The organism is Mycobacterium sp. NTMscope_MAC_12, from assembly GCF_976985675.1.
In genome coordinates this window covers 461,374-517,273 of the sequence record NZ_CDRJYY010000001.1, presented here as the reverse complement: position 1 = coordinate 517,273, position 55,900 = coordinate 461,374, and the positions used below count along the sequence as shown (strand labels likewise).

Sequence of the window (55,900 nt, the reverse complement as noted above, 5' to 3'; positions counted from 1 at the left end):
GGCAGCGGTGTACCGGTGCCCTCGACCTGGGCAATCGTTGGTTCTCCGCTACGGCCCCCGTGATGGCTATGCGGTTGATCCAAATTCCGATTTACGTCGAATAAAGGCCGTCGACCCTGGCCCGTTTTTTCTCATGGATATAGATAGTTTCTGGGTTCCCGACGGTCCTATCCCCGAGTTTGAAAAGGGTTATCTAGATTCGATTTATGACGACCTACACCGCCCTGTTCGCACCCTCTTCGAAGACTTGATCACCAACCGCTACAGAAATGAGGTGCTTCGCAATGGTTAGAACATCGGGCCGTTACCACGACTTGTTATGGGGCGATGATGACCTCGGCACCGCAGGAACAGGCATAACGCTGCCGCCGAGGCCGACCACAACCCGATCAACGGCCCTTCTGCTAACGGAGGACGCTCACGACCTCCGAAACCGTGTTCGGAACCTTGGTGTCGATGTTGGTGAAACGCATCAAAAGACGTACCAGCATGAGTGGCAGGTACTCACCCAACAACGGGCGCTATCCAGCGCTGGGACCATGCTGAGTGACCTTGCCGACCTTGGCTTCAGTTGGCGTGACATCGCGAGGATGGTGGGAGTCAGCGTCGCCGCTATTCAGAAATGGCGGAAAGGTGAAAATGTCACGGGACCGAATCGCCACAAGCTCGCCAGTTTGCTCGCCGCTTGCGATTTCATAATTGCGCATTTCCACGCCGAAGACGTCGCTCAATGGTTTGAAACACCCATAATGGACGGCGCCCCAATAACCCCGATAGACATTTGGTCCGCGGGAAACTACCTGGTGCTGTTCGAATATGCTACGCAGCATATGACGCCAGAGCAGGCGATGAACGAATTCCGGCCAGACTGGCGGGAAAGTTTCCGCAGTAACTGGGAGACCTTCGAGGCCGGCGACGGGAATCTATCGATTCGAGCCAAGGGTCAGTAGCGAGTGGCGGACAACCTCGAGGCGCCCGGGACCGATGACGCGCCCAATTGGGCGAGTATCTATCGGGCTCGCGGAGACGAGGTTGTCCCCCACCGGCCAATCTTCACCGGCGACGTCTTCACTGAGGTTCGGCTCGCCGCCGAATCTAAGCCGAAAACGCTGATCATCCTTCAGCATCCGTGCGCTATCAGGACCGACGGCGTCACCTTGGTGCCCCGCGTTCTGGTCGCCGAGGTCCAACGGACATCAATTTTGGCGCCTTCGAAATGGCCCACGGGGCATTTCAAACAGATGCCGCTCGCAGAGTTGGTTCCTGACGACGGAGACAAAGGTCCGCAACACTACGCGGCAATGCTCCACATGCCGCACCTCGCAACGCCGGCCGAACTGCAAGGTGCGACCCGCATCGCATGCATGTCGCAGATAGGTGTCAACCTCCTTCTACAGCGTTGGGTCCATCACAACAGCCGGGCTGTTGTGGCCACCCACCTCTACCAAGAGGTAAGCAGCGCCCAGTTCGAAGAGGCCGACATTACCGAAGACTGGTGTATCGACCGTGAAGACGACGGCGTTGACATCGCAACTGCGACAAGCCAAATCGACGCCTGGCTAGCGACCGCGAACGACGATGGGTCGACGAACCGCGACTTACTCAAAAATCCGCAAAAACGAAGCAACATCCGAAAAGCGATGCGGAGCCACCTCCAAAATTTACGCGACACGGGCGAGTGACCGGCCCGCGTTGCCGCTTAGAAAACTGGGGGCGTCGAGGGCCCCTTGTCCAAATTAGTTGGAATGGAAAGGCAATCGTGATCACCAACTCCAGGCCTGGACGCCCACGCGGATGCAACTCTTACGCGTTCATACGCATTGATTACGGTTGGTTGTCGCCTTCGCATGGGAACTTCGGACGGTGAGTAACGTCGGCGACACACCGAATCCCGTTCCGGCCTGGGTTCGGGCTCATGGCATCACTGACCGGGACACCGGCATCGCTGTAGCGCGCGCCTCACGTCAGCCACTCATCGAGGCCGCTGCAAACGCGTTCGATAGAGGGCAGGCCTTCAGCACTGCTGTGGCGCTGCTTGGTGGCCTGGTGACTCGCGGGATCGGTCTGCATAACGGAGCCGTCGCAGCGCTCGGGGCGGACAACCCTTTCGCAGCATTCACACTTATCCGCTCCTTCGCTGAGAACGCGGCCGCAATCCTCTACGCCACCGATCACCCGACCGTGGTCGACAGAGTGCTCGGTTTGGACGGCCATCCGATTCCTGTGGGAAGGCTCACGGCACACGCAAACCAGAGTCCACGCTTCGGCGCGTTCAAGGACGTTTACTCCGAGCTCAGTCAGTACGCCCATCCGGGGGCGAAGGGATTCTCGGCGTCGATGAGTATCAATGGCAACAATTTTCGATGGTCAGCGACGCCCGCATTCAGGCTGGGCAATGATTTCCTGATGGCTTGTGCATGGATAGTTGAACTCTCGGGCGCCAACTCCCACTTGATTGTCGAATTTGCCGACTCTCAGGGTTGGTAGTAATCACCAGCGGCAATGGGTTGATCGCAAGCCAACTCATACCATCAGGCTTTAAGCTCGACATACCCGCCAACACCGGCCAGGCATATCGGCGGGTTGCGCGCCTGTATCGAGCTGACATCGCACGCAGCTAACCTCTGGTCCGTACCAGGAAACTCCCGGCGTGAATGTATCGTCCCGCTGTGCGTAGGTGTGCTCGCCGTGCTCGTAGTCCTGATCGTGGCCTGGTATCTCGTGCAGAGATCCCGCGGGAAGGTACCTCCTAAACGTGAGCGCGTGTACATGGGTTTCCTTATTGCACTTCTCATTCGGGCGTCATCGAGGACGGCCTGAAGGCTCTGATGAAGCTGATCTTCCATAGCATGTCGATCTGGATTCTGATCCCTTTCTACATACTCTCGTACGCGATATTGCTCGCCGCGATGGTTGTCGTCATGAATCGAGTTACTACCAAACCCGCTGATACACAAGGCTAAAAGTCGATAAGCCTTGCGCCCGGAGGGGGTCGTGGCGCCTCGCCCCGGATGGTAGGGAGACTGTTCTGACTGCCCTCTCGCTATCCCCACGTCGCCCGTGGGGGTGTGACCGTGGACTTGTCGACGGAGGACAAGTGCACGGCGTGGACACCCGGCTTCTTCGACAGCTGATCCAAAAGGCTTTCCAGGTGCGCCTTGTCGGTGTGCCAGTGCTGGACGGACTCCGGCGCCTCCTGCAGATCCGCCAGGACGGACTTCAGTTTGTCCGGAGTTTTGTCGTCGTTGTCCGACGAGCGGCGGCCCAAACCCTGGCCGGCGCGTGGGGTGACCGCTCGGGGCACCGCACCACCCAGCGCTCCTCCGGCCAAGCCCGCCACGGCCATCGGCCCGAGCGCACTCGCGCCGGCCGCGACCGTCGGCGCGGCACCCGCGCTGGTGTACTCCAATACGGTGGCGGCCAGCTTGACCGCGGGGCTGGCCACGGCCCAGCTCGGCGCCACCGACAACGCTCCCGCCAGACCCGCGTTACCGAGGCCCGCGGTCACCGCGGACGCGCCGGCGGCTCCCACCGCCTGCGTGCTCGAACCCAGCGCCGCGAACAGCGGCCCTTCGAGTTCGACCGCGGTGTCGCTCCAGGTCCGTGCCGTTGCCACCAGGCCCAAGCTGAGGCTCAGCAACGTGTCGTTGACCGGGCGGATGCCTTTGGTGACGAACTCGATGTTCGCGGCGATCTTCGCCAACGGCGTGGAATTCAGGTTGTTCAACCACGTCGCCAATGACGACGGATCGGCCGCCGACAATGCGGAGGGCGACGCGAAGCTTTGCAGGGTTCGCGGCGTCGACGACATCAGCTGCGACAACGCCGACTGCGCGTTGGCGGGCGCCGCGCCGACGGCTTGGGCGACCGCGCCTGATTGGCCAGGGGCCCCGCCCGGGTTGGTGGTTTGCGGGGGCGCGGTGAAGAGCTCCATCTGAGCGGCGATCGCCGACGATCCGGCGTAGCCGTACATTGCGGCGGCGTCTTGTGCCCACATCTGCCCGTATTCCGCTTCGGTGGCCGCGATCGCGGCGGTGTTCTGCCCAAGAACGTTGGTCGCCACCAGTGAGGCCAGGCGGCCGCGGTTTTCCGCGATCGCCACCGGGGGCACCGTCGCCGTGAACGCGCCCTCGTACGCCGCGGCCGCCGCCCTGGCTCGCGAGGCGGCCTGTTCGGCTTGAGCGGCGGTCGCGCTCATCCACGCCGCATACGGCGCGGCCGCACCCGCCATGGTCAGCGAGGACGGCCCCTGCCAACCGCTGATCAAGTTCGAGATCACCGACTCATACGACGTCGCCGCGGACTGCAGCTGGGCGGCCAGCCCATCCCATGCCGACGCCGCGGCCAGCAGTGAGCCTGCACCGTCACCGGCGTACATCCGACCTGAGTTGATCTCCGGCGGCAATGCTCCGAAATCCATTGTTACTCCTTATTATTCGCGATGAGTGGTCTGTGCTATTCCTGCGGGTCGTCCGCGTTGATGACGATGATCGTGGCCGTGGTCGCGGCGCGCCCGAAAGCGCCGCCACCGACGCCCATTGCCCGAGCCGAGCCACCGCCGGTGGCGGCCATCGCGCGCCCGGCCAGACCCGACGCGGCCATGCTGGAGAACAGTGATCCCTCTCCATCGGCCGCGAGAGCCGCCGGAGCGCCGGCAAGAGCGGTTTGGGGAAACACCGTGGCGACCGGCCGGATCTCCGGGGCGGCGGTCGCCCACCCCGGCGGCACCGACAAACGCCCGACGACGCCGGCGCGGCCGATGCCCGTCGGCATTCCGGCCCCGCCGGGCGTCGGTGCGCTCAGCACTCGCGTCCCCGAATCAGCCCCGCCGCCCAGCAGCCGCAGCGTCGACCGGTCCCGGTCCAGACGTTGGCGGGCACTGTTCACATTCGCCACGTTCTGAGGCACCAGGTAGTTTTCGACGCCCAGCAGATACGGGCTGCCCCCGATGCCGAAGAGCGACACCGGACCCAACGGGCCCGTGAGCGCCGAGTCGAATGCCGATAGCAGCGACGGCGGATCGGCGGCGGCGATGGGCGCTGTCAGGGCCTGCAGCGATTGCGGCACGGCGGACATCAGTTGCGGCAGCGCCGATTCCGTGTTCGTCGCGACCGAGCCGCCGGTGACCTGCGCGACGGCGGCGGCCTGTCCCGCGGTCCCGCCCGGGTTGGTACTTCGCGGCGGCGGGGCAAACGGCGTCACCTGTGCGGCGGACGCCGAGGAACCGGCGTAGCCGTACATCGCCGCGGCATCCTGGGCCCACATCTCGGCGTACTGGGCCTCGGTGGCCATGATCGCCGGGGTGTTCTGGCCGAGAAAATTGGTGGCGATCAGCCCCATCAACTGCGCCCGATTGGCCGCTACCACCGGTGGCGGCACCGTCGCAAGGAAGGCCGCCTCATACGCGACCACCGCCGCCCTCGCCTGATTCGCGGTTTGCTCGGCTTGGGCAGCGGTCGCACTCATCCATGCCGCATACGGCGCCGCGGCGGCCGCCATCATGCTCGACGACGGACCCCGCCACCCGGCGGTCAGGTTCGAGATCACCGACTCGTAAGACGCTGCCGCGGAGTGTAACTGGGCTGCCAGCCCATCCCAAGCCGTCGCGGCAGCCAGCATCGGCCCCGACCCGGGGCCAGAGTACATTCGGCCGGAGTTGACCTCCGGCGGCAGCCCTGCGAAATCCATTGCTATACCTCATAACTCAGTGCGCGACGCTTGAGGGACGGCGTGAGTCGACCGCCGCATCGCCTGATTGATAAACGGAACTTTGAAATCGCGCCCTGGCGCTATGCCACCGGCCGGACAGTGAGAGTCGTCAACCGCTGCAGCCGCGGCGAAGCGCCGTTACCGTTGTAGCGCAGGGCCATTCAACGACGGGCACATCCATTCCACAGCAGTGCCGACATGGCGCTGCTAGGAGGCGAGGGGCGAACTTCCTCGTGAGCTAGGCAGTTCTTCGACCGTTGTGGTGTGCCCACATCATCGGCGCTGTGAAACAGCGCCGATCGTCGTCGACATGAAGGTCAACGTCGAGGGCTAGGAACCCCGGTTGCGCCACGGGCGGTGCCGTCGACGCTGCAGATAGGACTCGACGCGGCGGTTGTGCCCGTCGGCAATGATTTCAATTGCGCGCCAGCTATCTTGGCGTGTTTGCTCAACGGTGACCGATGCGAGACATAGCCGCGCTCGGGTGCGGGCCGGCATGGGGATCAGGCCACGCGAGACAATCGGTCGAGCGCTCACCGCAGTCGATGACGGCGAACCCCCATCGACAGATCTCATCGCGGTGCTCCTGCCTGCATACAAAAATGACAGACCACGATCGTACTTATCCCGGTCAGACCGTGTCCAGTTCGCGTCCACGGCATACCAGCAGGTCGGCACGGCCCGCGGCTGCGCAAACCCGCTCACGATCCCACACCAGCGCGGCACCCCGAAATGCCCAGAGCGGATGCAATCAAGTCCCACAATGCGCGGGAATGCGGACTACCATCGATACCGTGCGTGTAAGGGAAGAAACGTAGCGACCGTCGCTTCGTTGGGGCATAGCACTTGCCGGGCCTGCGATGCGGAAGCTAGTCGCGACACTGATGGCCGTTGGGGCCTTGATGCTCAGCGGCGAGGCTACCGCTCGCGCCACGGACCAGCCGCCACCGCCGCCTTCTCCGGCGCCCGATTTTTACGCACCGAAGTGTTTGTCTTTCGACCCCAATCCGCCGGCGCACTGGAACTACCTGCCGTGCGGATGGACAACGGATGGCAAACGGTGGATCCCGCCGCCTCCGTAGCCGATACCGCGTGAGCTCGCCCGGCGAAATCCCCTCAGCCGCTGATCAACTGGCTTTGAGGTGTCCGCCTCCCCGGCAGCTAACGCCGCAGACGCCCGCATCCCCCCGGGCGTCTGCGAGCGAAAGCGCCTGGTCAATGGGGAGCCCGCTGCAATCCAAACCGTTGACCACCAGGCCCAGACTGATGGCGCCGTCCGCGCGGGCACTCTCGATGCACACCTCGATGTCTCGGAGCCCCGGTCTGCCGACGGTCCAGTAGTCCGGGCGATGCCCGTCAAAGACCGTGTGGGCGTCCACGCCATCGACGTTCTCCCCCTGGGGGAGTTCGCCTGCCGAAGAGGCGGGCACATCATCGGGTAGCGCGGCCGCGGCGAGAGGAGTGAGCGGATCAGCAAGACCGCAACAGTTGTCGTGATACTCCAAGGCGATCATCGTCGCCCTCCTCTCACTAGAACCATCGTATCTTCGACGGCGACGTTTTTACGGCAACACGGTGTGCATCAACATCACGTCGTATGCCGACCACAGCGACAGGTTGAAGTACAGGTCCCGTCCCGACGACCAGGGATGGATCATCGGCGCATAAATGCCGCCCGGCATTTGGAACGACGACACCAGTGGTTGCGGGGGACTCCATGGCCCCTGCGGCGCCGGCGCGGTCCTTGCGATGACGTCGTTGCTGCCGCCGTCGGTGTAGAGCACCAGGTACTGCTTGAGGTAATTGTTGTACTGGGCTGACATTTCGCCCACCGGCGCCGGGAAGATCGGCGTCGCCGCACCCGGGTTGTTGGCGACCCAGTGACCGCCGTTGTCGCCGTTCCAGTACTGGTACTTGGTCAGGTCGGGCAATTGATTCGGTGGAACGCGCGACAGGAAGGCCGCACCGCCACGCCCCGATGGCGTCCCGAACTGGTAGAGGTAACCGTCGTTGCCTTTCAGGAACGCGCCCATCTGGAAGTTCTCATTTCCGGGCGTAAACCCGGCTCCCGGAATGGCATCCGCGGACGCCGTGCGGATCGTGGTGGGGAAAATCCCCCAGTTCTGGCCGTTGTCGTTGGACCGCGCGATCGCCGAATAGTTGGTTGTCCATTCGCCGTCACGGCCCCACTGGCGGATGGACATGTAGCTCATGTACTGGGTTCTGCCCATCGACATCGCCCCGGTCGGAATGATTCCCGTCTCGTGCGCGGCCTTGTGGATGGTGTTGACGACCTGTTTGGAAAGTCCGGGCGCCCACACCGGTGAGCCGGAGTACTTGTCGTTGGGCACGCCGTCGGCGATGTGGATACCCCTGGACAGGTCGCGATCGTTGCTGCGGAACAGGGTGTTGTAGCGCCACTGCTGGCCGTGCACCTTGCAGTAGCCGAAGGTGTCGCCGAAGGCCATCAGCACCTGGCGGTTGACGGGATCGCCGTTGTCCCAGGCAATCCCGAGGTCGGTACCGGAGATGCCGAAACGTTGCAGAGTCTTGTTGGGGCCGTCCGGTCCGGTCACCCAATCGACGAGGGATGTCGGGGCGCCCGCGATCGACGGAGGCGGCGGTCCCGGCTCGGGTTGCGGTTGGGGCACCGGTGCGGCGTTGGGCCGCAGCGGGTTGGCATTCGGCGGTTGCGGGACGGCGGGCGCGGGCGGGTTGGGTCCAGGCGGCAACACCTCGGCCTGCTGTTGCAACGGCGCGGACGGGCCGGGTCCGGGAGTCGGCCCCTCGGCACGCGGATGGACGGGTGCGGAGTAGCGCTGCCCCGGTGTCGCGGGCTTGAGCAACGAGGAGATCAGCGGACCCAGCCTCGGCAGCGGCGCCTGGTCATTCGTGTGAGTGGGCCTGCGCCCGGTCGGCGGCTGTACCACCGGCTGAGGCGCGGGCATGGCCGGCTGCGCGGCGGGAGGATCGACGTTCGCCTCGGGAGCGCCGCACGGTGTCGCGTGGGCGGTAGGCGCGGGCCCGACCACGAGGACGAATCCGACAGCGGCCGCCGACGCCATCGATAGCGACACACTTCGAAGAATCGCCGACATGTAACACCTTTCGAGGGGTAGGACACCGCGCTGACGTCCGTAGTTGGCTTCTGTGACGATAGTTATCTGCGGGGCATATGTGACCAACGATGAGCCGATAGGTATGCATCCGTGACCGTGTCGCAACGCGCGGATCCGCGGCCGAACTTCCCCCTTGAGCCATTAGCTGACGGCTGATGCAAGCAGCTGAACGGAGTTTTTAGCTTTGCCGACGCCGCGCTTGCCCGGGTCGGAATCCGACCGAGGGGATGTCACGATGGACCGCAGACAACGCCACCCCGGGGACGGGCGCCCGTCCCGCGGGGGTCCGCCCGGGTGCGGGAGATCCGGCCGCGCCCTCACACGCGCCTGCCGGCCTTGGTGAGGTTGTCGCCGCCCGCGGGTGAAGGTCTGGCTACTTTGCTGGACGGCCGCTAAACGAACCAACCACGAGTGCGTATATCGGCCTGTTCCGCAGGCTGGCGCGACGCCACGATGCGGCTCGACCCGTTCGTGGTGCGACCCGCTGAATCCCGGCACAACCCCGCCGCATCGCCGCAGCTCAGACTTCCACCCGACCGCGTCCCAGTACGCCCTGCGCGCACTCAAAAAAGATGAATCGTCGTTAACCGGGCCCGGTGCCGTGGGCGCCCGGGCGTCAAACAGATTGAGGCCGCATGTTTGTCGGCGCCCCTGGGGGGCAATGATCCAACAGTAGGCGAGTGCGTCGGCCGGCCTTCGCGCCCGCCTAGGTCCCGTCGGTTCAGCCCGAGAGCCGACGGGGCCGCCCTTTCTGGACCTCCCTCCGACGCGCACCTGCCCGCCGATTGGCCTCAATAACCCATCCGCGCGGGGGTACCGTCGGCGTATGGATGGCTCGCCCGGTGGGTGGATTCTCGGCGGTTGTCAAAGCGATTTTGCTCGCCACCTCATCGAGGAAAGCTGCGACGTCGCCGCGCTGAAGCTGGCCTCGGCCAAGGTGGACGCGGCCGGCATCGCGGTGGTGCACGTCGGCAACGCCTACGGCGAGATGTTCGCCCGGCAGGGCCACCTCGGAGCCGTGCCGGCCACGGTCTGCGACGGCCTTCGGAACACCCCGGCCTCGCGCCACGAAGCCGCCTGCCCGTCCGGCAGTGTGGCGGTGCCGGCGGCGATGGCCGATCCGCGCCCGGGCGCCTACGACAGCGCGCTGGTGGTGGGGATCGGGTTGGAGAAAACGGTCCCGGGCGACACCGCCGCCCAGCATCTGGGGGCCGCGGCCTGGACCGGTCACGAGGGGGCCGACGCGCGCTATCTGTGGCCGTCCATGTTCGCCCGGGTGGCCGACGCGTACGACCGCCGTCACGGATTGGGCGACGCGCACACCTTCGGCACCCTGAATTTCGGCGGCAACACCGCCGCCACCGTGAGTTTCGCTGTCGGCAAAGGCATCTGATGATGGACGTTGAGATCGTCGGCAAGTTCCTGTCCACCCTTCCCGAGGACGACGACCACCCCTACCGGACGGGCCCCTGGCGTCCCCAGACCACCGAGTGGGACGCCGACGATCTGGTCGCCGTCGAGGGTGAAATCCCGCGCGACCTGGACGGCGTCTACCTACGCAACACAGAGAACCCGCTGCACCCCGCCTTCAAGACCTATCACCCGTTCGACGGCGACGGCATGCTGCACGTGGTCGGCTTTCGCGACGGAAAGGCGTTCTACCGCAACCGCTTTATCCGCACCGACGGGTTCCTGGCCGAGAACGAAGCGGGCGGGCCGCTGTGGCCGGGTCTGGCCGAGCAGGTGCAGCTGGCCCGGCGCCGGAACGGGTGGGGCGCGCGAACGAGGATGAAGGACGCCTCGAGCACCGACGTCATCGTGCACCGCGGCATCGCGCTGACCAGTTTCTACCAGTGCGGCGACCTGTACCGCATCGACCCGTATTCGGCCGACACGCTCGGCAAGGAGTCCTGGAACGGGCGCTTCCCGACCGAGTGGGGCGTGTCCGCACATCCCAAGGTAGACAACACGACCGGCGAACTGCTGTTCTTCAACTACAGCAAACAAGACCCGTATATGCATTACGGTGTCGTCGACGAGCGCAACGAACTGACCCACTACGTCGACATCCCGCTGCCCGGGCCGCGTCTCCCCCACGACATGGCGTTCACCGAAAACTACGCCATTCTCAACGATTTCCCGTTGTTCTGGGATCCGCAGCTGCTCGAGCACGACGTGCACCTGCCGCGCTTCTACCCCGAGATCCCGTCGCGGTTCGCGGTGATCCCGCGCCGCGGTGCGACCGAGGACATTCGCTGGTTCGAGGCCGACCCCACGTTCGTGCTGCATTTCACCAACGCCTACGAGGATGGCGACGAGATCGTGCTCGACGGCTTCTTCGAAGGAGACCCGTCCCCGCTCGACACCGGTGGGACCAAGTGGGACAAGCTGTTTCGTTTCCTGGCCCTGGATCGGTTGCAGTCCCGCCTGCACCGGTGGCGCTTCAACTTCGTCACCGGTGCGGTGCGCGAAGAGCAGCTCTCCGAATGCATCACCGAGTTCGGCACCATCAACCCCGACCACGCCGCCGCCCACTACCGCTACACCTACGCCGCCACCGGGAGACCGGGCTGGTTCCTGTTCGACGGCCTGGTCAAACACGACCTGCTCACCGGCACCGAGGAGGGGTTCTCGTTCGGGGACGGCGTCTACGGCAGCGAGACCGCGATGGCGCCGCGATTGGGCGCCACCGGCGAAGACGACGGCTACCTGGTCACCCTCACCACCGACATGAACACCGACGCCTCATATTGCCTGGTGTTCGACGCCGCCCGCCTCGGCGACGGGCCGGTGTGCAAACTCCCACTGCCGGAACGGGTTTCCAGCGGCACACACTCGACATGGGCGCCCGGCTCCGAATTGCGGCGCTGGGGTAGCGCCGAGTCCGCCGCGGACGCGATCGGATTGCGATGAGCGCCGACCAGCACAAGCAGCACCGCGCAACGCACTGGCCACCGCAGTTGGCGCCGATCGGTGCCATCCGCTTCGCGCGCCGTTCGTCGCACTTCGCGGAAACGGTGCGGTTCTACCGCGACCTGGTGGGGCTGCCTCTCTACGAAACGTTCGAAGAAAGCTACGGCAGCAACGGCGCGATTTTCGGGCTACCCAGCTGGAACCTCACCATGGAGATCGTGGAGGCCGTCGACGCCGTCGCGGTCGACCACCATGAACAGCTCTGCCTGTATTTCCCCGACCCCCAGGCACAGCAAGCCGCCCTCGCGCGCCTGCACGACGCGGGCGTCGAGCCCGTCGAGCAGCACCCTTACTGGGCGGCCACCGGCGCGATCACCTATCGGGACCCGGACGGGCGCGAAATCGTCTTCGCGCCCTTCGTATTCGGCGTCAATGAACCGGACACCAGCGCCGCCTCGGGAAAGCACGAGTTCCCCTCGGCCTGAGGGCTCAGCGCCGCGACCGACCGGAAGCCAGCGCCGCGATCACAGCCACGATCGAGCACGCCACGGCGCACACCGCGCCGCCCGCACCGACGTAGAGGCCGTATTCGGCCGACACCGGCGGGTTGACGTTGAGCTTGTAATACCAGACCGTCAGCGCCACGATAAGCAGCGAAATCAACAGCGCGGCAACCGAAGCGAGCTTCACCGACAGGCCGCGGCCCATCATCGCGCCGGCCACCAGCAGTGTCGAGGCCAGCAGCACGATGAGCTGGCCGGCGCCGAACCCCGGGGGCAGTTCCAAGTTGCCGTGGGCGCCTCCGATGGCGTTGGCCCAGCCCCCGCCGTTGACCGCCGTCCTCAGCCACGGCAGCCACGCGCTGGCCGAAACCACCACGGCGAAAAACGCCACCAGCCAACCGGGGCGCAGTCGGCGGGTCATGGTAGCGAGGTTAACCGACTCCGACGCCGTGCCGCGGCACCGAGCGCCGCGCTAGCGTGGCGCCGGCGATCCGAGGCGTCAGCTCGGCAACGAGGACAGATTGAAGAGGGCGCCGGTCGGATCGCTCGCGGCGGCCAGCCGTCCATACGGGGTGTCCTCGGCGCCGCGCAGCACCGCGCCGCCGTGGTCGACGATCAGTCGCAGGGTGTTGTCGACGTCTTCGGCGCCGAAGAAGATCACCCAGTTCGACGGGGTCCCCTCCGGCAACAATGAGGCGCCGTCCATCACGCCGAGCAATTGCTCGTCGCCGAACCACGCTGTGGTGTAGCGGAATTCGTCGGTGTCGGACGCGGACTCGGTACGCCAGCCCAGGACGTCGCGGTAGAAGTCGAGGGCCGCGCCATAGTCGCGCGTGGTCAGCTGGTGCCAGACCGGGCCCCTGCCGCGCCGGTGATCTCGAAGCCGAGATGCTCCAGCGGCTGCCACAAGCCGAACATCGCGCCGGTTGGGTCGGTCACCAGGCCCATCCGGCCCTTGGCGGGCACCTCGATCGCCATGCACACCGAACCACCCGCCCCGCTCGCCGCGGTCAGTGTCGTGTCGATGTCGGCGGTGTGGAAGTAGGTGACCCAGCGGTCCGGGGTCTCGGCTTCGGGCCCGTTCGCCATGATCCCGGCGACCACGTGGCCGTCCGTGGCGGCGTTGACGTATCCGTGGTATTCGGGACCGGCGGACTCGAACGCCCAGCCGAAAACCGTGCCGTAGAACTCTTGGGCGCGGGCGACGTCGGACGTGGTCAGATCGATCCAGCATGGGGCGCCCAGCGGCGCGCTGTCACGAATGGGCACAGTGACCTCCTGGTGGTGTTTCCCCTGGACAACGGGGTTCACAACTATCGACCGCTGCGGTGCCCAAAACTCATCGGCAGGCCCCGGCGATCAGCGATGCCCGTTGGTGCTCGGGTCGGGTCGGGTGAACACCGCGACGAAGTTCTCCAGCGACTGGTTGATATCGCCGCGCAGTGCGGCGGCGACGATCATGCCGATGGGGCCGAACAGCGCCGGGCCGCCGAGGTGCACGTCGAAGCTGACGACGGAGCCGTCCCCTTTGGGCTGGATCTTGGCCATCAGTTTGACCTTGACGCCGCCGACACCGTCGCCGTTGAGCGTCATGCCCTCGGGCGGCTTGTAGCGCACCACCGTCCATTTGATCCGGTTGGGCATGCCCTTGACCTCGACGATCGACTCGACGACCGAGCCCTTTTCGATCTCGTCGGGCAAGGCGCTGCGCCACACCCGGTGGATGGTCAGCCAGTCCTTGTACCGGGACAGGTCAGAAGCGTGCTGCCAGGCCACCTCGGGTGGCAGCGGGACATCGATGGATCCGGAAAGCTTGGCCATGGCTCAGTTCTGCTGGTCGCCCGTGTCCGCAGGGCCGGTCGCCTTCTTGGCCTGTTCCTGCACCTGGTGGATGGTGTCGGTGTACTTGCCCTGCGTCTTCTCGTCGACGAACTCGCCGGCCTTGTCGATGGCCATCTCGACCTTGTCGGCGTTCTGCGACAACAGATCCTTGGCCTTGTCCAGGAATCCCATGCGCCCTCCCTTTTCCCGGCATCGTACTTGCCCGGCGAAACCGGCCGGAGTCGAGTTCGGTGTGCTCAGCGCCACAACCGCGGCTGCACGCCCAGCATTCTGGCGCGGATCCACCACATGGCCTCGACCGCGGCGGCACCCAACAGACCGATCCCCACAGCGGTCGCGGTCACCGTCACATTGGACGGATCCAGCAGGAACTGTTTGCGGGCCAGTGGCAGGCTGAAGATCACCACATAGGCCAGGCCCGAGGCGATTACGAGCGCCACCCGCCACCACTGGTAGGGACGTGCGACCACCGCCAGCACCCACAGCGCCGTCATGAGCAAGGTGATCAGGGCCGCGGTCGACGCCTGATCCTGTTGCTGAAAGCTGGCGTGACGACCGTGGTAGGCGATGAGGTACGACGCGAAGGTCGCGGTGCCGACGATCAGCCCCGACGGCAGGGCCGAGCTCAGGACCCGGCGCACGAAGCCCGGCTCGGCGCGCTCGTTGTTGGGCGCCAGCGACAGGATGAACGACGGTATTCCGATGGTGAACCACGCCGCGATGGTGACGTGGATCGGCTGGAACGGATACAGCAACGGGTCGGCTTTCAGCGCTTTGGATAGCAGGCATTCGATGCCCACCAACAACGCCAGCAGCACCGAATAGACGGTCTTGGTCAGGAACAGGTTGGCGACTCGCTCGATGTTGCCGATCACCCGCCGTCCCTCACCGACGACGTACGGCAACGTCGCAAACCTGTTGTCCAGCAAGACGATCTGCGCCACGGCGCGAGAGGCCGGGCTGCCGGCCCCCATCGCGACGCCGATATCGGCGTCTTTGAGGGCCAACACGTCGTTGACGCCGTCGCCGGTCATCGCGACGGTGTGCCCGTGCGATTGCAGGGCGTGCACCACGGCGCGTTTCTGATCCGGCCGCACCCGCCCGAAGGTGGTGTGGGTGTCCAGCGCGTCAGCCAATTGCGTGGGTTCCGAGGGGAGTTGGCGGGCGTCCATCGTCTGGCCGTGCAGCCCGAGCTTGTCGGCGACGGCGCCGACCGAGACGGCGTTGTCCCCGGACAACACTTTGACCGCAACGCCTTGACCGGCAAAATAATCCAGCGTTTCGCGGGCGTCGGGACGCACCTTCTGTTCGAGCACTACCAGCGCAACAGGGGTGACATGCTGCGGCGCGTCCGGGTGGTCGACGGCCACGTCAGCGGCGCCCACCAGCAGGACCCGCAAACCTTGCGCCCCGATTCGCTCGGCCTGTTCGGCCGCCGCCGACGCCGGCTCGAGCAACACGTCGGGCGCCCCCATCACCCAGTTGCCGTGTCCTTCGAAGGACACGCCGCTCCACTTGGTGGCCGACTTGAAAGGTGCTGTCGCCGTGGCGGTCCAGCCGGGCGGATCGGGATAGGACTCGGCGATGGCGCGCATGCTCGCGTTGGGCCGCGGGTCGGCGGCGGCCAAGGAGGCCAGCACGTCGCCGATCCGGCCACGCCGCCCGGCCTCGTCGAGCTCGTCGACCCGCGCGACCCGCATGCCGCTTTCGGTCAGGGTGCCCGTCTTGTCGGCGCAGACCACGTCGACCCGCGCGAGTCCCTCGATGGCGGGCAGCTCCTGCACCAGGCAGCGGCGCTGGCCGAGCCGGACCACCCCGACCGCGAACGCGACCGACGTCAGCAGCACCAGCCCTTCGGGGACCATCGGTACCAAGGCACCCACCGTCCGCAGCACGGACTCGCGCCAGCCCGCGTGGGTGGTGAACAGCTGGGTGTAGATCGTCAGCAGGCCGGCCGGCACCAACAGGTAGGTGATGAACTGCAGGATGCGGTTAATGCCGTTGCGCAGTTCGGATTTCACCAACGTGAACTTGCTGGCTTCCTCGGCGAGTTTGGCCGCGTAGGCGTCCGGACCGACCTTGGTGGCCCGGTAGGCGCCGGTGCCCGCGACGACGAAACTGCCCGACATCACCGGGTCGCCGACGGCTTTGGCGATCGGGTCGGCCTCGCCGGTCAGCAGCGACTCGTCGACTTCCAGGTTCGCCTCCTCGACGATCTCTCCGTCGACGACGACCTGATCGCCGGGTCCGAGCTCGATGATGTCGTCGAGCACCACCTCCTCGGGCGGCACCGCACGCGTTCCGGATTGCCTGCGCACCAAGGGTTTCGCCTGTCCCACGATCGCGAGCTTGTCCAGCGTCTGCTTGGCCCGGATTTCCTGGACCATGCCGACGACGCTGTTGGCGACGATCAACAGGCCGAACATCCCGTTGATCAGCGAACCCGTCGCGAGCACGATCAGCAGCAAGACCCCAAGGATCGCGTTGATCCGGGTGAACACATTGGCCCGCACGATATCGGTGATGCTGCGCGTCGCGCGTTTCCGTATCGCGTTGCTCTGGCCGTCGGCAACCCGCTGCGTCACCTCGGCATCGGTCAGGCCGGCGCTCATCGGGTGAAGGTCCCCAACTTCTCGGTGTCGTAGTACTCCAGGTTCACCGTGTTGTTGGCGAACACCGCTGTGGAAACTGTTCCGGGTGGGGCGTTTTCGTCGGTCAGCGGGAAGGTGAAGGTGTCTCCGTCCCAATGGGTGAGGGTGACCGTCCGGTTTTTCGGGCCCATCGCCAACTGCAGGGCGCCGTCGCGTTCGGTCACGACGGCCGGACCCCAGTAGTCGCTGGCGTAGACGCCGGCGTACTCGCCGAGCGGTTTGGCCGGGGCGGGATTGGGCGGGGGCTGCTTCCCGACCAGCGAGCCCACCGGATTGTTCAGCCAGCCGATCGCCTTTTTGTATAAGGCGCCCCAGTCCTCGCGGATCTGGCCGTACTGGACGAGGTCCATGAATTCGGCGGTCAGCGTCTCCGGGATGCCGTAGGGCGCGCCGTTGGTCAGCGCGATGATGCCCAAGTCCTCCGAGGGCATCACCACGAAGTTCGTCGCCGCCCCCAAATCGAAAGCGCCGGAGTGGCTGTATTCGGTGCGGCCCGAGGAGTCGACCGACGCGTTGAAGCCGTATCCGTAGAAACCGGTGCGGGCCTTGGGCGTCGTCGCGGGCGCCGACACCATCTGCGGACTGGTCGCGGGCAGCAAGGCTTCCGGCGAGGCGATCCGCTGGCCGTTGTGAGTTCCGTTGCCCAGCAACATCATCAGCCAGTGGGCCATGTCGTTGGCCGATGAACTGACGCCGCCCGCGGGTGACTGGGGATCGGGGTCCCGCTGGAAACGGGCCTCCCACTTGTCGGCGACCTTGATGTGGTTGACCGCATGGTTGGGCCGGGCGATGAAGTCGGCAAAGCGTGAACTGGTCGACGTCATCCCCAGGGGGCGGTAGAGCACCTCGTCGGACAGATCCTCCCATGATTTGCCCGCCGCGGCCGCCACCGCCTCCGCACCGGCGGTGATCCCATAGTTGGTGTAGGCGTAGCTGATCCGGAAGGGCGCCAGCGGCAGGTACTTGAGCCGCTCGAGTGTCTGACGGCGGTCGTAGCCCAGGTCTTCCAGTTTGTCGCCGGCGTGGTCGGGCAGCCCGGAGCGATGCGAATACATGTCAGCGACGGTCACATGGCCGGCGACATAGGGGTCGCTGAGCGTGAACCACGGCAGCTTGGCGGCCACCGGGGTGTCCCAGCCGACGATGTTGTCGCTGACCTCGTGCGCGATCACCGTCGCACCGACCGATTTGGACACCGAGGCCAACTGGAAGACGGTGTCGGCGTCCACCTTGTTGTCCTGCCCCTGCCCCTTGCTCGCGTCCTTGATGCCGAAGCCTTTGGCGTACAACACCTTCCCGCCGTGGACAACGGCGACCGCCATTCCGGGGACACCGGTGCTTTTCATCAGGTCGCCGACCAGGCCGTCGATTTTTGCGACGGCATCGTCGATGCGGCCGGCCGGAATCGCCACGCCGGACACCTGGTTGGGCGGGACGTCAGACAGTGTGGGCGGGGGCCCGGCGGTCGGCTGCGCGGAGCCGCATCCCGTCAACCCGAGCAGTATCGCGATGGCAGCGGCCGCGCGTTTGGTCATGGCGCGACCTTAGCCCGGTGACGATGCGCGCCGCATGAATCAGAGCTGCCACCACGGGTTCGATTTCACCGGGGCCGCGAGATCAAGGCGCTGACCGGGCACCGGCACCGCCACGTTCACCCGCTCGGGCTCCGCGGCGGCGAGCAGGCGCTCGACCGGTTCGGCCCACGGGTGCGGCGCCAACCGGAAGGTGCCCCAGTGGATCGGCACCAGCAGTCCCCCGTCGGTGACGTCGAGGTGCGCCCGCAGCGCCTCCTCGGGGCTCATGTGCACGTCGGGCCAGGCCGTGTTGTAGGCCCCGATGGGCAGCAGGGTCAGGTCGAACGGTCCGTGGTCGGCGCCGATCTGGGCGAAGCTCTTGGTGTAACCGGTGTCGCCGCCGAAGTACGCGCGATGGGTCGGCCCACGGAACACCCACGACGCCCACAACGTCGTATTGCGGTCCAGGAAGCGGCCCGAAAAATGCCGCGCCGGCACGCAAACCACGGTGAGCTCGTCGACCTTCGCGCTCTGGTGCCAATCGAGCTCGACGATGCGGTGCTCGGGTATCCCCCACCTGCGCAGGTGGGCGCCGACACCGAGCGGAACGAAGAACGGCGACCGCTGCGTGCGGGCCAACGCCCTGATCGTGTCGATGTCGAGGTGGTCGTAGTGGTCGTGGCTGATCACCACCGCGTCGACGGCGGGCAGCCCCTCGAGTTGAATCGGCGGTGGATGCAGCCGCTGCGGCCCGACGATGTCCGACGGCGAACACCGGTCGCTCCACACCGGATCGGTGAGCACCCGGTAGCCGTCGATTTCCAGCAGCGCCGTGGAGTGGCCGAACCAGCTGACCGCCAGCCCGCTCGGATCCGCGCCGAAGACCCCCGGGGCCGTCAGCGGGATCGGCCCCCGCGGCCGGCTTCCACCCCGGTTTCCCACCAGCTCCCACGCGATGAGCCGCAGTTGCTCGCGGTCCATCTTGGTGTCCGAGGCCGGCTCGAGGTTGACGAAAACGCCGTCGCGACAGTGCGGGGACCCGGCCGTCACCGCGGCGATCGATGCGGGATGGGCGCCGAGCGCGTCCGGCGCACCGTGCAGCGCGCGCACCAGCCAACCCCCGCCCGCCAGCGACGCCGTGCCGGCGACCAGCCGTAGCGCCCCGCGCATGGTTCGTCAGGCTCCTTGGAACTTCGGTGGCCGCTTCTCGATGCGGGCGACCTGGGCTTCGACGACGTCTTGACTGCTCCAGGCCTTGTCGAAGAGCTCCTTGTGCACCGGCCCGGCCTCTTCGATGGCGCCGTCGTCGTTGAGCACCCGCTTGGCGTGCTGGATCGCCAGCGGGGCCAGGCCGGCGATCTCGGCGGCCCAGGCCTGGGCGTCGGCCAGCGTCCCGATGCGGTTGGCCATCCCGGTCTGCAGCGCCGCGTCGGCCGTCAGCTTTTCCGCGGCCAGCAGCATCGCGCGGGCCCGGCCGTGACCGACCAGCGTCGACAGGCGCCGGATGCTCCAGTTGTCAAGGGCCAGGCCGTATTTCGATGTCGGAAACTGGAAGAAGGCGTCCGGCGCGACCACCCGGAGATCGCATTGCATGGCCAGCTGCAGGCCCGCGCCGATGGCCGGGCCGTTGATGGCGCCGATCACCGGGATGAGGGTCGCGTCCAACACCTTGTGTAGCTCGATGAGCCGGTCGGGATAGTCGGCGGCGAACGCGTCGCCGCTCAGGTCCGCACCGGCGCAGAACACCGTGCCCTGGCCGGTCAGCACGATCGCCCGGGTGGAGCCGTCGCCCGCCTTCAGCACGGCCTCCCGCAGCTCCTCGACAAGCTGCGAGTTCAAGGCGTTGCGGCGCTCGGGGCGCTGCAACTCGATGGTCAAAACGGCTTCGGCCTGGCTGACACCGATCATGGGAGCCACCCTATATAGCCTCGTCACGTGAGTCGTATCTCGGCTGGTCAACTACGCGACACGGTCCTGGACGAGAATTCCTTCATCCGCTGGGACGCTGAGCCGCTCGCCGTGCCGCTCAGCACCGCCTATGCGCGAGAGCTGGCCGACGCCCGCGCCGCTACCGGCCTGGACGAATCGGTGCTCACCGGCGAAGGGCGCATCTTCGGGCGCCGGGTCGCGGTGGTGGTCTGCGAATTCGGCTTTCTCGGCGGCTCGATCGGGGTGGCCGCCGCCGAACGGATCACCGCCGCGGTGCAGCGGGCGACCGCCGAGGGCTTGCCGCTGCTGGCCTCGCCGAGCTCCGGGGGCACCCGCATGCAAGAGGGCACGGTCGCGTTCTTGCAGATGGTGAAGATCGCCGCCGCCGTCCGGCTGCACACCCAGGCGCACCTGCCCTACCTGGTCTATCTGCGCAATCCGACCACCGGCGGCGTGTTCGCGTCGTGGGGCTCGCTGGGCCATGTCACACTCGCCGAACCGGGCGCGTTGATCGGCTTCCTCGGGCCTCGCGTATACCAGCTGCTCTATGGCGAACCGTTCCCCGAGGGCGTCCAGACCGCGGAGAACCTGCAGCGGCACGGCGTGATCGACGGCGTCGTCCCGCTCGACGAGCTGCGCCCCACGCTGGACCGCGCGATGACCGTCATCGCCGACCCTCCCGAGCCGCTGCCCGCGCCGCCACCACCCGAACCGACACCCGACGTCGCGGCGTGGGACTCGGTGGTCGCATCGCGGCGGCCCGACCGGCCGGGCGTCGGACTTCTGTTGCGGCACGGCGCAACTGATCAGGTGCTGTTGTCGGGGACCGGTCGAGGAGAGGCGGCGACCACGCTGTTGGCGCTGGCCCGGTTGGCCGGCCAGCCCGTGGTGGTGCTCGGCCAGCAGCGGATAGCGGGCGGCCGGGCAAGCACCGTGGGCCCGGCGTCGTTGCGCGAGGCCCGGCGCGGCATGGCGCTGGCCGCCGAATTGCGTCTGCCGCTGGTGCTGGTGATCGACACGGCGGGGCCGGCGCTGTCCGCCGAGGCCGAGCAGGGTGGGCTCGCCGGGCAGATCGCCCAGTGCCTGGCCGAGCTGGTGACCCTGGATACCCCGACGGTCTCCGTGCTGCTGGGCCAGGGCAGCGGTGGGCCGGCGCTGGCGATGGTGCCCGCCGACCGGGTGTTGGCCGCGCTGCACGGCTGGCTGGCGCCGCTACCGCCGGAAGGCGCCAGCGCGATCGTCTTCCGCGACACCGATCATGCCGCCGAACTCGCTGCGGCCCAAGGCATTCGGTCGGCTGATCTGTTGGAGTCCGGAATTGTCGACGTCGTCGTCGCGGAACATCCCGACGCCGCCGACGAGCCCGTCGAGTTCTCGCGGCGATTGTCGCGGGCCATCGCCGCCGAGGTGCAGGCGCTGCGCGGGATGCCCGCCGCCGAGCGGCTGGCCGCCCGGTTGCGGCGCTACCGCAACATCGGTGTGCGCTGAAACACTTCCGGCGAGCAGACGCGGAATCGCACAGAATCAGCGAGTTTGATGCGATTCCGCGTCTGCTCGCCCCAGGTCGCGCCTCCCACCGCCGAAAGCAGCAATCAGGCAAAATGGGCGGCATGGACACAGGAGCTAGCTCACCGCGGGTCTTGGTCGTCGACGACGACTCCGATGTGCTCGCGTCGCTGGAACGTGGCCTGCGGCTGTCCGGATTCGAGGTGTCGACCGCGGTCGATGGCGCCGAGGCATTGCGCAGCGCCACCGAGACGCGGCCGGACGCGATCGTGCTCGACATCAACATGCCGGTGCTGGACGGCGTCAGCGTCGTCACCGCGCTGCGCGCCATGGACAACGACGTCCCGGTCTGCGTGCTGTCGGCCCGCAGCTCGGTCGACGACCGGGTGGCGGGCCTGGAGGCCGGGGCCGACGACTACCTGGTCAAACCGTTCGTGCTGGCCGAGCTGGTCGCGCGGGTCAAGGCGCTGCTGCGGCGCCGCGGCGCCACCGCCACCTCCTCCTCGGAAACCATCACGGTGGGGCCGCTGGAAGTCGACATCCCGGGCCGTCGTGCCCGCGTCAACGGCGTCGACGTCGACCTGACCAAGCGGGAATTCGACCTGCTGGCGGTGCTGGCCGAACACAAGACCGCGGTCTTGTCCCGCGCGCAGCTGCTCGAGCTGGTGTGGGGTTATGACTTCGCCGCCGACACCAACGTCGTCGACGTCTTCATCGGATACCTGCGCCGCAAGCTGGAGGCCAACGGTGGGCCCCGGCTACTGCACACCGTGCGCGGAGTGGGATTCGTGCTGCGCATGCAGTAACCCGGGCGAGCGGCCATGAACATCCTGTCCCGGATCCTGACCCGTACGCCGTCGTTACGGGCCCGGGTCGCGGTCGCGACCGCGATCGGCACCGCCATCGTGGTGGTGATCGCGGGGGCGGTCGTGTGGTTCGGCATCACCAGCGCCTGGAAGGAGCGGCTGGACCGGCGCCTGGACGAAGCGGCGGGCTTCGCCATCCCCTTCCTGCCGCGCGGGCTCGACGACATCCCGCGCGCCCCCCACGATCAGGACACCGTGATCACCGTCCGGCGCGACGGACAGGTCAAGTCCAACTCGGACGTCACGCTGCCGCCGCTGGACGTGGGCTATGCCGACACGTACATCAACGGGGTCCGCTATCGCGTCCGAACCTTGGAGGTCGCGACGCCGCAGCCGGCGACGGTGGCAGTGGGTGCGACGTATTACGACACGATCGCCCAGACCAACAACCTGCATCGCCGGGTGATCCTGATCTGCGCGCTGTCGATCGGCGCGGCGGCGGTATTCGCTTGGCTCCTGGCGGCTTTCGCGGTCCGGCCGTTCAAGCGCCTGGCGCAGCAAGCCCGCTCGATCGACGCCGACGAGCGGCCACAGGTGGCGGTGCGCGGCGCCACCGAGGCGGTCGAGGTCGCCGAGGCCATGCGGGGCATGCTGCAGCGCATCTGGAAGGAACAGGACCGGACCAAGGAGGCGCTCGCGTCCGCGCGCGACTTCGCTGCCGTGTCCTCGCACGAGTTGCGCACTCCGCTGACCGCGATGCGCACCAACCTCGAGGTGCTGTCCACCCTGGACATGCCGGACGAACAACGCAAAGAGGTGTTGGGCGACGTCATCCGCACCCAGTCGCGCATCGAGGCCACGCTGAGCGCCCTCGAGCGGCTGGCCCAGGGCGAACTGTCGACGTCCGACGATCACGTGCCGGTCGACATCACCGAGCTGCTCGACCGGGCCGCCCACGACGCCATGCGGATCTATCCCGGGGTCGACGTCTCGCTGGTGCCGTCGCCCACCTGCATCATCGTGGGGTTGCCGGCCGGGTTGCGCCTCACCGTCGACAACGCGATCGCCAATGCCGTCAAGCACGGCGGCGCCACGCGCGTTGAGCTGTCGGCGGTCAGCTCGCGCGCCGGCGTGGAGATCACCGTCGACGACAACGGGCGCGGCGTGCCGGAGGACGAGCGTCAGGTGGTGTTCGCCCGGTTCTCCCGCGGATCGACGGCGTCGCATTCCGGGTCGGGCCTGGGATTGGCCTTGGTGGCCCAGCAGGCCCAGCTGCACGGCGGGACCGCCGCGCTGGAAAGCAGCCCGCTGGGTGGTGCGCGGTTGGTGCTGCGGCTCCCCGGCCCCAGTTAGCCGCTGGCCGTCGGCGGCTATCAGCCGGCTTGCGAGTCGGGCAGACTGGAGCGATGGCCAACGGCAGCAAACCCACCGACAACGACACCCTGGCACACATCCGCGACCTCGTCGCCGAGGAAAAGGCGCTGCGGGCCCAACTGCAGCGCGGTGACATCGACACGTCGGAGGAACACGACCGCCTTCGGCGCATGGAGATCGAACTCGACCAATGCTGGGATCTGCTGCGGCAGCGCCGGGCGCTGCGCGAGAGCGGCGGTGACCCACGCGAGGCGGAGGTGCGACCGCCCGACGAGGTCGAGGGCTACCTGAGCTGAGCGGCCAGGCGGCAGGCGTCGACGCGGTAGACGTCGTCGTCGTCGGAGGCGGGCACAACGGCCTCGTCGCGGCGGCCTATCTGGCCCGGGCGGGCCTGCGGGTGCGCCTGCTGGAACGGCTGGAACAGACCGGCGGCGCGGCCATCTCGGCGCAACCCTTCGCCGGCGTCGGCGTCCGCGTCTCGCGCTACTCCTACCTGGTCAGCTTGCTGCCGAGCCGCATCGTGGAGGACCTGGGCGCCGGGATTCGGCTGGCGCGACGGCCCTTTTCGTCGTACACGTCCGACCCGGCCACCGGCGGTCGTGGCGGCCTGCTGATCGGGGCGACCGGTAACACCTTCGCCGCCATCGGCGCGGCCGACGACGCCCCCGGCTTCGCCGCCTTCTACCAGCGCTGCCGGCTGGTGACCGAACGGCTGTGGCCGACACTGCTCGAACCGCTGCGCAGCCGCGGGCAGGCCCGCCACCGCGTCGTGGAAAGCCACGACCCCCGCGCGGCGGCGGCCTGGGAAGCCATGATCGAGGAACCGATCGGCGGGGCCATCGCCGGCGCGGTGGGCAACGACCTGGTCCGCGGGGTGATGGCCACCGACGCCCTCATCGGCACCTTCGCCCGCCTCGACGACCCGTCGTTGACGCAGAACGTCTGCTTCTTGTACCACGTGCTCGGCGGTGGCACCGGGGACTGGGACGTGCCGATCGGCGGGATGGGCGCGCTGACCACCGCCCTGGCCACGGCGGCCGTCGGCCACGGCGCCGAAATCGTCAGCGGCGCAGACGTTTACGCCGTCGACCCGAGCGGTGAAGTGCGCTATCGCATCGGCGAGCGAGAGCGGCGGGTCCGGGCCCGGTTCGTCCTCGCCGGCGTCACGCCCACCGTGCTGGCCGGGCTACTCGGCGAAGAACCGCCACCGTCGGCCGGCGGCGCGCAGGTCAAGGTCAACATGGTGCTGCGGCGACTGCCCCGCCTACGCGACCGCGGCGTCACACCCGAGCAGGCCTTCGCCGGAACCTTTCACGTCAACGAGACCTGGACGCAACTGGATACCGCCTACGCGCAGGCGGCCGCGGGGCGAGCGCCGAATCCCCTGCCGTGCGAAGCGTATTGCCACTCGCTGACCGACCCCAGCATCCTGTCCGACGACCTACGCGGCTCGGGCGCCCAGACGATGACGGTGTTCGGCCTGCACACCCCGCACGCGCTGTTCGACGACGCCGACCCCGACGCGCTGCGCGACCAGCTGACCGACAGGGTGCTGGCGTCGCTGAATTCCGTTCTGGCCGAACCGATTCAAGAGCTGCTGTTGCACGATGCGCACGGGCGCCCGTGCATCGAGACGACGACCACATCGGACCTCGAGCGCGCCCTGCGCATGAGCGGCGGCCACATTTTCCACGGCGGGCTGTGCTGGCCGTTCGCCGACGATGACGAGCCGCTGGACACCCCGGCGCGGCGATGGGGCGTGGCCACCACTCACCAACGAATCATGTTGTGCGGCTCGGGCGCTCGCCGCGGCGGGGCGGTGTCGGGCATCGGCGGGCACAACGCTGCGATGGCAGTGCTCGCCTCCCTCGCGAGCAGACATAGAATCGCATAAATCCCGCCGCCCGCAGGCGATTCTGCGTCTGCTCGGCAGGGAAACTAGCGCGCGTCGATCGTCGCGTAGTCGCGCTCGGTGTAGCCGGTGTAGATCTGGCGCGGGCGGCCGATCTTGCTGTCGCCCTCGTCGTGCATCTCACGCCAGTGCGCGATCCAGCCGGGCATCCGGCCCAGCGCGAACAGCACGGTGAACATCCGCGTCGGGAACCCGAGGGCGCGGTAGATCAGGCCGGTGTAGAAGTCGACGTTGGGGTACAGCTTGCGCTCGACGAAGTAGTCGTCGGTCAGCGCCGCCTCTTCGAGCTCCTTGGCGATGCTGAGCAGGTCGTCGTCGCCGCCGAGCTTGGCCAGGATCTTGTCGGCCTGCTCCTTGACGATGCGGGCCCGCGGGTCGTAGTTCTTGTAGACGCGGTGGCCGAAGCCCATCAGCTTGACGCCGGCCTCGCGGTTCTTCACCTTCCGGACGAATTCACTGACGTTGTCGTCGCTTTCGCGGATCTGCTCGAGCATCTCGAGGACCGCCTGGTTGGCGCCGCCGTGCAGCGGGCCCCACAGCGCGTTGATTCCGCCGGAAACGGAGGTGAACAGGTTGGCTTGTGACGACCCAACCAACCGCACCGTCGACGTCGAGCAGTTCTGCTCGTGGTCGGCGTGCAGGATGAGCAGCATGTCCAGCGCCCGAATGATCTCGGGGTCCGCCTGGTAGGGCTCGGCGGGCAGGCCGAAGGTCATGCGCAGGAAGTTCTCCACCAGCGTCAGCGAGTTGTCCGGGTAGAGGAACGGCTGACCGACCGACTTCTTATATGCGTAGGCGGCGATGGTCGGCAGCTTGGCCAACAGCCGGATGGTGGACAGCTCGACCTGCTCGGTGTCGGTCGGGTCGAGCGAGTCCGGGTAGTACGCGGAGAGCGCGTTGACCGCGCTGGACAACACCGGCATCGGGTGGGCGTTGCGCGGAAAACCGTCGAAGAACCGCTTCAGGTCCTCGTGCAGCATGGTGTGCAGCTGGATCCGCTTGGTGAACTCGGCCAGCTGCTCCTTGCTGGGCAGCTCGCCGTAGATCAAGAGGTAGCTCACCTCGATGAAGGTCGACTTCTCGGCCAGTTGCTCGATCGGGTAGCCGCGGTAACGCAGGATTCCGGCGTCGCCGTCGATGTAGGTGATCGAGCTCTTGCACGACGCGGTGTTGACGAAACCGTTGTCGAATGTGGTGTAGCCGGTCTTGGACAACAGCGAGCCCAGCGCGATGCCGTCGGCGCCTTCGGTGGCGCTGACGATCTCCAGGTCGGTCTCACCGCCCGGGTACTTCAGAGTGGCGGTGTCGTCGGTGTCGGCCACGAGAACCCCTTCGTGCTTCCGGCTGATACGGCTGCCCCCTGACTTGGGTGCTTACAGCTGAAGGTAGTCGTTATGGCGACGAGGCGCCCGTCCGGGGTCGGGTCTACGAACCTTCCTTAAGCTTTCATCAGGTAGCGCGGTGACCGTCCCGGCGGCTCGTGACTTTCGCCACTGCGCGCCCGGCGCTCGCCCGCGGGTGCGACGCGATCCGCCGAAGCGCAGACCGCAACGGGTTCACCCGCACCGCCCTTGCCCGGGCAAGCGGCGGCCATCACCCCGTCGTGGACATCGGTTCAGCCAGCCCGAAGACGTGAGCGGCGTTGTCATGTAACACCTTTCGCAGCCACACGTCGTCGACGCCAGGCAGCCGGGTGAGGACTTGGATCGCGTCGAGGTAGCCATACGGGATGTTGGGAAAGTCGCTCCCGAAGAGTATGCGGTCGGCGAGGTCGCGAAGCCGTCCGTACTCGGCGGGCGGGAACGGCATGGCCTCCTCGATGAACGGGGTGAACGCCATGGTGGTGTCGAGGCGCACGTCGTCGTACCGATCGGCCAGGTCGAGGAAGCCCGTGTACTCGGGCATGCCCAGGTGGGCAACGATCAACCGCAGGTGGGGATGGCGCGCGAGCAGGGCGGCGACGGGCCCGACGCCGGTGTGGTCGCCGGGGACGGGACCCGAGCCGCAGTGGATGACGACGGGGATTGCGGCGTCTTCGATGAGGCCCCAGGCGCCGTCGAGCAGCGGGTCGGTGGGGCTGTATCGGCCGACCTGAATGTGGGCCTTGAACACTCGGGCGCCCGAGGCGATGGCCTGACCCACGTAGTCCTTTACACCCGGTTCGGGGTACAGCGTCGCGGTGTGCAGGCAGTCGGGCGTCGTCGCCGCGAACGATCTCGCCCACTGGTTCAACCAGGCCGCCATGTGCGGCTTGTGCGGATAGATCAGCGACGTGAACGCCCGGACCCCAAAGCCCCGGAGGGCCCGCAGGCGCTGTTGTTCGTCGCTGCGGTAGGCGATCGGCCAATGCCGTCCCACCAGTGGACCGGCATCATCGAAGTATCGCCACACCTTGTCCATCACCGACTTGGGCATGAAATGCGTGTGCACGTCGACGATGCCTGGCAGCCCGAGCGACTTCGTGAGCCGGCGCACCGATTCCGTTTCGTCCATCGCCAGCCAAGTTAGCCGCCGGTCGGCGCGCTACGGCTGGAGGCGCTCGACGCGATCGCCGCTGACCCGGATGCGGTTATGCAAGCGGTTTTCCCGTCCCTGCCAGAACTCGACCACCTCCGGCGCGATGAGATAGCCGCCCCAGCCCAGCGGCACCGGAACCTGGTCGCGGTCGGCGAAGCGCGCGGTCACCTCCGCCAGCTGGCCCAGCAGGGCCGCCCGCGAGGCGATCGGGTGCGACTGATGCGAGGCCCAGGCGCCCAGCTGTGACCCGCGCGGCCGTTTCGACCAGTAGTCCTCGGTGGCCTCCGCGGTGACCTTGCGCACCGGGCCGCGGACGTGGACCTGGCGGCCGAGCTGGTACCAGGGAAACGTCACCGCGGCGTACGGCGTCGCGGCCAGATCGTCGCCCTTGGCCGAGCCATAGTTGGTGAAAAAGGTGATTCCGGTCTCGTCGATGCTCTTGCACAGCACCGACCGGCTGGCCGGCCGGCCGTCGGCGGTGACGGTGGCCAGCACCATCGCGTTGGGCTCGGCGACACCCGCTGCCTCGGCGTCGTCGATCCATCTGCGCAACAACGAAACCCAACCGTCGGCGAGCCAGTCCGCGTCGAGGTCTGGACTGCCGTCCTTCTCCACCGATCCGTATTCCACACGCATTCTTTGCAGGTGCTCTTTTCCTGGCTCGGGGTCTCGTCCTGCCATCGCGTCCACGCTACCGGCGCTTGCTACCGGCCGGTAGCGTCGGCCCGAGCGGGGGGTGCGAGAATTTTCGGCATGACTGTGGTCCCCGAAGACTTTGTCCCCGGACTGGAAGGCGTCGTGGCCTTCACCACCGAAATCGCCGAACCGGATAAAGACGGCGGCGCGCTGCGCTACCGCGGTGTCGACATCGAAGACCTGGTGGGTCAGCACGTCACCTTCGGCGACGTATGGGCGTTGCTGGTCGACGGCAAGTTCGGCCACGGGCTGCCGCCCGCCGAGCCGTTCCCGCTGCCCATCCACACCGGTGACGTGCGCGTCGACGTGCAGGCGGGCCTGGCGATGCTCGCCCCGATCTGGGGGTACAAGCCGCTGCTGGACACCGATGAGGCCACCGCCCGCAACCAGCTGGCCCGGGCGTCCGTCATGGCGCTGTCGTATGTGGCGCAGTCCGCGCGCGGTATTTATCAGCCCGCGGTGCCGCAGCGGGTGATCGACGAGTGCGAAACGGTCACTGCCCGTTTCATGACGCGCTGGCAGGGCGAGCCGGACCCGCGTCACGTCGAAGCGATTGACGCCTACTGGGTTTCGGCCGCCGAGCACGGCATGAACGCCTCGACGTTCACCGCACGGGTCATCGCCTCCACCGGCGCCGACGTGGCCGCGGCGCTGTCCGGGGCGATCGGCGCGATGAGCGGCCCACTGCACGGCGGCGCGCCGGCGCGGGTGCTGCCGATGATCGAAGAGGTCGAGCGCACCGGCGACGCGCGCGGCCTGGTGAAGAAGATCCTGGACAGCGGCGACAAGCTGATGGGATTCGGGCACCGGGTGTACCGCGCGGAGGACCCGCGGGCGCGGGTGCTGCGCGCCACCGCCGAGCGGTTGGCCGCGCCGCGCCACGAGGTTGCCGTCGCGCTGGAGCAGGCCGCCCTCGCCGAGCTGCGTGAGCGGCGCCCCGACCGGGCCATCGAGACCAACGTCGAGTTCTGGGCCGCGGTCATCCTGGACTTCGCCCGGGTGCCGGCCAACATGATGCCCGCGATGTTCACCTGCGGGCGCACCGCCGGGTGGTGCGCCCACATTCTCGAGCAGAAGCGGCTCGGCAAGCTGGTCCGGCCGTCGGCGATCTACGTGGGCCCCGCCCCGCGCAGCCCGGAATCCGTCGAGGGCTGGGACCGCAGCCTCACCAACGCCTGAGCCCTTCCAGCTTGTCGGTACCCGGCGATTTAATGGTCGCTGTCGCGCGATGAGTTTGCGTCACCGACGCAGTCATACGTCGTGAGCCTGCCCTGCCGTGGGCAGGCGACGGAACCGATAGCAAGGAGAACCAGCATGGCGATCAACATCGAACCCGCATTGTCCCCGCACCTCGTGGTCGACAATGCCGCCGCGGCAATCGACTTCTACGTCAAGGCTTTTGGGGCCGAGGAGATTGGCCGTGTGCCGCGTCCGGACGGCAAACTGGTCCACGCCGCGGTGCGCATCAACGGCTTCACGGTGATGCTCAACGACGACTTCCCGGAGATGTGTGGCGGCAAGTCGATGACCCCGACCTCGTTGGGTGGCACCCCGGTCACGATCCACCTCACCGTCACCGACGTCGACGCCGGCTTCCAGCGGGCGCTGGACGCCGGTGCCACCGTGGTGGCCCCGCTGGAGGACCAGTTCTGGGGCGACCGCTACGGCGTGGTCGCCGACCCGTTCGGCCACCATTGGTCGCTGGGGCAGCCGGTCCGCGAGGTCAGCATGGAAGAGATCACGGCGGCGATGTCCGGGCAGGGAGCCGGTTAGCCGAGCAGCCGGTCCAAGAGCCGGCGTCGCGGCGGCGGCGCCGGCTCGGCGGTCGCTGCGGCCGCGAGCATCGCGGCGACGTCGGTGAACTTGTTGCGGGGCCGGCCCTCACCGCTGCCGCGCGCGATCTCCGCGGCGTCGATGGCACGCCATCCCGCCGCGTCGATGGCGTCGGGCTGGCGGGCGCGCACCAGGGCGGTCAGCGCCTCGGGCTTGGCCGCCGGATCGGTCAGGTTGCCGGCGTTGAAATCGGCGACCAGGGCCTGCACGGTCTCAAACGAGCACGACTTGTTGGTCCCGATGAACCCGCTCGGCCCCCGCTTGATCCAGCCCGCGACGTATGCGCCGGGCACCGGTGTGCCGGAGGCGGGATCGACGACGCGCCCGCCGTCGTTGGGCACCACGGCCGACGATTCGTCATAGGGAAGGCCGCGAATTGGCTTGCCGCGGTAGCCGATCGACGTCAGCACCAGACCCGTGTTCACGCGGCGCACGTCATTGGTGCCGGTGACCGAGAACTCCACACCGGAGACGCGCTGCTCCCCCAGCACACGATTCGGAGTGAGCCGGTAAGCCAGCCTGATCCGCGGGCGTGCCGCCGGCGCCGAGGCGTCGCCGAGCGTGCTCAAGATTTCCAGCTTGTTTTTCGTCAAGGCATCCGACGCCGTCGCGAGGTCGGCCGCGACCAGCTCGTGGTCGGCCGCGCTGAGCACGACCTCGGAACCGCCCGTGAGCCCGATCAGCTCGGGCAACGTGAACGCCGACTGGGCCGGGCCACGCCGGGCGGCGATCACCACCTCACGCACCGCTGAGCCGCGGAACGCCGCCAGCGCGTGGTCGGCGATATCGGTGCGGGCCAGGTCGTCGGCGTCCGCGGTGAGCACCCGGGCCACATCGAGGGCGACGTTTCCGTTGCCGATGATCACCACCCGTTCGTGGCTGAGATCGACTGGCAGATCGGCGAAGTCGGGATGACCGTTGATCCAGGCGACCAATTCGGTCGCGGTGCCGGTACCGGCCAGTCCCATGCCCTCGATGTCCAGACGGCGGTCGTCGGGCGCACCCACGGCGTACAGCACGGCGTGGTGGTGAGCCAACAGGTCGTCGTGGCTGAGGTGGTTGCCGATCTCGACGTTGAGATAGAAGCGGAAGCGCTCGTGGCCGGCGACCCGGTCGAAGAGCCGGGTGACCCTCTTGGTGTTCTGGTGATCGGGCGCCACCCCGGCCCGCACCAGCCCGTACGGGGTGGGCAACTTCTCAAAGACGTTGACGCACACGCCGTGCTGGGTGAGTAGCTCGTCGGCGGCATACATCGCCGCCGGACCCGATCCGACGATGGCCACGGTCAGCGGCCGGCGGCGGGCACGCACTTCGGCGGCCGGGATAACCGGGGCCAGCTTCGACGTCGGCGGAAGCTTCTCGCCCTCGGGCCGTTTCGGGTAGAAGGACGCGTTGATCTCGACGAAGGGCAGCTGCTTGGTATCCAGCCGGGTGTCGGGCGCGATGGCCCCGACCGGGCACGCGCTCACGCAGGCGCCGCAGTCCACGCAGGCCACCGGATCGATGTAGAGCATCTCCGAGGTGGCAAAGCCGGGCTCGTCCGGTGTGGGGTGAATGCAATTCACCGGACACGCGAAAACACAGGACCCGTCGTTGCAGCACGACTGGGTAATAACGTGCGGCATGAAACCTACAAACCGGACCCGTTATGCGGCCGGGACCGCGGCGAGGTGCTGGCGCTGCGGCTCGCTGCGGTAGCGCGACGGCTTTCCGTTGATCTTGCACAACCGCCACATCAACCGCGCCGAGCGCGTCTCCATCAGGCCGGTGTCGTAGGCCAGCATCCGCACGTCACCGAACATGTCGCTGAGCCACTTCCGCGATTCCGGCGACCGGAAGAACAGTTCCTTCTTGACCTCGCGCGGAATGTCGAACTCCCGCCAGAAAGCCTTGGGCGGCACCACAATTGCGCGGCACAGCGCCTTCATGGTCAGCGGCAGGTACAACGCGGTCCAGAAGCGCTGCCGCTTGGTCAGTTCGGGCACCCGCTTGCGCAGGAACTCGTGGGCGAACGAGATGTGGCGCGCTTCCTCGGCGACGTGAATCGCCATCACTCGTTCCATGATCGGGTGTAGCGACTTGCCTTCGCGCAGAATGTTTTTCTGCGTGTGGTCGATGGGTTCCTCGCCGGCGAGCACGCCGATGAAGAACGCCACCGGCAGCGGCCCGGCCACCAGCGGAACCAACGGCGACAGCCACTTGAGCATCCGCGGCATGCCCGGGACGTCGGCGCCGATCCGGTTCACCATCTCCTGGAACATCATGGTGTGGTTGCACTCTTCGACCGACTCGTGCAGGCAGTACCGGTATTCGGGTGATCCGTTGGGCACCCAGAACGTGTAGTTCATCAGGCCGCGGATCAGGATGGATTCGAAGTGCAACCCCACCTTGGCCACGTTGGCCTGCCGCCACATCCCGATCTTGATCTTGCGCTCATCTGACTGCGCCGCGTACCAGGGGTGGCGGCCCAGCGGGTCGGTCGCCGGCAGGATCCACCGGGGGTCGTTGTCGGTGACAGCGAATTCCGGTGAGTCCCAATCGATGTCGGTGTATGGGTTGAAGTTCCGCCGCACCGACCCCTCGGACAGTGTGGCAAGCATGTTGACGTAGTCGACGTCGTCGCGCACTTCCATGTTGCGGCGCCAACGCCGGACCAATCGCGTCCTAGCCATAATTCAGGCCTCCTCAACGAGGTTTACATTTGGACGTGCTATGTCCAGACAGTACCGGAGGTACCGGATATTTCCTAGACCCCTCCGACGCACTGTGACCTGACCAGTGGTCATCCGATTCATATGCCCTGGATCACAACCAGCGAAACGTTGCGGCGGGTCCGAGCAGGCCTTTTGCCCCGACGGCAGGCGTCGGCGGACGGCCCGCTGAATCGGGCCGCCAGGGCGGCTCACTACCCTGATGAACATGGCTGACCAGCTCGAGATCCCCGCTGACATCAAACCCCGCGACGGCCGCTTCGGGTGCGGCCCGTCCAAGGTCCGGCCCGAACAACTCCAGGCGCTGACCACGACCGCGGCGCCGCTGTTCGGAACCTCGCACCGGCAGGCGCCGGTCAAGAATCTGGTGGGCCGACTGCGGTCGGGGCTCGCCCAGCTGTTCTCGGTGCCGGAGGGCTACGAGGTCATTCTGGGCAACGGGGGCGCGACGGCGTTCTGGGATGCCGCGGCGTTCGGCTTGATCGACAAGCGCTCGCTGCACCTCTCCTACGGCGAATTCAGCTCGAAGTTCGCCTCCGCGGTCGCCAAGAACCCCTTCGTCGGCGATCCCATCGTCATCAAGTCGGATGCGGGCAGCGCACCCGAGCCGCAGAGCGATCCCTCCGTGGACGTGATCGCCTGGGCCCACAACGAGACCTCGACCGGCGTCGCCGTGCCCGTGCGCCGACCCACCGACTCCGGTGAGGCATTGGTCGTCATCGACGCGACGTCCGGGGCCGGTGGCCTGCCCGTCGACATCACCGAGACGGATGCCTACTACTTTTCGCCACAGAAGAATTTCGCCAGCGACGGCGGGCTGTGGCTGGCCGTCATGAGCCCCGCAGCGCTGGCCCGCGTCGAATCGGTCGCCGCATCCGGCCGCTGGGTCCCCGACTTCCTGTCGCTGCCCATCGCGGTGGAGAACAGCCTCAAGGACCAGACCTACAACACCCCGGCGGTCGGCACCCTGGCGCTGATGGCCGAGCAGGTCGACTGGATGCTGGGCAACGGCGGGCTGGACTGGGCCGTCAAGCGCACGGCGGACTCCTCGGGACGCCTGTACTCGTGGGCCGAGGAGCGGCCCTACACCACCCCGTTCGTCACCGACCCGAAGCTGCGCTCGCAGGTGGTGGGCACCATCGACTTCGTCGACGACGTCGACGCCGCGGCCGTGGCGAAGATCCTGCGGGCAAACGGAATCGTCGACACCGAGCCGTACCGCAAGCTCGGCCGCAACCAGCTGCGGGTCGGGATGTTCCCGGCGGTGGATCCCGACGACGTCAGCGCCCTCACCGAGTGCGTCGACTGGGTCGTCGAGCGGCTTTAGTCGCACGCCCTGGAACAGCCGGCAATCGCGCGCAACCGCCCAGCGTGTCAGCACAGATGATGGGCGGTTGCTGGACTAAAGTGCGCCGTGACGGATCCGTCGCTGACCTGCACGGAGCCTGCGAGGAGATAGCCATGCGGGAACTCAAAGTGGTCGGGCTCGACGCCGACAGCAAATACGTCATCTGCGAGAGCGATGATCCCGCGGAGCAGTTCAAGCTGGCGGCCGACGACCGCCTGCGAGCCGCTCTGCGCGACGCGGCCCAGCACCCCGAGCAACCGCAGCTCGAGATTGAAGTCACCAACATGCTCAGCCCCAAGGAAATTCAGGCCAAGATCCGCGCCGGCGCGTCCGTCGAGCAGGTCGCCGCGGCGTCGGGCTCGGACGTTTCGCGGATCCGCCGCTTCGCTCACCCGGTGCTGTTGGAACGGTTTCGCGCCGCGGAACTGGCAACCGCCGCACACCCCATGCTGGCCGACGGTCCGGCCGTGCTGACCCTGCTGGAGACCGTCAGCACCGCCTTGGTGACCCGGGGCCTCGACCACGACAAACTCAGCTGGGACGCCTGGCGCAACGAAGACAACCGCTGGACGGTGCAGCTCGCGTGGAAGGTCGGTCGTTCGGACAACCTCGCGCATTTCTGCTTCGCCCCCGGCGCCCACGGCGGAACGGTCACCGCCATCGACGACGCCGCCAGCGCGTTGATCGACCCGACCTTCGAGCGTCCGTTGCGACCGGTGGCGCGGGTGGCCCACGTCGACTTCGAAGAGCCCGCGAAGCCACCCGTCGCGGAAGCGCCGGCCCCCGAGCCCGACGAGAAGCCGGTACACACCCGCCGGGGCAAGCCGGTCATCCCGGCGTGGGAAGACGTGCTGCTCGGCGTGCGCTCGGGCGGGCAGCGCTAGCCCGCTAGAGCAAATGGTGGCGACCCGCTTCGCCCGGCTACGCCGCGCTCGCGATCACCACTAGGCGCGACCCGCGGCCGCCATCGCGAGCAGCGCGATCCACGCTCCCGTCACGCCGACTCCGGCGCCCAGCACGAACCAGCGCAGAACGGGGGTGCGCCGCCACCCCCACAGGGTCGGCGCCAGTCCCCCGGCCGCCACGATGTTCAGCCCGACGGCCAGCAGCGGATGCACGCGAACCAAGCCCAGACTGAGCACCACGATCGCCGCGGCGGTGACCGCCGCGACAAACGCGGTCACCGTCAAACCCGTTGCCCAGGGCACGGACTGGTCCTTCATCAGCCGAAGCCTAGCCTGACCGTCCATCCCCGCCTTTCGCCGCCGAGCGGCCCGCGACGTCACCGAGCCGGGCCCGCTCGTAGAACGCCAGCGCGGCCGCGGTCGCGACGTTGAGCGAGTCGGTGCCCCGCGACATCGGAATGCGCGCTCGCACATCGCTCAATCGCAAGGTGGCCGGCGTCAGCCCGGGACCCTCCGCGCCCACCAACACCGCGACGCGTTCGCCGCGCGCGGCCGTCATCGCCTCGGCCAACGGGCACGCCGAGTCTTGCGGGGTCATCGCCAGAAGCCGAAATCCGTTCTCCTTCAACGTCATCAGCTCGGCGGGCCAACAGGTTGCGCGCGCGTACGGCACCAGCAGGGCGTGGCCCATCGAGACCCGGACGGCGCGACGGTACAACGGATCGGCGCACCCACTGCCGAAGATCACCGCGTCGACGCCCAGCCCGGCCGCGTTGCGAAAGATCGAGCCCAGGTTCTCGTGATCGTTGACCCCTTCGAGCACGGCGACGGTGCGGGCGCCGGCGAGCACCTCGGCCACGCTCGGCTCCGGCACCCGCCGGGCGGCCGCCAGCACGCCGCGATTGAGGTGAAAGCCGACCACCTGGGCCATGACGTCGGCCGACGTCCGGTAGAACGGCACGGCGCTGCCGGCCAGGTCGTCCTTGAGCTCGGCGAGCCGGCGGTCGGTGCCGAGCAGGGCATGCGGGCGGAACCGGGACGCGAGCATGCGCTGCACCACCAGCACGCCTTCGGCGATCACCAGCCCTTTTCCCGACGGCAGGTCGGGACGGCGATCGACACTGTTCAGGTCGCGGAAATCGTCGAGCCTCGGGTCGTCGGGGTCGTCGACGTCGTGAACGTTGCCAACATCGGCGCCGGCGCTCACGGGCTTTCGTCGACCAACGCCAACATCAGATCGGCCGCGCTGCGCAGGATGTCACGTTGTTCGGAGTCCAGCGTCGACAGCCGCTTGGCCAGCCATTCCTGACGGGCGCGACGGTTGGCCTTGACCAGCTCCGCCCCGGCCTCGGAAACCGAGACCAGGACCTGCCGGCCGTCGACGGGGTGCGGCGCGCGATCCACCAGACCCATCTCGGCCAGCGACGCGATCACCCGCGTCATCGATGGCGGCCTGACCCGTTCGCGAATTGCCAGGGCGCCGGGCGTCATCGGACCTTCGGTGGCCAGCATGGCCAGCGCCGACAGCTGCGACAGCGACACCGGCGACGACGGGTTGCGGAACCGCAGTTGGCGGGCCAGCCGCATGACAGCCAGTGACAGGTCGCTGGCCAGCCGCGCATCGCTGTCAGGCATGGCGCGAGGTTACACGGAAGCCTGAGAAACCGGGACACCAACCGGTGAACGACGGGCGTTCACTAAACCGCACGAAACTTCATCGAAACGCTTAGCTGCGCGCCACCCCGTCCTGCTCGGAACCTTCGACGGTCCGTTTCGGCAAATGGGCGCGGCGCCAGCGGGCGCCGGCGGCGGGCTATGTTAATCGCGATGTCCGCCGAACCTGGCCACAACCGCACGGCGCCGCCCCTGCCCGCGGTACTGGTGCACGCCTGGCCGTTCATCGCGCTCGGAGCGCTGGGATGGGTGATCGCGGCGGCCGCGGCGTTCCTGGTGCCCGCTCTGGCGGGCTGGCGCCCGGTGACGCTGGCCGGGCTGGGCGTGGGGGTGCTCGGCACGACCATTTTCTTGCTGCAGCTTGCGGCGGCCCGCCGTGGCGCGCGCGGCGCCCAGGCCGGACTCGAAAATTACCTCGACCAAAGATGATTCGCTGACCTGTTGGAGGAGCGATGGTAGCCCCGCTATTGCAAGCGCACGTCGACATCAACGCACCGGTTGCCAAAGTGTGGGAATTGATTTCCGATCTTCGGCGCATGCCGGAATGGAGTCCGCAGTGCCGCTGGATGAAGCCTTTCGGCCCGGTGCGTCAGGGCACCCGCACCCTCAACCTCAACCGTCGCAATCGAATGTTCTGGCCGACCACCTGCACGGTGGTCGAGATCGTCCCGGACCGCAAACTCGCGTTCCGCGTCGACACCAACAACACCATCTGGAGCTATGAGCTCGAGCCGGCCGGCGAGGGCACCCGGGTGATCGAGAGCCGCCACGCCGAAAACGGCGTCACCGCGTTTTCGAACCTGTCGGTCAAAGCGCTCTTCGGCGGCACCGATAATTTCGAACACGAATTGCTCGACGGCATGAACGCCTCTTTGGCGCGCATCAAGGCCGCCGCAGAAGGCGCCGCACGGGGCTAGTCGGGGGTCTCGCTCTGGTTCTCCGGCGCGGGCTGCTGCTCGGACTCGGCCGACCCGGTTTCGGATTCCGCCTCCGGCGTTTCGGTCACCGCCTCCGGCTGAGCTTCTGACGTGTCCGACGGCTCCGACGGCTCCGACGTTTCGGGCGGCTCCGACGGCTCCGGTGGCGCCGTCGGCTCGACCGGCGCCTGGGTGACGTCCAGCACCCCGTCGTCGTAGGGCTCGTACGCGGGGGACCCGGTGCCCGCCGGCGCCGGGGTGTCCGAGTGCGCACCGCAGCCATACTGCTTGTCGACGATGTGCCCGTCGGCCGACAGCTCGTTGCCGCACACGCCGAACATGGCCCCCAGGGATCCCGACAGCGGCAGGAAGAAGCCACAGTCGCGGCACACCCGCTTGGTGGATCGCGCCATCGGCGAGTCGGGGCCGTAGTCGCCGGTGTGCCAGCGTTCGGCCGCCTCCGCACGTCCCTCGCCGCTCATCACCCAGCGTCGGCCCAGCCCGATCTCGGCGGCGGTCTCGTCGACCTGTGGGTCCCCGCTGGCGGTGTAGCCGGGAACCAGCCGAGGATCGTCGGCGGCGGGGGCCAACAGGTCCCCGGGGCTGAGGTCCCCGGGTCGCACCCGCTGCTCCCACGGCACCCATTCCGGCGCCAGCAACGCCGTCGGGCCCGGGACGAGCACCACTTCGCTCACGGTGGCGTGATCGGCGCCGGGATAGGCGGCCACAACCACGGCCCACTGCCACCCCTGGTAGCCCGGTAGATGCGCCAGGAACCGGTGGGTGGCGGTGTTCGGGTCTTCGTAGCTGACGCCCAGATAGTCGCCGAGCGTCTCCGGCCCGCTGAACTCCACAACGGCGGCCCTGGCCTGGTCCGCCGCGCCCGTGAGCACCGCCGCCAACCGTTCGGGCCACTCGCCCACGGTCGCCACGGGCGATCCCTCGATGGGTCTGGTCACGCTGTCTTCTGTCTGCATTGCGGTTCCAATACTAGGTTGACGAGCCACGCCCCGTTACCTGCAGACGCATGTCGCCGGCATAGGGGAGAATCGGGGAGTGTCTGGGCGGCGGCAAGGCGATCCGGGCCGGGTGGGCTCCAGGCCGGGCCGCCGGGCCCCCAATGGCGTTGCCGCACAACATCCGGGCGCGGCCAACTACCCTGCCGGCGACGGCGCCCAGCGCCGGACGCGCCGCCCACCGCCGATGCCGAGCGCCAACCGCTATCTGCCCCCGCTGAGCCACCAGGCGGAGCCGGACCACAGCACCGGCGCGCCCCCTCGTGCCCCGACTCCCGGCGAGCGGATCACCGTCACCCGCGCCGCGGCGCTGCGCAGCCGCGAAATGGGTTCCCGGATGTATTGGATGGTGCAGCGCGCGGCCACGGCCGACGGCGCCGACAAGTCCGGTCTGACGGCGCTCACCTGGCCCACGGTGGCCAACTTCGCGGTGGACGCCGCGATGGCCGTCGCCTTGGCCAACACGTTGTTCTTCGCGGCGGCGACCGGGGAGAGCAAGGGCCGCGTCGCGCTGTACCTGTTGATCACCATCGCGCCGTTCGCGGTGATCGCCCCCCTCATCGGTCCGGCGCTGGACCGGCTGCAGCACGGGCGCCGCGTCGCGCTCGCCGCGTCGTTCGCCCTACGCACGGCGTTGGCGCTGGTGCTGATCATGAACTACGACGGCGCCAGCGGGAGCTACCCGTCGATGGTGCTGTACCCGTGCGCGCTGGCCATGATGGTGTTCTCGAAGTCGTTCAGCGTGCTGCGCAGCGCGGTGACACCCAGGGTGATGCCGCCGACCATCGACCTGGTGCGGGTCAACTCGCGGCTGACCATGTTCGGTCTGCTGGGCGGCACCATCGCCGGGGGCGCCATCGCCGGGGGCGTCGAATTCGTCTGCACGCACCTGTTCAAGCTGCCCGGCGCATTGTTCGTCGTCGTCGCGGTCACGATCGCCGGCGCGGCGCTGTCCATGCGGATCCCGCGCTGGGTCGAGGTGACCGCCGGTGAGGTCCCCGCCACCTTGAGCTACCGCCAGGACAGCGAACCCCTGCGCCGAAGCTGGCACAAAGAGGTCAGCGGGGCACTTCGGCAACCGTTGGGCCGCAACATCATTACTTCGCTGTGGGGTAACTGCACCATCAAGGTCATGGTGGGGTTTCTGTTCTTGTATCCGGCATTCGTCGCCAAGGCGCATGACGCCAGCGGGTGGGCGCAGGTCGCCATACTCGGGGTGATCGGCGCGGCGGCCGGCATCGGCAACTTCGTCGGCAACTTCACCAGCGCGCGCCTCAAACTGGGCCGGCCCGCCGTGCTGGTGGTGCGCTGCACGCTGGCGGTGAGCGCGGTCGCATTGGCGGCCTCGGTGGCCGGCAACCTGATGCTGGCCGCGATCGCCACGCTGGTGACGTCGGGGGCCAGCGCGATCGCGAAGGCGTCCCTGGACGCCTCGTTGCAGAACGATCTGCCGGAGGAATCCCGGGCATCGGGTTTCGGGCGCTCGGAGTCGACGCTGCAGTTGGCCTGGGTCCTCGGCGGCGCCGTGGGTGTGTTGGTGTACACCGAACTGTGGGTCGGATTCACCGCGGTCACTGCCCTGCTCATCCCGGGCCTGGCGCAGACGCTGGTCAGCTTCCGCGGCAACTCGCTGATTCCCGGCCTGGGAGGTAATAGGCCCATCATGGTCGAGCAAGAGGGCACCCGTCGCGGCGTCGGCAGTCCGGCGGTGGTCGCCGAGTGAAACCCCGAATCAACCGCGGCGTGGCCGTGCTGCTGGCCTGCCTGATGGCTCTGCTCTGTGTGGGTGTCGGAGTCGGCACGTGGCTACTGGTAGGGCGCTCCGGTCCGCAACGCCCCGAGATCAGCGCGTATTCGCATGGTCACCTGGCCCGGGTGGGGCCCTACCTCTACTGCAACGTGCTCAACCTCGAAGACTGTGACACGCCGCAGACCCAGGGTGAGCTCCACGTCAGCGAGCGCTATCCGATTCAGCTCTCGGTGCCCGATGCCATCTACCGGGCGCCCTGGCGCCTGGTGCAGGTATATGAGGATCCAACGAACAGCACCAGCACCATCTTTCGGCCGGGCACCCGGCTCGCCGTGACTATTCCCCCGGTCGACCCGCATCGCGGTCGGCTGGCCGGGATCGTCGTGCAGTTGCTGACGTTGGCGGTGGACCCGGCGGGCGAACTCCGCGATGTCCCGCATGCGGAATGGTCTGTGCGCCTGACGTTCTGAGCCCTAGCGCGCCCAACGTGGAGGTGTTGTCGCACAACCCCAGGCGATTTCGCGCAACAAGTCGACGTTCGGCGAGAAAATTTCAAGCCCCGCGAACGCTACGCCCCGTGGCCGGCGGGCACCCGCTCCCCTTCGACCGGCGGGCCCGGGGGCGTCCCGCCCCCGAAAGGCTTGCCGCCCAAACTCTCTCGTCCGTGCGGGGATAACCACCCGGACAGGTCGGGGCCCTTGGGCACGATGCGGGTGGGGTTGATGTCGGCGTGGACGATGTAGTAGTGCTGCTTGATCTGGACGAAGTCGATGGTGTCCCCGAAGCCCGGCGTCTGGAACAGGTCGCGCGCGTAAGCCCACAGCACCGGCATTTCGCTCAGTTTGCTGCGATTGCACTTGAAGTGCCCGTGATACACCGGGTCGAAGCGGGCCAAGGTGGTGAACAACCGCACGTCGGCCTCGGTGATGGTGTCGCCCACCAGGTAACGCTGGTTGGTCAGCCGATCGCTCACCCAATCCAACGCGGCGAACAGCCGATCGTAGGCGGCTTCGTAAGCCTCCTGCGCGCCGGCGAAGCCGCACCGGTACACGCCGTTGTTGATTTCGGTGTAGACCCTCTTGTTGACCTCATCGATTTCGGCGCGCAGCCGCTCGGGGTAGAGCTCGGGCGCTCCGTCGCGGTGGTACGCCGACCACTCCGTCGACAGATCCAACGTCATCTGCGCGAAGTCGTTGGTGACCACCGCGCCGGTCGGTACGTCGACGATCGCCGGGACCGTGATCCCCTTCGGGTAGTCGGGGAACCGCTTGAAGTAGGCGTCTTGCAACCGCGGGATCTTCAGCACCGGATCCACACCGCCGGGATCGAGATCGAACGTCCAACTGCGCTCGTCGTGGGTGGGGCCGCAAAAGCCAATGGAGAGCACGCTTTCGAGGCCCAGCAACCGGCGGACGATGATGGCGCGGTTGGCCCACGGGCACGCGCGGGCGACGACGAGCCGGTACCGGCCGGGCTCGACCGGGTAGCCGTCGCGCCCGGCGGCGGTGATGCGGGTGGTGATGTAGTCGGTGTCGCGGTTGAACTCGCCTGCTTGCGCGATGTAGGAAGCCATGTCTTCCATCGTGGCTCAACGCGGGCTCGTTGCCGAGCGGTCGCTGGACAAGAATCGCCGGGCCAGGTTGTTCTCAGTCGACGCACCCTCTTCCCAGTGGGCGATCCACGGCCCGGTGCCCTCGGACTGATCGATGATCCCGGCCTCCAGCCAGCTGTACCGGCCCTGCAGCAGGTTGCGAGTCAGCTGCACATCGCTGCCGTCGGTGTTGTCCCACAACGCATGAAACAGCGTCTCCACCCGCAGCGTCGCTTGGGCGCAGAATGTTTCGGCCAGCTCGTAGGCCTGCTGGCCCACCACCGGATCGGCGGCACGTTGCGACTCCGCGTGCACGCAAGCCGCGGACATCGCGAACAACTCGGCGCCGATGTCGACGACGCGGCCGAGGAATCCCTGCCGCTGCTCCAGCTTGGCCTGCCAGCGCGCCATGCCGTAGAACGTGTTCCGGGCGAGCTTGCGGCTGGAGCGTTCGATGAACCGGAGGTGTGCCGCCAGCGGGCCGAACTCGTGGTAGGCCCGCGGTCGCTGACCTTCACCGAAAACCAGCTGCGGCAACCACTTTGCGTAGAATCCGCTCGCACCAACCGCCGCGGCGGCCTTCTGCCGCAGGCCGGTGTCGGGCTTGGCGAGGTCGCCGGCCGCGGCGAGGTGCGCGTCGACCGCCTCGCGCGCGATAAGCAGCCTCATGATCTCGCTGGACCCCTCGAAGATGCGATTGATCCGCAGGTCCCGCACCGCCTGTTCGACGGGCACGGCGCGTTCGCCCCGCGCGGCCAGCGACTCCGCGGTCTCATAGCCCCGTCCACCGCGGATCTGCATGACCTCGTCGGCGATCACACAGGCCATCTCGCTGGACCACAACTTGGCCAACGCCGCCTCGATCCGGATGTCGTTGCGCCCTTCGTCGGCCATCTGCGCGGACAGCTCGAGCACGGCGTCCAGCGCGTAATTGGTGGCGGCGATGAACGAGAGCTTGCGGGCCACCGCTTCGTGCTCGGCCAGCGGCTTGCCCCACTGGACACGCTCACCGGACCATTCGCGCGCGATCTTCAACGCCCACTTCGATGAGCCCGTCGCGCTGGCGGGGATCGACAACCGTCCGGCGTTGAGCGTGGTCAACGCGATCTTCAAACCGTCTCCTTCGGAGCCGATCAGGTTTTCGCGCGGGACCCGAACGCGGTGCAGCCTGGTGACGCCGTTCTCGATGCCGCGCAGGCCCATGAATTTGTTGCGCCGCTCCACGGTGATCCCGGGTGAATCGGCCTCGACGACGAAGGCGCTGATGCCGCCGCGGTGCCCTTCGCTGCGGGGCACCCGGGCCATGATCACCAGCAGCTCGGCGACCACACCGTTGGTAGTCCACAACTTCACGCCGTCGAGTTCGTAGGCCTGGCCGTCCTCGATGGGGGTCGCCGTCGACGCCAATCGGGCGGGATCGGAGCCGACGTCGGGTTCGGTGAGCAAAAACGCCGATATGGCCCCGGCGGCGCAGCGCGGCAAGAACTTCTGTTTCTGCTCGGGGGTCCCGGCGAGTTTGAGCGGCTCGGGCACCCCGATGGACTGATGCGCCGACAGCAGTGCGCCGAGACTGGGGTGAACGCTCGTCACCATCATCAGCGCCCGGTTGTAGGCGACTTGCGACATGCCCAGGCCGCCGTATTCGGCGGGAATCTTCATCCCGAAGCAGCCCAGGTCGGCCAGTCCCTTCACGTACTCGTCGGGAATTTGCGCATCGCGTTCGATGACGCTGCCGTCGACGGTCTCCAGAAACTCGCGCACGCTGTCGAGAAACGCCCGGGTGCGGGTCTCGTCGGCTTCCGTGGGCGTGGGGAACGGGTGTATCAGCTCCAGCGGAAAACGACCGAGAAACAATTCCTTTGCGAAGGACGGTTTATCCCAACCGGTTTCGCGAGACTCCTCGGCGAGCGCTCTCGCCTGTTCCTCGGTGACCTGCGCTTGCTGTGCCATCGCAGCCTCCTTGCTAGACGACCGTCATGGGGTGTGGAGTACCCCATCTGCGGCTCGTCACCGAGCCGTCGCCGGCAAATTGGCTGAGTCGGGCGCGTTAGGAGTCGAGCTCCCGTGCCACGGCCTTGACCACCTCGGAGACCCGGCGCGCCGTCTTGCGGTCGGGGTAGCGGCCCTTGCGCAGCTCGGGCTGCACGGTGCTTTCCAGCAACGTGATCATGTCCTCGACCATGCCGTGCAGTTCGTCGGGGTTGTGCTTGTGTTCGGCAGGCGCCTCGCGCCGCGCCTTGGTCAGGCTGGGCGGCGGCTCAATCAGCTTGAGGCTCAACGCTTGCGGCCCGCGGCGTCCGGAGGCGATACCGAATTCCACCCGCTGGCCGGCCTTGAGCCCCTCGACCCCGGCGGGCAGCGCCGACGAGCGGACGTAGACGTCTTCGCCGCCCTCTTGTGACAGGAAGCCGAAGCCCTTGTCAGCGTCGTACCACTTAACCTTGCCGGTCGGCACTGGTCTCACCTGCTTGTCTAACGGATCAATAGAAATAGGCAACACAATAAGCGTCCCGCCTGCGCAGGACGCCGTATTAAGAGTCTGATCCTACTCGGATGCGTGCCTAACGAGCACCCCCGTTATTCGTCACTCGGTACGCTTGGTATTACCCGCGGAGGAGATATGCGCCTGATCCTGAACATCATCTGGCTTCTGTTCGGTGGCCTGTGGTTGGCCGCCGGATATCTCGTTGCGGCGCTCATCAGCTTTCTGCTGATCATCACCATCCCGTTCGGCTTCGCGTCGCTGCGCATCGCCTCTTACGCGCTGTGGCCGTTCGGCCGCACGATCGTCGCCAAGCCGACCTCCGGGTCCGGCGCGCTGATCGGAAACATCATCTGGGTGGTGCTGTTCGGGCTGTGGCTGGCGGTCGGTCATCTAGTCAGCGCGGTGACGATGGCGCTGACGATCGTCGGCATTCCGCTGGCGCTGGCCAATCTCAAACTGATTCCGGTGTCGCTGATGCCGCTGGGCAAGGAGATCGTTCCCCTCGACTCGCCGGTTCACTACGCGGCGCCGGTGGCCGCATGACCCTGACGGCGTTGGGTTTCCCGACGGTGCGGAGCCGCCCTGACGGCCCGGCCGGTGACCGTGTCGTCGCCGAAGCACCGTCCGCGGGCCCGTTGGTGGACACCTACGGGCGGGTCGCCACGGATCTGCGGATCTCGCTGACCGATCGCTGCAATCTGCGGTGCACCTACTGCATGCCCGCCGAGGGCCTGGACTGGCTGCCGGGCGAGCAACTGCTGACGGCCGGCGAGTTGGCCCGGCTGATGGACATCGCGGTCACCCGGTTGGGGGTCACCAACGTGCGGTTCACCGGCGGTGAGCCGCTGCTGGCGCGCCACCTCGAAGAGGTGATCGCCGCGGCGGCCGCGTTGCGGCCGCGCCCCGAGATCTCCCTGACCACCAACGGCGTCGGGCTGGCGCGGCGGGCCGCCGGGCTCGCCCGGGCGGGGCTGGACCGCGTCAACGTGTCGCTGGACACCGTGGATCGGCAGCATTTCGCGGCCATTACCCGCCGCGATCGCCTCGACGACGTGCTGGAAGGGCTGGCTGCTGCCCACGAGGCCGGCCTGGCGCCGGTGAAGGTGAACGCCGTGCTCGACCCCGCGACCGGTCGCGAGGACGTGGTGGAGCTGTTGCGGTTCTGCCTCGAGCACGGCTACCAGTTGCGCGTCATCGAGCAGATGCCCCTGGACGCCGGGCACCAATGGCGCCGCGAGGCGGCGTTGAGCGCCGACGACGTGCTGGCCGCGCTGCGCCCGCATTTCCGGCTGCGGCCCGACCCGGCGCCGCGCGGGTCCGCTCCCGCCGAGCTCTGGCTGGTCGACGAGGGCCCCGGCACGCCGGGCGGCAAGGTGGGTGTCATCGCATCGGTCTCGCACGCGTTTTGCTCGACGTGTGACCGCACCCGGTTGACGGCCGACGGGCAGATCCGCAGCTGCCTATTCGCGAAGGAAGAGACGGACCTTCGGGGCCTGTTGCGCAACGGCGCGCCCGACGAGGCGATCGAGGCGGCGTGGCGCACCGCGATGTGGGGCAAGCCCGCGGGCCACGGCATCAACGACCCGAACTTCATCCAGCCCGACCGACCGATGAGCGCGATCGGTGGCTAGCCCCATGGGGCAGCCCCCCGTCCAGGAAACCGGTATCGGAGTGACGGTGCGCTACTTCGCGGCCGCCCACGCGGCCGCGGGCGTCGAGGCGGAGACGCTGGTGGTGCGCCCCGGCACCACGCTTGGCGAGCTGGTCGAGCGGCTGGCCACGCGCGGATCGAGCCTCGCCACCGTGTTGAGCCGATGCTCCTACCTGTGCGACGGGGTCGCCGTGCGCGACGAGACCACAACGTTGCGATCCGGTGACACGATCGATGTCTTGCCGCCCTTTTCCGGCGGCTGAAACTGTGAAACATCTCACATAACGGAACGATAACGGCGCGATCACGGTCCAATCTCGCGTGTAATGACCTGCGCAAATACCGTGTGTTGCTGCGGTTTTCGCAGATGGCCGAGAGCGAAACGCCAGGTGTCGCGACACGTGACGCGACCAACAGAAACCGTTACGGTCTCCGAAGGCTCGCCAGCTATCCCGATTGGCGGACCTCCCCTCCCTATCGCGCCGAGCTCCATCCAATAGGCGGGGGCAACCAACTCATGGATGGAGACGGGGGACCCACCGGTCCACCGTGATCGGACTGGGGCCGCTCGCGGCTCCTAGGGGTGAAGTCGGCGTCGTCGTTTCGACGACCACGTCGGCCGGGTGGCCTCTCCAACCCGAACCCGACAGCTGACCTCGCAGGCGCGTGACGAGAGAGGAATACATCGGCGCGCATGAGCGGACGTCACCGTAAGCCCACCGCATCCAGTGTCAACGTCGCCAAGATCGCCTTTACGGGCGCAGTGCTTGGTGGCGGCAGCATCGCCCTAGCCGGCCAGGCGGCCGCGGCCACCGACGGCGAATGGGACCAGGTAGCCCGTTGCGAGTCCGGCGGCAACTGGGCCATCAACACCGGCAACGGCTACCACGGCGGGGTGCAATTCAGCGCCAGCACGTGGTCGGCACACGGCGGCGGCCAATACGCCCCGTCGGCCGAGCTTGCCACCAAGGAACAGCAGATCGCCGTCGCCGAGCGGGTGCTGGCAACCCAGGGTCGCGGCGCATGGCCCGTCTGCGGCGGCCCGCTGTCGGCTCCCAGCCCGCGCGAGGCACCCGCCCCAGCCGGCCTGGACGCCCCGCTGGACGCGCCCGGCATCAACGGTGCACCGGCGCCTGACGCTCCCCCGCAAGACGCCCCGCCGCCCGCTCCGGTGCAGCTGGCCTCCTTCGACCGTCCGGCACCGGACGCTCCCCCGGCAGATTTGCCGGCGCCTCCGGCCGAGCTGCCCCCCGCTGCGCCCGCGGACGCCGCACCGCCGGCCGATCTGCCCCCCGCGCCCCCGGCCGAAGCGACGCCGCCCGCACCTCTGGCGGACGCGCCCGTCGCGGACGCGGACTTCCGCGGATTCGTCCCGGCCGGCATGCCGGAACTCGCGTCCGACGCCAGCTACACCCAGCAGCTGTGGGAAGCGATTCGGGCACAGGACGTTCAGGGGAACGACGCGCTGGACGCCCTGGCGCAGCCGTCGCCCAACGCCTGAGGCTCTACCGCCAGATTCCCCGCACGCCCCGAAAACCCTCCTGTTCGGGGCGTGTCGGGCATGGCGCGGCTGCGGGGGGCTGAGATCGCCACGGCGTCAGGCCGAACCCACCCACTCCTCGGTGCCGTCGGCGAAGAATTGGTGCTTCCACACCGGTAGCCGCGCCTTGATGGTGTCGACCAGCTGCGCGCAGGTGGTGAATGCCGCCTGCCGGTGATCGGCGGCGACCGCCGCCACCAATGCCGCCTCTCCGATGTGCAGCACACCGATTCGGTGGCTGGCGGCGACGGCGCGCACGCCGCCGGACTGCGCCGCCACATCGGCCACCACGTCGGCCATGACCTGCGCGGCCGACGGGTGCGCCGAGTACTCCAGCCGCACCACCCGGCGCCCGACGTCGTGGTCGCGGATCATGCCGACGAACCCGACGATGGCCCCGGCCGACTGGTGGCCGACCAGTTCCTCATGCTCAGCCAGAAAAATCGGGTGCTCGGTCATGGCTGCGCGCACGACCAACGTCATCGCTGGTGGTCTTTACCGGCGAGTTGATCGAGCGCGTGGTCGAGCACGTCGGCCAGCACCCCGAGCCCGTCGCGCACCCCACCCGGGGAACCCGGCAGGTTGACGATCAGGGTCCGCCCGGCCACCCCGCACACGCTGCGGGACAATACCGACGTCGGCACCTTCGGAAGGCCCGACTGGCGGATTGCCTCCGCCAGTCCGGGAATGAGGTAGTCGATGACGGCCACAGTCTGGTCCGGCGTGCTGTCGCTGGGTGAGATGCCGGTGCCGCCGGAGGTGAGGATGACGTCGACGTCGTCATCGATCGCCTTGCGCAGCGCATCACCGACCGGTGGGCCATCGGCGACCACCTCCGGCTCCCCGGGCGAAAAGCCCCGCTGCGTCAGCCATTCGGTGATGATCGGCCCGCATCGGTCTTCGTACTGTCCGGCCGACGCCCGGGTCGAGGCGATGATGACGCGGGCCGATCGGGTGCTCATGACCGCGTCCACATTCCGGTTTTGCCGCCTTCCTTGCGCAGGACTCGAATGTCATCGATCCGCGCGGCCGGGTCGACCGCTTTGATCATGTCGTAGAGCGTCAGGGCCGCGACGCCGACGGCGGTCAGCGCTTCCATCTCCACCCCCGTGCGATCGGTGCTGCGCACCGTCGCGGTGATCTCGATGTCCGACTCCGCGACGTCGAAGTCGATGTCGACCCCGGTCAGCGCGAGCTGATGGCAGAGCGGGATGAGATCGCTGGTGCGCTTTGCCGCCTGGATACCCGCCACCCGGGCGGTGGCCAGCGCGTCGCCCTTGGGCAGGCCCCCGGTCGAGATCAGGGCGACTACGTGGGCCGACGTGCGCAGGGCGCCCGCGGCGACGGCGGTCCGCTTGGTGGCTACCTTCTCGCTGACGTCGACCATGTGCGCCGCCCCCTGGTCGTCCACGTGTGACAGCGCACCCGGGTGGGATTCTCCCGACGCCCAGGTCGTCGAGGCTTTCGAGGCCTCAGAGGCCCTAGCCATGTGGGAGACCTACCGATTGACGACGGTGACCGGGTGCAGGTAGGGCAGCTCGGTGGAGGGCAGCGGGAACGTCAGCTCGCCGAAGGGCGACAGCGCACCGGTCCGGTCGGTCACGAGTTCACTGACCGCGTGGTCGTCGGGGTCCGTCGTCGGCCAGCCGTTGTCGACATACTTGGATTTGCGAGCTTTGCCCTCAGCAGTGTCAGCCACGAGGTCCATTCTGACAGGTGGCCCCGACGCGCGTGGCGCAAGACCGTAGGTTCGAGTCGCCGGGCGCCCGCCGCTTTGCTGTCTGCTGGGTACCGGCCACCTGCTTTACGCTGGTCAGCGATGACCGACAACACCCCGGATATCCCGCTGGGGTCGTGGCTGGCCGAGTTGCCCGACGAGCGCCTGATCCGACTGCTGGAATTACGGCCGGACCTCGCCCAGCCCCCGCCCGGCAGCATCGCCGCGCTGGCGGCCCGAGCTCAGGCCCGCCAGTCGATCAAGGCTGCCACCGACGACCTCGACTTCCTGCGGCTGGCGGTGCTCGACGCGCTGCTGGTGCTGCAGGCCGACGCGGAACCGGTGCCGACCGCGAAGCTGCTGGCGCTCATCGGGGACCGCGCCTCCGAAGGCGACGTCCTCGACGCGGTCGACGACCTCCGGCAACGCGTCCTGGTCTGGGGCGAGACCGCGCTGCGGGTCGCCCCGGACGCCGGGACCGGAATGCCGTGGCATCCGGGGCAGGTCATTCTCGAGGACACCTCGCGCGGCGCCGAGCAGATCGCCGGCCTGATCGACGACCTCAACCAGGCGCAGCTCGAGGTGCTGGAGAAACTCCTCGAAGGTTCGCCGATGGGCCGCACCCGTGACGCCGCGCCCGGCGCACCGGCGGACCGCCCGGTGCCCCAGCTGCTGGCGATGGGTCTGTTGCGGCGCATCGACGCCGAGACCGTGATCCTGCCCCGCTACGTGGGACAGGTGCTGCGCGGCGAGCAGCCCGGTCCCATGCAGCTGACCGCGCCCGACCCGGTTGTGTCGACCGCCACGGCCGACGATGCCGACGCGACCGCCGCCGGAGCGGCCATCGACCTGCTGCGCGAACTCGACGTCCTACTCGAAACACTTTCCGCCGCACCGGTTTCCGAGCTGCGCAGCGGGGGCCTGGGAATCCGGGACGTCAAGCGGCTGAGCAAGGTGACCGGCATCGACGAGCCGCGGCTGGGGTTGATCCTGGAAGTCGCCGCGGCCGCCGGATTGATCGCCAGCGGCATGCCTGACCCCGAACCCACCGTCGGTGAGGCACCGTACTGGGCGCCGACGGTCGCCACCGACCGGTTCGCCGCGCTGTCCACCGCCGAGCGCTGGCAGCTGCTGGCCGGCAGTTGGCTCGACCTTCCCAGCCGCCCGACGCTGATCGGTACGCGCAGCCCCGACGCCAAACCCTATGGGGCTCTTACCGATGCCCTGTATTCCACGGCCGCACCGCTGGATCGCCGACTGTTGCTCGGTATGTTGTCTGAGCTCCCGCCCGGCGCCGGTGTCAACGCGGCGGAAGCATCGGCCGCGCTGATCTGGCGGCGGCCGCGCTGGGCCAAGCGGTTACAGCCGGGGCCCGTCGGGGATCTGCTCACCGAATGCCATGCCATGGGCCTGGTGGGGCGCGGGGCGATCAGCACGCCCGGCCGGGCGCTGCTGGACGTGGACGCCGATCCGCAGGCCGCGATCGACGCGATGGCCCGGGCGCTACCCAAACCGGTCGATCACTTCCTGGTGCAGGCGGACCTGACCGTTGTCGTGCCCGGCCCGCTGCAGCGCGACCTGGCCGAGCAACTCGCCACGGTGGCCACCGTCGAATCGGCCGGGACGGCAATGGTGTACCGCGTCAGCGAACAGTCGATCCGGCATGCGCTCGACGTCGGCAAGACCCGCGACTGGATGCACGCCCTGTTCGCCAAACACTCCAAAACACCAGTGCCCCAAGGGCTTACCTACCTCATCGACGACGTCGCGCGCAGGCACGGGCAGCTGCGGATCGGCATGGCCGCGTCGTTCGTGCGTTGCGAGGATCCGGCGCTGCTTGCCCAGGCCGTGGCCGCTCCCGCGACCGAAGACGTGCAGCTGCGCGCCCTGGCCCCCACGGTGGCGGTGTCGCCGGCGCCGATCGGCGAGGTGCTCGCCGCGCTGCGAGCGGCCGGCTTCGCCCCGGCGGCCGAAGACTCTACGGGCGCCATCGTCGACGTCCGGCCCCGCGGCGCCCGGGTGGCCACGCCGCAGCAACGCCGCCCGTATCGCCCCGTGCGGCGCCCCAACAGCGAAAGCCTGCAGGCGGTCGTCGCGGTGCTGCGCAAGGTCACCGCCGCACCGTTCGGCAACATCCGCGTCGACCCGGCGGCCACCATGACCCTGTTGCAGCGCGCCGCCAGGGAACAAGGCACCCTGGTGATCGGTTATCTAGACGCGGCCGGCGTGGCGACCCAGCGCGTCGTGTCGCCGATCACCGTCCGGGGCGGTCAGCTGGTGGCCTTTGATTCGGCTTCGGGGAGGCTGCGCGACTTCGCCATCCACCGCATCACGTCGGTGGTGTCGGCCCCCGGCCGATAATGAATGGCATGCCGGGCACGATGCAGAGCGAAGCGATGAGGAGAAGTGGCGCCTAGATGCGCGCCGACGACGATGCAGAGCGAAGCGATGAGGAGAAGTGGCGCCTAAATGACTGACGGACCGTTGATCGTGCAGTCCGACAAGACGGTGCTGCTCGAAGTGGACCACGAGCAGGCCGGCGCGGCGCGGGCCGCCATCGCGCCGTTCGCCGAGCTGGAACGCGCACCCGAGCACGTGCACACCTACCGCATCACGCCGCTGGCGCTGTGGAACGCCCGCGCCGCCGGCCACGACGCCGAACAGGTCGTCGACGCGCTGGTCTCCTTCTCCCGCTACGCGGTGCCGCAGCCGCTGCTCGTCGACATCGTCGACACCATGGCCCGTTACGGCCGCTTGCAGCTGGTGAAAAGCCCGGCGCACGGTCTCACCCTGGTGAGCCTGGACCGCGCGGTGCTCGAGGAGGTGCTGCGCAACAGGAAGATCGCGCCGATGCTCGGCGCCCGGATCGACGACGACACCGTCATCGTCCACCCCAGCGAACGCGGCCGGGTCAAGCAGATGCTGCTCAAGATCGGTTGGCCCGCAGAGGATCTCGCGGGCTACGTCGACGGAGAGGCGCATCCGATCAGCCTGGCCCAGGACGGCTGGCACCTGCGCGACTACCAGCAGATGGCCACCGACTCGTTCTGGTCCGGTGGCTCCGGTGTCGTGGTGCTTCCCTGCGGCGCCGGTAAGACGCTGGTGGGGGCCGCCGCGATGGCGAAAGCCGGTGCGACAACGCTGATTTTGGTCACCAACATCGTCGCGGCGCGACAGTGGAAGCGCGAGCTGATCGCCCGCACCTCGCTCACCGAGGAGGAGATCGGCGAATATTCCGGTGAGCGCAAGGAGATTCGGCCCGTCACCATCTCGACGTACCAGATGATCACTCGCCGCACCAAGGGCGAGTACCGGCACCTCGAACTCTTCGACAGCCGCGACTGGGGACTGATCATCTACGACGAGGTCCACTTGTTGCCGGCGCCGGTGTTTCGGATGACCGCCGACTTGCAGTCCAAGCGGCGCCTCGGCCTGACCGCCACGCTGGTGCGCGAGGACGGCCGCGAGGGCGACGTGTTCTCCCTGATCGGCCCCAAACGTTATGACGCGCCATGGAAGGACATCGAGGCGCAGGGGTGGATCGCGCCGGCGGAGTGCGTCGAGGTGCGGGTCACCATGACCGACAACGAGCGGATGATGTACGCCACCGCCGAACCCGAAGAGCGTTACAAGCTCTGCTCGACGGTGCACACCAAAATCGCTGTGGTCAAAACGATTCTGGCGAAGCATCCGGGCGAGCAGACCTTGGTGATCGGCGCGTATCTCGATCAGCTCGACGAGCTGGGCGCCGAGCTGGGCGCCCCGGTGATCCAGGGCTCGACGCGGACCAAGGAACGCGAAGAGCTGTTCGACGGCTTCCGCCGCGGCGAGGTGAACACGCTGGTGGTGTCCAAGGTCGCCAACTTCTCCATCGATTTGCCGGAAGCCGCGGTGGCCGTGCAGGTTTCGGGAACGTTCGGCTCGCGCCAGGAAGAGGCGCAGCGGCTGGGCCGGTTACTGCGGCCCAAGGCCGACGGCGGCGGCGCCATCTTCTATTCCGTGGTGGCGCGCGACAGCCTGGACGCCGAGTATGCCGCGCACCGGCAGCGCTTCCTGGCCGAGCAGGGTTACGGCTACATCATCCGCGACGCCGACGACCTCCTGGGCCCGGCCATCTAGACTAGGGAACGCAAAAGCCCCCGAAACTCCATTGTTTCGGGGGCTTTTGTGTCTGCTGGCGCTACCGAGACAGGATGGTCGCCGACGCGGTGCCGGGCGCCCCGTACACCTGCGCCAGGCCGACGCGGGGATCGCCGGGCACCTGACGTTCCCCGGCCTCGCCGCGCAGTTGGCGCACCAGTTCGTGCATCTGCCGCAGCCCCGACGCGCCGATCGGCTCGCCGTTGGCGATCAGCCCGCCGTCGGTGTTGACGGGTATTGAGCCGTGGATCTCGGTGGCGCCGTCGGCCAGTAGCTTCTCCTGTTCGCCGTCCGCGCACAGGCCGGTCTCGGCCATGTGGATCACCTCGGCGCCGGCGTCGGTGTCCTGCAGCTGCGCGACGTCGACGTCCTCGGGTCCGATGCCGGCCGCCTCGTAGGCGGCCTTGGCCGCGTACACCGTCGGCGATGCGTCCTCGTCCAGGGGCGCCGACGTGGCGTGCACCTCGTAGGCGCCGAACCGTCGCGTCCGAATTTCGCAGGCGCGCACATAGACCGGCTTGTCGGTGAACTTCTCGGCCATGTCGGCGCGACACATGATGACCGCCGCGGCCCCCTCGTCGGGCGCGCAGAACATGTACTGGGTCAGCGGGTAGTTCAGCGCGGGCGAGGCGAGGATCTCCTCGACGGAAATCTCCTTGCGCCGGAAGGCATTCGGGTTCAGCGCACCATTGCGGAAGTTCTTGTTGGCCACCCGCGCCAACGTCTCCTGGGAGATGTGGTGGTCGTGGATGTACTTGTTGGCCTTCATGCCGAAGAACTTGGTGGTGACGAACTGCCCGTTGTTGGCGTACCACTGCGGCAGCGCCAGCTTGGCGGGGTCGTCGGTGAACGCCCCGCGCGGGTGTTTGTCGAGGCCGATGGCAATTCCGATGTCGTACTTGCCCAGCCGGATGGTGTCGGCGGTCTGCTGGATGGCGCTGGCCGCGGTGGCGCAGGCGTTGAACACGTTGGTGAAGGTGATGCCGGTCAGCCCGACCAGGCGGGTCACGGCGTCGGGGTTGGAGACCTCATAGCTGCCACCGAATCCGAACTGGATGTCTTTCCAGTCCACTCCGGCGTCTTTGAGCGCCAGCTGGACGGCTTCGGCGCCCATCTGCATCGCGGTCTTCTCGAACCGGCCGAACGGGTGGAGGCCCACGCCGATGATGGCGACGTCGTTGGTCATCTCAATCCTCCTGGATAACTTGTCGCGACCCGCTTCGCCCGGCGCCGCCGCGCTCGCGATCGCCACGGATAACTGGCAGCGGCCCGCCGCTAGACCGGCTGGAACGCGAAGGTCATGATTTCGGCGCCCTCGTCGTCGGTGGCCAGGGGCACCATGGTGAGTTCGACTTCCTGGCCGAACTGCAGCTTGGCCGGGTCGTTCTCGGTCAACCGCCCTTCGACGCGGATGACGTCACCGAGCTGGACCAAACCCACTCCGAACGGGACGAAGTCCTTTCCGGCCGGGCCGATGTAGGGGGCTCCCGGGGGGAAGCCCTGCGTCGTCCACGCCACCAGCGTCCCGCGGCGCGGTAACAACACGTCGGACATCTCGCCGCCGCTGCAACGCGGGCACCACTGCTGCACGGGGAAGGTGGTGGCCTCGCAGCTGCCGCATCGGCTGCCGA

54 protein-coding genes, 3 pseudogenes and 1 riboswitch (2 of these 58 running past the window's edge) are annotated in these 55,900 nt (G+C 67.8%); of the genes and pseudogenes, 27 read left to right on the top strand and 30 right to left on the bottom strand.

The features are described 5' to 3' along the window. The 4 genes from AC0KS4_RS02580 to AC0KS4_RS02565 form a co-directional block, all read left to right on the top strand. On the top strand, positions 1-292 hold the final stretch of the coding sequence (locus AC0KS4_RS02580; protein WP_238958285.1) for a TIGR04255 family protein. 518 nt of this gene lie to the left of the window's left edge; 292 of the gene's 810 nt are visible here — the last part of the coding sequence; its start codon lies beyond the left edge, outside the window; the stop codon is at positions 290-292. A gap of 247 nt (positions 293-539) precedes the next feature. Continuing rightward, the gene (locus tag AC0KS4_RS02575; RefSeq protein WP_472408495.1) at positions 540-950 is read left to right on the top strand and encodes a hypothetical protein; all 411 of its coding nucleotides are present in this window, start codon (positions 540-542) and stop codon (positions 948-950) included. A 3-nt stretch (positions 951-953) separates the two neighbouring features. Continuing rightward, positions 954-1,682, top strand: a complete 729-nt coding sequence (locus AC0KS4_RS02570) for a hypothetical protein (protein WP_238958287.1) — start codon at positions 954-956, stop codon at positions 1,680-1,682. 181 nt (positions 1,683-1,863) lie between these two features. Next, a complete protein-coding gene (locus AC0KS4_RS02565) occupies positions 1,864-2,487 on the top strand; it encodes a hypothetical protein (protein ID WP_238958288.1) in 624 nt (207 codons plus the stop codon). A gap of 556 nt (positions 2,488-3,043) precedes the next feature. Here AC0KS4_RS02565 and AC0KS4_RS02560 read toward each other — a convergent pair. Together AC0KS4_RS02560 and AC0KS4_RS02555 are read right to left on the bottom strand one after the other, a co-directional pair. Then, positions 3,044-4,420 carry a PPE family protein gene (locus AC0KS4_RS02560; RefSeq protein ID WP_238958289.1) on the bottom strand — a complete coding sequence of 459 codons (1,377 nt, stop codon included), beginning with the start codon at positions 4,418-4,420 and terminating at the stop codon, positions 3,044-3,046. 35 nt (positions 4,421-4,455) lie between these two features. Next, positions 4,456-5,688, bottom strand: coding sequence for a PPE family protein (locus tag AC0KS4_RS02555; protein WP_238958290.1), 1,233 nt, complete (start codon positions 5,686-5,688; stop codon positions 4,456-4,458). 881 nt (positions 5,689-6,569) lie between these two features. On the opposite strand from AC0KS4_RS02555, the gene AC0KS4_RS02550 reads away from it, so the two are divergent. Next, on the top strand, positions 6,570-6,791 hold the full coding sequence (locus AC0KS4_RS02550) for a hypothetical protein (protein WP_308011542.1): 222 nt from the start codon (positions 6,570-6,572) through the stop codon (positions 6,789-6,791). 45 nt (positions 6,792-6,836) lie between these two features. On the opposite strand, the gene AC0KS4_RS02545 is transcribed toward AC0KS4_RS02550, so the two are convergent. Next, on the bottom strand, positions 6,837-7,223 hold the full coding sequence (locus AC0KS4_RS02545; protein WP_225327321.1) for a hypothetical protein: 387 nt from the start codon (positions 7,221-7,223) through the stop codon (positions 6,837-6,839). Between the two features lie 48 nt (positions 7,224-7,271). Further along, positions 7,272-8,807: a DUF4185 domain-containing protein gene (locus AC0KS4_RS02540; RefSeq protein WP_238958291.1), complete on the bottom strand. Its 1,536-nt coding sequence runs from the start codon at positions 8,805-8,807 to the stop codon at positions 7,272-7,274. Between the two features lie 847 nt (positions 8,808-9,654). On the opposite strand from AC0KS4_RS02540, the pseudogene AC0KS4_RS02535 reads away from it, so the two are divergent. The 3 genes and pseudogenes from AC0KS4_RS02535 to AC0KS4_RS02525 form a co-directional block, all read left to right on the top strand. Then, positions 9,655-10,170, top strand: a pseudogene (locus tag AC0KS4_RS02535) (beta-ketoacyl-[acyl-carrier-protein] synthase family protein); the annotation flags it as partial. A 53-nt stretch (positions 10,171-10,223) separates the two neighbouring features. Beyond that, on the top strand, positions 10,224-11,741 hold the full coding sequence (locus tag AC0KS4_RS02530) for a carotenoid oxygenase family protein (protein WP_238958292.1): 1,518 nt from the start codon (positions 10,224-10,226) through the stop codon (positions 11,739-11,741). Then, positions 11,738-12,226, top strand: a complete 489-nt coding sequence (locus AC0KS4_RS02525; RefSeq protein WP_238958293.1) for a VOC family protein — start codon at positions 11,738-11,740, stop codon at positions 12,224-12,226. Before AC0KS4_RS02530 ends, AC0KS4_RS02525 begins: the two co-directional genes overlap by 4 nt. Before the next feature lie 4 nt (positions 12,227-12,230). Here AC0KS4_RS02525 and AC0KS4_RS02520 read toward each other — a convergent pair whose 3' ends face one another. The 8 genes and pseudogenes from AC0KS4_RS02520 to AC0KS4_RS02485 form a co-directional block, all read right to left on the bottom strand. After that, positions 12,231-12,665 carry a hypothetical protein gene (locus AC0KS4_RS02520; protein WP_238958294.1) on the bottom strand — a complete coding sequence of 145 codons (435 nt, stop codon included), beginning with the start codon at positions 12,663-12,665 and terminating at the stop codon, positions 12,231-12,233. Between the two features lie 78 nt (positions 12,666-12,743). After that, a pseudogene (locus AC0KS4_RS02515) lies at positions 12,744-13,513 on the bottom strand (VOC family protein). Positions 13,514-13,603: 90 nt separating this feature from the next. Then, positions 13,604-14,065: a type II toxin-antitoxin system Rv0910 family toxin gene (locus AC0KS4_RS02510; protein ID WP_225327326.1), complete on the bottom strand. Its 462-nt coding sequence runs from the start codon at positions 14,063-14,065 to the stop codon at positions 13,604-13,606. A gap of 3 nt (positions 14,066-14,068) precedes the next feature. Continuing rightward, the gene (locus AC0KS4_RS02505) at positions 14,069-14,257 is read right to left on the bottom strand and encodes an antitoxin (RefSeq protein WP_225327327.1); all 189 of its coding nucleotides are present in this window, start codon (positions 14,255-14,257) and stop codon (positions 14,069-14,071) included. Positions 14,258-14,322: 65 nt separating this feature from the next. Then, positions 14,323-16,698: a cation-translocating P-type ATPase gene (locus AC0KS4_RS02500; protein WP_238958295.1), complete on the bottom strand. Its 2,376-nt coding sequence runs from the start codon at positions 16,696-16,698 to the stop codon at positions 14,323-14,325. Beyond that, entirely contained in the window at positions 16,695-18,272 is a 1,578-nt protein-coding gene (locus AC0KS4_RS02495) for a serine hydrolase (protein ID WP_238958296.1), read from the bottom strand. The genes AC0KS4_RS02500 and AC0KS4_RS02495 overlap by 4 nt, the downstream gene beginning before the upstream one ends. Before the next feature lie 39 nt (positions 18,273-18,311). After that, complete coding sequence (locus AC0KS4_RS02490; protein ID WP_238958297.1) at positions 18,312-19,421, bottom strand: MBL fold metallo-hydrolase; 1,110 nt, start codon at positions 19,419-19,421, stop codon at positions 18,312-18,314. A 6-nt stretch (positions 19,422-19,427) separates the two neighbouring features. Further along, positions 19,428-20,159, bottom strand: a complete 732-nt coding sequence (locus tag AC0KS4_RS02485) for an enoyl-CoA hydratase (protein ID WP_238958298.1) — start codon at positions 20,157-20,159, stop codon at positions 19,428-19,430. A gap of 27 nt (positions 20,160-20,186) precedes the next feature. Here AC0KS4_RS02485 and AC0KS4_RS02480 point away from each other — a divergent pair, with 27 nt between their 5' ends. The 5 genes from AC0KS4_RS02480 to AC0KS4_RS02460 all read left to right on the top strand — a co-directional run bounded on the left by AC0KS4_RS02480 (position 20,187) and on the right by AC0KS4_RS02460 (position 25,760). After that, positions 20,187-21,668, top strand: coding sequence for a carboxyl transferase domain-containing protein (locus AC0KS4_RS02480; RefSeq protein WP_238958299.1), 1,482 nt, complete (start codon positions 20,187-20,189; stop codon positions 21,666-21,668). Between the two features lie 113 nt (positions 21,669-21,781). Next, complete coding sequence (gene prrA / locus AC0KS4_RS02475; RefSeq protein ID WP_007777113.1) at positions 21,782-22,492, top strand: two-component system response regulator PrrA; 711 nt, start codon at positions 21,782-21,784, stop codon at positions 22,490-22,492. Between the two features lie 15 nt (positions 22,493-22,507). Further along, entirely contained in the window at positions 22,508-23,845 is a 1,338-nt protein-coding gene (locus AC0KS4_RS02470; RefSeq protein WP_225327333.1) for a sensor histidine kinase, read from the top strand. Between the two features lie 53 nt (positions 23,846-23,898). Further along, on the top strand, positions 23,899-24,162 hold the full coding sequence (locus AC0KS4_RS02465; protein WP_225327334.1) for a DUF2630 family protein: 264 nt from the start codon (positions 23,899-23,901) through the stop codon (positions 24,160-24,162). Continuing rightward, on the top strand, positions 24,159-25,760 hold the full coding sequence (locus tag AC0KS4_RS02460; RefSeq protein ID WP_238958397.1) for a phytoene desaturase family protein: 1,602 nt from the start codon (positions 24,159-24,161) through the stop codon (positions 25,758-25,760). Before AC0KS4_RS02465 ends, AC0KS4_RS02460 begins: the two co-directional genes overlap by 4 nt. Before the next feature lie 44 nt (positions 25,761-25,804). On the opposite strand, the gene AC0KS4_RS02455 is transcribed toward AC0KS4_RS02460, so the two are convergent. The 3 genes from AC0KS4_RS02455 to pdxH all read right to left on the bottom strand — a co-directional run bounded on the left by AC0KS4_RS02455 (position 25,805) and on the right by pdxH (position 28,931). Continuing rightward, complete coding sequence (locus tag AC0KS4_RS02455) at positions 25,805-27,100, bottom strand: citrate synthase (protein ID WP_225327335.1); 1,296 nt, start codon at positions 27,098-27,100, stop codon at positions 25,805-25,807. A 271-nt stretch (positions 27,101-27,371) separates the two neighbouring features. Then, a complete protein-coding gene (locus AC0KS4_RS02450) occupies positions 27,372-28,271 on the bottom strand; it encodes an amidohydrolase family protein (RefSeq protein ID WP_238958300.1) in 900 nt (299 codons plus the stop codon). 30 nt (positions 28,272-28,301) lie between these two features. Continuing rightward, entirely contained in the window at positions 28,302-28,931 is a 630-nt protein-coding gene (gene pdxH / locus AC0KS4_RS02445; protein ID WP_238958398.1) for a pyridoxamine 5'-phosphate oxidase, read from the bottom strand. Positions 28,932-29,048: 117 nt separating this feature from the next. On the opposite strand from pdxH, the gene AC0KS4_RS02440 reads away from it, so the two are divergent. After that, positions 29,049-30,170, top strand: coding sequence for a citrate synthase 2 (locus tag AC0KS4_RS02440; RefSeq protein WP_225327337.1), 1,122 nt, complete (start codon positions 29,049-29,051; stop codon positions 30,168-30,170). 135 nt (positions 30,171-30,305) lie between these two features. Continuing rightward, positions 30,306-30,764 (top strand): VOC family protein, encoded by a 459-nt coding sequence (locus AC0KS4_RS02435; RefSeq protein WP_225327338.1) that lies wholly within the window; start codon positions 30,306-30,308, stop codon positions 30,762-30,764. Here the strand turns inward: AC0KS4_RS02435 and AC0KS4_RS02430 are convergent. Both AC0KS4_RS02430 and AC0KS4_RS02425 read right to left on the bottom strand, forming a co-directional pair. Then, the gene (locus tag AC0KS4_RS02430) at positions 30,761-32,449 is read right to left on the bottom strand and encodes an FAD-dependent oxidoreductase (RefSeq protein ID WP_225327339.1); all 1,689 of its coding nucleotides are present in this window, start codon (positions 32,447-32,449) and stop codon (positions 30,761-30,763) included. The genes AC0KS4_RS02435 and AC0KS4_RS02430 overlap by 4 nt on opposite strands. Before the next feature lie 21 nt (positions 32,450-32,470). Further along, a complete protein-coding gene (locus AC0KS4_RS02425) occupies positions 32,471-33,496 on the bottom strand; it encodes an AurF N-oxygenase family protein (protein ID WP_225327340.1) in 1,026 nt (341 codons plus the stop codon). Between the two features lie 247 nt (positions 33,497-33,743). Here AC0KS4_RS02425 and serC point away from each other — a divergent pair, with 247 nt between their 5' ends. After that, a complete protein-coding gene (gene serC / locus AC0KS4_RS02420) occupies positions 33,744-34,862 on the top strand; it encodes a phosphoserine transaminase (protein WP_225327341.1) in 1,119 nt (372 codons plus the stop codon). A gap of 134 nt (positions 34,863-34,996) precedes the next feature. Then, a complete protein-coding gene (gene sepH / locus AC0KS4_RS02415) occupies positions 34,997-35,767 on the top strand; it encodes a septation protein SepH (protein ID WP_225327342.1) in 771 nt (256 codons plus the stop codon). A gap of 60 nt (positions 35,768-35,827) precedes the next feature. Here the strand turns inward: sepH and AC0KS4_RS02410 are convergent, their stop codons facing one another. The 3 genes from AC0KS4_RS02410 to AC0KS4_RS02400 are packed head-to-tail and all read right to left on the bottom strand — an operon-like array spanning position 35,828 to position 37,423. Next, positions 35,828-36,106 (bottom strand): DUF2537 domain-containing protein, encoded by a 279-nt coding sequence (locus AC0KS4_RS02410; RefSeq protein WP_374109696.1) that lies wholly within the window; start codon positions 36,104-36,106, stop codon positions 35,828-35,830. A gap of 10 nt (positions 36,107-36,116) precedes the next feature. After that, entirely contained in the window at positions 36,117-36,995 is an 879-nt protein-coding gene (locus tag AC0KS4_RS02405) for a TrmH family RNA methyltransferase (RefSeq protein ID WP_225327344.1), read from the bottom strand. Then, complete coding sequence (locus AC0KS4_RS02400; protein ID WP_225327345.1) at positions 36,992-37,423, bottom strand: Rv0880 family HTH-type transcriptional regulator; 432 nt, start codon at positions 37,421-37,423, stop codon at positions 36,992-36,994. The genes AC0KS4_RS02405 and AC0KS4_RS02400 overlap by 4 nt, the downstream gene beginning before the upstream one ends. 192 nt (positions 37,424-37,615) lie before the next feature. Between AC0KS4_RS02400 and AC0KS4_RS02395 the strand changes: the two genes are divergently transcribed. Both AC0KS4_RS02395 and AC0KS4_RS02390 read left to right on the top strand, forming a co-directional pair. Next, positions 37,616-37,891, top strand: coding sequence for a DUF2530 domain-containing protein (locus tag AC0KS4_RS02395; RefSeq protein ID WP_225327346.1), 276 nt, complete (start codon positions 37,616-37,618; stop codon positions 37,889-37,891). Between the two features lie 23 nt (positions 37,892-37,914). Beyond that, entirely contained in the window at positions 37,915-38,379 is a 465-nt protein-coding gene (locus AC0KS4_RS02390) for an SRPBCC family protein (RefSeq protein WP_225327347.1), read from the top strand. Positions 38,380-38,555: 176 nt separating this feature from the next. Here AC0KS4_RS02390 and AC0KS4_RS02385 read toward each other — a convergent pair. Beyond that, positions 38,556-39,338: pseudogene (locus AC0KS4_RS02385) on the bottom strand (DUF3027 domain-containing protein); the annotation flags it as partial. Between the two features lie 130 nt (positions 39,339-39,468). Here AC0KS4_RS02385 and AC0KS4_RS02380 point away from each other — a divergent pair. Both AC0KS4_RS02380 and AC0KS4_RS02375 read left to right on the top strand, forming a co-directional pair. After that, a complete protein-coding gene (locus AC0KS4_RS02380; protein WP_225327348.1) occupies positions 39,469-41,118 on the top strand; it encodes an MFS transporter in 1,650 nt (549 codons plus the stop codon). Between the two features lie 8 nt (positions 41,119-41,126). Then, a complete protein-coding gene (locus tag AC0KS4_RS02375) occupies positions 41,127-41,615 on the top strand; it encodes a DUF2771 domain-containing protein (protein WP_225327442.1) in 489 nt (162 codons plus the stop codon). A 98-nt stretch (positions 41,616-41,713) separates the two neighbouring features. On the opposite strand, the gene AC0KS4_RS02370 is transcribed toward AC0KS4_RS02375, so the two are convergent. The 3 genes from AC0KS4_RS02370 to AC0KS4_RS02360 form a co-directional block, all read right to left on the bottom strand. Further along, positions 41,714-42,718: a glutathione S-transferase family protein gene (locus AC0KS4_RS02370; RefSeq protein WP_225327349.1), complete on the bottom strand. Its 1,005-nt coding sequence runs from the start codon at positions 42,716-42,718 to the stop codon at positions 41,714-41,716. Positions 42,719-42,733: 15 nt separating this feature from the next. Then, positions 42,734-44,686: an acyl-CoA dehydrogenase family protein gene (locus AC0KS4_RS02365; RefSeq protein WP_225327350.1), complete on the bottom strand. Its 1,953-nt coding sequence runs from the start codon at positions 44,684-44,686 to the stop codon at positions 42,734-42,736. Positions 44,687-44,783: 97 nt separating this feature from the next. Next, the gene (locus AC0KS4_RS02360) at positions 44,784-45,191 is read right to left on the bottom strand and encodes a cold-shock protein (RefSeq protein WP_238958301.1); all 408 of its coding nucleotides are present in this window, start codon (positions 45,189-45,191) and stop codon (positions 44,784-44,786) included. A 165-nt stretch (positions 45,192-45,356) separates the two neighbouring features. Here AC0KS4_RS02360 and AC0KS4_RS02355 point away from each other — a divergent pair, with 165 nt between their 5' ends. From AC0KS4_RS02355 to AC0KS4_RS02340, 4 genes are all read left to right on the top strand, one after another. Next, entirely contained in the window at positions 45,357-45,764 is a 408-nt protein-coding gene (locus AC0KS4_RS02355; RefSeq protein ID WP_238958302.1) for a YccF domain-containing protein, read from the top strand. Then, on the top strand, positions 45,761-46,852 hold the full coding sequence (gene moaA / locus AC0KS4_RS02350; RefSeq protein WP_238958303.1) for a GTP 3',8-cyclase MoaA: 1,092 nt from the start codon (positions 45,761-45,763) through the stop codon (positions 46,850-46,852). The genes AC0KS4_RS02355 and moaA overlap by 4 nt, the downstream gene beginning before the upstream one ends. A 4-nt stretch (positions 46,853-46,856) precedes the next feature. Beyond that, entirely contained in the window at positions 46,857-47,135 is a 279-nt protein-coding gene (locus AC0KS4_RS02345) for a MoaD/ThiS family protein (RefSeq protein WP_238958399.1), read from the top strand. 232 nt (positions 47,136-47,367) lie between these two features. Next, a riboswitch (cyclic di-AMP (ydaO/yuaA leader) is annotated at positions 47,368-47,553 on the top strand. Between the two features lie 13 nt (positions 47,554-47,566). Next, positions 47,567-48,373: a transglycosylase family protein gene (locus AC0KS4_RS02340; RefSeq protein WP_238958304.1), complete on the top strand. Its 807-nt coding sequence runs from the start codon at positions 47,567-47,569 to the stop codon at positions 48,371-48,373. 96 nt (positions 48,374-48,469) lie between these two features. Here AC0KS4_RS02340 and AC0KS4_RS02335 read toward each other — a convergent pair whose 3' ends face one another. The 4 genes from AC0KS4_RS02335 to AC0KS4_RS02320 are packed head-to-tail and all read right to left on the bottom strand — an operon-like array spanning position 48,470 to position 50,111. Further along, a complete protein-coding gene (locus AC0KS4_RS02335) occupies positions 48,470-48,895 on the bottom strand; it encodes a molybdenum cofactor biosynthesis protein MoaE (RefSeq protein WP_225327355.1) in 426 nt (141 codons plus the stop codon). Continuing rightward, positions 48,892-49,374 (bottom strand): MogA/MoaB family molybdenum cofactor biosynthesis protein, encoded by a 483-nt coding sequence (locus tag AC0KS4_RS02330; protein WP_225327356.1) that lies wholly within the window; start codon positions 49,372-49,374, stop codon positions 48,892-48,894. Before AC0KS4_RS02330 ends, AC0KS4_RS02335 begins: the two co-directional genes overlap by 4 nt. Then, positions 49,371-49,901, bottom strand: coding sequence for a cyclic pyranopterin monophosphate synthase MoaC (gene moaC / locus AC0KS4_RS02325; RefSeq protein WP_225327357.1), 531 nt, complete (start codon positions 49,899-49,901; stop codon positions 49,371-49,373). Before moaC ends, AC0KS4_RS02330 begins: the two co-directional genes overlap by 4 nt. 9 nt (positions 49,902-49,910) lie before the next feature. Continuing rightward, positions 49,911-50,111, bottom strand: a complete 201-nt coding sequence (locus tag AC0KS4_RS02320; RefSeq protein WP_225327358.1) for a hypothetical protein — start codon at positions 50,109-50,111, stop codon at positions 49,911-49,913. 120 nt (positions 50,112-50,231) lie between these two features. Between AC0KS4_RS02320 and AC0KS4_RS02315 the strand changes: the two genes are divergently transcribed. After that, positions 50,232-52,490, top strand: coding sequence for a helicase-associated domain-containing protein (locus tag AC0KS4_RS02315; protein ID WP_238958305.1), 2,259 nt, complete (start codon positions 50,232-50,234; stop codon positions 52,488-52,490). Between the two features lie 108 nt (positions 52,491-52,598). Continuing rightward, complete coding sequence (locus AC0KS4_RS02310) at positions 52,599-54,248, top strand: DNA repair helicase XPB (RefSeq protein ID WP_238958306.1); 1,650 nt, start codon at positions 52,599-52,601, stop codon at positions 54,246-54,248. 61 nt (positions 54,249-54,309) lie between these two features. Here AC0KS4_RS02310 and AC0KS4_RS02305 read toward each other — a convergent pair whose 3' ends face one another. Continuing rightward, a complete protein-coding gene (locus AC0KS4_RS02305) occupies positions 54,310-55,455 on the bottom strand; it encodes a thiolase family protein (protein ID WP_225327361.1) in 1,146 nt (381 codons plus the stop codon). A gap of 89 nt (positions 55,456-55,544) precedes the next feature. Further along, a protein-coding gene (locus AC0KS4_RS02300) for a Zn-ribbon domain-containing OB-fold protein (RefSeq protein ID WP_225327444.1) crosses the window boundary here: on the bottom strand, positions 55,545-55,900 show its 3' portion. The gene runs 58 nt beyond the window's last position; the window shows 356 of its 414 coding nt (coding positions 59-414); the start codon falls outside the window, past its right edge; it ends in the stop codon at positions 55,545-55,547.

Bases quoted from the DNA above. Each gene is read 5' to 3' on its own strand.
- AC0KS4_RS02575 (WP_472408495.1), top strand. From the start codon at position 540: ATGCTGAGTGACCTTGCCGACCTTGGCTTCAGTTGGCGTGACATCGCG.
- AC0KS4_RS02560 (WP_238958289.1), bottom strand. From the start codon at position 4,420: ATGGATTTCGGAGCATTGCCGCCGGAGATCAACTCAGGTCGGATGTAC.
- AC0KS4_RS02555 (WP_238958290.1), bottom strand. From the start codon at position 5,688: ATGGATTTCGCAGGGCTGCCGCCGGAGGTCAACTCCGGCCGAATGTAC.
- AC0KS4_RS02550 (WP_308011542.1), top strand. From the start codon at position 6,570: ATGCGGAAGCTAGTCGCGACACTGATGGCCGTTGGGGCCTTGATGCTC.
- AC0KS4_RS02545 (WP_225327321.1), bottom strand. From the start codon at position 7,223: ATGATCGCCTTGGAGTATCACGACAACTGTTGCGGTCTTGCTGATCCG.
- AC0KS4_RS02540 (WP_238958291.1), bottom strand. From the start codon at position 8,807: ATGTCGGCGATTCTTCGAAGTGTGTCGCTATCGATGGCGTCGGCGGCC.
- AC0KS4_RS02530 (WP_238958292.1), top strand. From the start codon at position 10,224: ATGGACGTTGAGATCGTCGGCAAGTTCCTGTCCACCCTTCCCGAGGAC.
- AC0KS4_RS02525 (WP_238958293.1), top strand. From the start codon at position 11,738: ATGAGCGCCGACCAGCACAAGCAGCACCGCGCAACGCACTGGCCACCG.
- AC0KS4_RS02520 (WP_238958294.1), bottom strand. From the start codon at position 12,665: ATGACCCGCCGACTGCGCCCCGGTTGGCTGGTGGCGTTTTTCGCCGTG.
- AC0KS4_RS02510 (WP_225327326.1), bottom strand. From the start codon at position 14,065: ATGGCCAAGCTTTCCGGATCCATCGATGTCCCGCTGCCACCCGAGGTG.
- AC0KS4_RS02505 (WP_225327327.1), bottom strand. From the start codon at position 14,257: ATGGGATTCCTGGACAAGGCCAAGGATCTGTTGTCGCAGAACGCCGAC.
- AC0KS4_RS02500 (WP_238958295.1), bottom strand. From the start codon at position 16,698: ATGAGCGCCGGCCTGACCGATGCCGAGGTGACGCAGCGGGTTGCCGAC.
- AC0KS4_RS02495 (WP_238958296.1), bottom strand. From the start codon at position 18,272: ATGACCAAACGCGCGGCCGCTGCCATCGCGATACTGCTCGGGTTGACG.
- AC0KS4_RS02490 (WP_238958297.1), bottom strand. From the start codon at position 19,421: ATGCGCGGGGCGCTACGGCTGGTCGCCGGCACGGCGTCGCTGGCGGGC.
- AC0KS4_RS02485 (WP_238958298.1), bottom strand. From the start codon at position 20,159: ATGATCGGTGTCAGCCAGGCCGAAGCCGTTTTGACCATCGAGTTGCAG.
- prrA (WP_007777113.1), top strand. From the start codon at position 21,782: ATGGGCGGCATGGACACAGGAGCTAGCTCACCGCGGGTCTTGGTCGTC.
- AC0KS4_RS02470 (WP_225327333.1), top strand. From the start codon at position 22,508: ATGAACATCCTGTCCCGGATCCTGACCCGTACGCCGTCGTTACGGGCC.
- AC0KS4_RS02465 (WP_225327334.1), top strand. From the start codon at position 23,899: ATGGCCAACGGCAGCAAACCCACCGACAACGACACCCTGGCACACATC.
- AC0KS4_RS02450 (WP_238958300.1), bottom strand. From the start codon at position 28,271: ATGGACGAAACGGAATCGGTGCGCCGGCTCACGAAGTCGCTCGGGCTG.
- pdxH (WP_238958398.1), bottom strand. From the start codon at position 28,931: ATGCGTGTGGAATACGGATCGGTGGAGAAGGACGGCAGTCCAGACCTC.
- AC0KS4_RS02440 (WP_225327337.1), top strand. From the start codon at position 29,049: ATGACTGTGGTCCCCGAAGACTTTGTCCCCGGACTGGAAGGCGTCGTG.
- AC0KS4_RS02435 (WP_225327338.1), top strand. From the start codon at position 30,306: ATGGCGATCAACATCGAACCCGCATTGTCCCCGCACCTCGTGGTCGAC.
- AC0KS4_RS02430 (WP_225327339.1), bottom strand. From the start codon at position 32,449: ATGCCGCACGTTATTACCCAGTCGTGCTGCAACGACGGGTCCTGTGTT.
- AC0KS4_RS02425 (WP_225327340.1), bottom strand. From the start codon at position 33,496: ATGGCTAGGACGCGATTGGTCCGGCGTTGGCGCCGCAACATGGAAGTG.
- serC (WP_225327341.1), top strand. From the start codon at position 33,744: ATGGCTGACCAGCTCGAGATCCCCGCTGACATCAAACCCCGCGACGGC.
- sepH (WP_225327342.1), top strand. From the start codon at position 34,997: ATGCGGGAACTCAAAGTGGTCGGGCTCGACGCCGACAGCAAATACGTC.
- AC0KS4_RS02410 (WP_374109696.1), bottom strand. From the start codon at position 36,106: ATGAAGGACCAGTCCGTGCCCTGGGCAACGGGTTTGACGGTGACCGCG.
- AC0KS4_RS02400 (WP_225327345.1), bottom strand. From the start codon at position 37,423: ATGCCTGACAGCGATGCGCGGCTGGCCAGCGACCTGTCACTGGCTGTC.
- AC0KS4_RS02395 (WP_225327346.1), top strand. From the start codon at position 37,616: ATGTCCGCCGAACCTGGCCACAACCGCACGGCGCCGCCCCTGCCCGCG.
- AC0KS4_RS02390 (WP_225327347.1), top strand. From the start codon at position 37,915: ATGGTAGCCCCGCTATTGCAAGCGCACGTCGACATCAACGCACCGGTT.
- AC0KS4_RS02370 (WP_225327349.1), bottom strand. From the start codon at position 42,718: ATGGCTTCCTACATCGCGCAAGCAGGCGAGTTCAACCGCGACACCGAC.
- AC0KS4_RS02365 (WP_225327350.1), bottom strand. From the start codon at position 44,686: ATGGCACAGCAAGCGCAGGTCACCGAGGAACAGGCGAGAGCGCTCGCC.
- AC0KS4_RS02355 (WP_238958302.1), top strand. From the start codon at position 45,357: ATGCGCCTGATCCTGAACATCATCTGGCTTCTGTTCGGTGGCCTGTGG.
- moaA (WP_238958303.1), top strand. From the start codon at position 45,761: ATGACCCTGACGGCGTTGGGTTTCCCGACGGTGCGGAGCCGCCCTGAC.
- AC0KS4_RS02345 (WP_238958399.1), top strand. From the start codon at position 46,857: ATGGGGCAGCCCCCCGTCCAGGAAACCGGTATCGGAGTGACGGTGCGC.
- AC0KS4_RS02340 (WP_238958304.1), top strand. From the start codon at position 47,567: ATGAGCGGACGTCACCGTAAGCCCACCGCATCCAGTGTCAACGTCGCC.
- AC0KS4_RS02335 (WP_225327355.1), bottom strand. From the start codon at position 48,895: ATGACGTTGGTCGTGCGCGCAGCCATGACCGAGCACCCGATTTTTCTG.
- AC0KS4_RS02330 (WP_225327356.1), bottom strand. From the start codon at position 49,374: ATGAGCACCCGATCGGCCCGCGTCATCATCGCCTCGACCCGGGCGTCG.
- moaC (WP_225327357.1), bottom strand. From the start codon at position 49,901: ATGGCTAGGGCCTCTGAGGCCTCGAAAGCCTCGACGACCTGGGCGTCG.
- AC0KS4_RS02315 (WP_238958305.1), top strand. From the start codon at position 50,232: ATGACCGACAACACCCCGGATATCCCGCTGGGGTCGTGGCTGGCCGAG.
- AC0KS4_RS02310 (WP_238958306.1), top strand. From the start codon at position 52,599: ATGACTGACGGACCGTTGATCGTGCAGTCCGACAAGACGGTGCTGCTC.
- AC0KS4_RS02305 (WP_225327361.1), bottom strand. From the start codon at position 55,455: ATGACCAACGACGTCGCCATCATCGGCGTGGGCCTCCACCCGTTCGGC.